The organism is Streptomyces sp. NPDC127177 (genome assembly GCF_042672475.1).
Lineage (GTDB): Bacteria > Actinomycetota > Actinomycetes > Streptomycetales > Streptomycetaceae > Streptomyces.
Genome location: NZ_JBHXUW010000021.1, coordinates 1 through 55,945, shown reverse-complemented (window position 1 = coordinate 55,945; position 55,945 = coordinate 1). Strand labels below are relative to the sequence as shown.

Here is a 55,945-nt window from a genome sequence, read left to right as displayed (position 1 = left end):
ATCGCCGGGGTCGCGCGGCCGGCCCACGTCGACGGTCTCGTCGGTGACGAGCCGTCCGTCGCGCAGAACGGCGACCCGGTCGGCCAGCCGTACGGCCTCGTCCACGTCATGGGTGACCAGCAGGACGGCCGGCCGGTGTCTGCGGCAGAGCTCGCCGACCAGGTCCTGCATCTTCAGCCGGGTCAGGGCGTCGAGTGCGGCGAACGGCTCGTCCAGCAGCAGCAGTTCGGGCTCCCGTACGAGCGCGCGGGCAAGGGCCACGCGCTGGGCCTCGCCGCCGGAGAGCGTGGCCGGCCAGGCCTCCGCGTGCCGCTCCAGGCCGACTTCGGCCAGCGCCCGGAGTCCGTCGGCGGAGCGGCTGCGCGGCAGGGCGACCGTCACATTGGCGAGGACCTTCTTCGACGGTACGAGGCGGGGCTCCTGGAAGACGACGGTACGGGCCTCCGGAACGAACACCTCTCCCCCGTCGGCTCCGTCGAGGGCGCCCAGAATGCGCAGCAGCGTCGTCTTGCCGCTGCCGCTGGCACCCAGCAGGGCGACGAACTCCCCGCGGGCGATGTCGAGTCGCAGCCCGTCCAGGACGGCCCGGTCGCCGAAGACCCGGCGCAGGCCGTGTACCCGTACGGCGGGGGCGGAGGTGGGGTCGGCGGTCATCGGGCGGCTCCCTGCGGGGTGCGCCACGGCATCAGCACGCGCTCCAGCAGCCGTACGAGGATGTCCGCGGTGAGTCCGAGGAGCCCGTAGACGAGGATGCAGACGGCGAGGATGTCGGTGCGGGCGTAACTCTGGGCCTGGGACATCAGATAGCCGATGCCGGCGGTGGCGTTGATCTCCTCCGCCGCGATCAGCGCGATGACGCTGAGCGTCATGGACAGCCGCAGCCCGGCGAGCAGGGACGGCAGCGCACCGGGCAGCACGACTTCGCGTACGAGGGCGAGCCGGCCCATCCCGAAGCTCCGCATGGCCTCGATGAGTTTCGGGTCGGTGTTGCGCACCCCGCTCGACGTGGAGACGTACATCGGGAAGGTGGTGGCGACGGCGATGAGAAGGATCTTCGCCGTCTCGTTGATCCCGAACCAGACCATGAACAGCGGCACCAGGGAGAGGAAGGGGATGGTGCGCAGGGTCTGGAGCGAGGAGTCCAGGAGTTCGTCGCCGAGCCGGGTGAAGCCGGTGGTGATGCCGAGGGTGAGGCCGGCCGCGAGGCCGATCAGCAGGCCGAGTCCGGAGCGGGTGAGGGAGGTGGTGAGGGCGTCCGGCAACTGCCCGTTGCCCCACAACTCCCCCACCGCACGCAGCACTTCTCTGGGGGATGCCAGAACGTCGGGGGTGAGGAGCCCGGTCGCGGAGGCCACCCACCACAGGACCAGGAGCGCCACGGGGCCGATGGTGCGGACGGTGATCGCGTAGCTCCGGCTGCGGGCCTTGCGGAGCTGTGGGCGCGGCACGACGAGGCTGTCGGGCGGGGCCGTACCGCCCGGCTCGACGCGCGGCGCGGCGGTGACGTCACTCATGTCAGTTTCCGGATGTCGAGGAGATGGGCGGCGACGTCGACCCGGTCCTTGGTGACCTTCTGCTCCGCGTAGAACTCCGCGACGTCCTGGAAGCGCTTCGTGTCCTCGGCGTCGATGGGTTCGACCGTGCCGCCCTCGGCGGTGAAGGACGTCTGCACCTCCTTGGCCTTTCCGGTGACAGCGGTGGGGCCGACGTCCGTGAAGACGTTGAGGTACGCGGCCGGGTCCCGCTTCTCCTTGGCGCTGGCCGCGTGGAGGTACTGGTAGAGGGCCTTCACGACCTTCGGGTGCTGCTCGGCGAAGTCCGTCCGCACGGCGTTGAGGCTGTAGTTGTCGGAGCCGATCGCCGCTCCGTCGGCGACGAAGTGCGCCTTCCCGCTGCCGATCTCGGCGACGGCGTAGGTGGCCCAGACGGCCCAGGCGTCGACCTTGCCCGCGTTGAAGACCGCGGCGGTCTGGTCGGGCCGCAGATAGACCCGGGTGACCTTGTCCGCCGGGATGCCGGCCTTGGCCAGGGCCTTCAGCAGCAGGTACTCGCCGGTGCCGCCCTGGTTGACGGCGACTTTCCGGCCGACCAGATCGGCCACCGAGCCGATGCCCGAGCCGTTCCTGACGAGGATGCCCTCCCCCGCCGTGTCCGGGTCGACGGCGGTGAAGAACTTGAAGCCCGGCTTCTGGGCGAGGGAGGTTATTCCGGAGGTGATGGAGCCGGTGGCGATGTCCAGCTGATCGGCGTTCATCGCCTGGGCGGCCGGGGCGAAGGGTCCGGCGCTGCCGGTCCACTTCACCTCGGCGCCCGCATCGGCCAGGGCCTTGTCCAGGCTGCCGTCCTTCTTGCCGAGGGCGAGCACCCCCGAGTTGCCGGGGTCGGGGATGCGGACGGTCACCGTGGACCCGCTGCCGGAGACCTGACCGGAGCCGTCGGATCCGGATGTGCCGCAGGCGGTGAGGGCGAGGAGCGCGGTGGCCGTGAGGAGGGCGGGCACGGCCGTCGTGCGCAGGGGGCGGGGAATGTTCATGATGAGGGGTCCTCTGGGCTCAGGGAGTCGGGAGTGCGACGGGCCAGCGCGGCTGCGCGGCGCAGCGGCCCGGGGTCGGCCCAGGCCGCGACGTCGACGGGCTCGGGCAGGAATCCGTGGGCCCGCAGCCCGGCTTCCTGCGCGGCGAGCAGGGCGAGGCGTTCGGGCGACAGATCGGGGTGGAGGGTCAGATGGGTGCCGGGCCGGTAGGCCCCTGCGACACCGTCGGCCCCCGCGCCGGTCTCCGCGCCGAGGATGCGGTCGACCTCGGCGGGCTGTCCTGCGGCCCAGTCGGCGGCCCTCAGCAGCACGGCGAGGAATCGGTCGACGAGGTCGGGGTGGTCGTCCAGGAGCTGCTGGTGGACGGTGATGGGGCGCGGGGTCCCGTTGTTGACGCGGAACCGGCGGTCGGGAAGTTCGTCGAGTTCGACGGCGACCTGGGCCCCGGCACGGCGGGCCGCCTCGACGGCCAGCGCGCCCTTGACGTACACGGCGTCGACGTCACCGCGCCGCAGCGCGGCCAGTTCGGCCGCCCACTGGCCTCTGTGTCCGGCGGCCGGCACGTCGACGAGCACGGTGTCGGCCGGCGTGAGACCGGCCGAGCCGAGCGCGCCCTCGAAGCCGCGCAGCGCCATGGCGCGCCAGAAGTCGATGGCGATGTCGTGCTTCGGGACCGCGAGCCGGAGCCCGCGCAGCGCGCCGGCGCCGCGGATCCCGGAACCGGGCGCGACCAGTACGGTCTGCCGCTCCTCGATCCAGGTGAGGCCGATCAGCCGGGTCCGTTCGCCGCGTGAACGGGCCCACAGGGCGGGGACGTTGCCGCCCTCCCGGAAGAGGCCCGGCAGCGCGTGGGTGTAGTGCGCGGCCGGGTCGGTGTCCGGTGCGGCCTCCTGGAGGGAGCGCACGGTGATGCCGTCGGCGGCGAACTCGTCGGTGAGCCAGTGCCGGTCGGCGGCGATGCCGGTGGCGGTGGGTACGGGACAGCGGGTGAACCAGAGCGTCCGGGGCAGGACGGCGTGCGTCATGGGGTCTTCCCGAGGATCGGCGAAGCAGGGGGCGGTGCAAGGAGCGTGTGGCCCGGGATCCGGGCAGCGCCTACCGCGAGGGGCCCGTGCCCGCGTCGAGCGACGCGGGAGAGCGGGAGAGGCGGGGGGCAGGTCAGCGACAGGCGGCGCTGGACACGCGGGCCAGGTCGATGTGACGGCGCAGCGTGAGGGTGAGCGGGACGGGAGCGGCGTGGGCGGGGGTCGCGGTTCGGCGGCCGGCCATGGCACTGCTCCCTTCGGCTCGTCGGTGGTGACGGGCTGCAGCCTGCCACGGACCGGATCCGCCCCACAACTCGCTTCCCATGATGTGGGACCGGGTGTGAACACAGTGTTTCCCCGGAGGGATTGATGCCTGCTCGCCTCCCGTAATGTGGCAATCTCAGGCCCCGTCAGCCCTCACGAGCGGAGAGTGAACCCACCATGACCGAGGCCGCCGCAGTACGCGCTCCCGGCGGAGCGCAGGCGGTACAGCGCGCCCTGGACGTCCTGCACTGTTTCCACGACAACGGCCCCGATCTGAGCGCTTCGGATCTCGCCCGCCGCCTCGAACTGTCGGTCTCCACGGCCCATCGGCTGGCCCGCACCCTGCTGGGCGCCGGTTTCCTGGAGCAGGACGCCCGCACCTCGCGCTACCGGCTGGGGCCGGCCGTGACGGAGCTCGGCCGGCTCTCGTACCACCAGCGCGGACTGCATCTGGCCGCACCCGAACTGGCGGATCTCGCCGAGCGCACGGGTGCGACGGCCGACCTCGCGCTGCGCAGCGGACCCCATGCGGTGATCGTCGCGGGCGGCTCGGTGACGCCCAAGGTGGGGCTGCGCCGGCCGCTGCACTCCACCGCGCTGGGCAAGGTGCTGCTGGCCTGGGCCAGGCCGGGCGAGGGCGGGCCGTCCTCGCTGCCTCCACTGCCCGCGTTCACCGAACGCACGATCGTCGAGCCGGCCGCCCTGGAGGCGGAGCTGGCACGGGTACGTGCCGAGAACCACGCCGTCAACGACGGGGAGTCGGCGCACGGGGTGCGCACCCTGGCGGTGCCGGTGCTGGACGGTGCCGGGCACGCCAGGTTCGCCCTGGCCGTGCGGGCCACGCCGTCCGTGATCACCGACGGGCGCACGGACTGGTTCCTGACGCAGGCCCGCTCCTGCGCCCGTGCCCTGGAGGTACTGCTGCTGTCACCGGCGGAGCGCCGGCCACCCGCTCCCTGAGCCGTCGCGTCCGCCGCGTTGTCAGTCGCGCATGGGACGATACGAACCGTTCCGGCCGGCTGCCGGGAGCGGTGGTGAGACTGCGGGGACAGAGGGACGTACATGACTGAGGCCGGGCCCACCGAGGGTGGGGCGCCGACCGGGCGGGCCGCCCGTGAGCTGCTCGCACGGGCCGAGCGGCTGCTGGAGGCGGCGCGCGGGGTGCTGGCCGATCACGCCCGCGCCGTCGATGCCGTTCGCGCCGCTCTCGACCCGCTGCTCGACGCCCTCGTCAGTGGTGAACTGGCGTCCATCCCGGTGTCCCGGCTGAAGGACGTCACCGAGGGCCGGCTGCGCATCGGCGCGTTCGAGCAGGCCGGTCTCACGAACATCGGCGAGGTGCACGGGGCGAGCCGCTACGAGCTCCGCCAGATCCCCGGAGTCGGCGCACAGACCGCCGACCAGGCGCTCGCGGCGGCGGGCCGGATCGCACACGCCGTGCGGGACACGGTCGCGGTGCGGATAGCGGTGGACACCCCGGACGACGCCACGACCGCCCTGGTCACCGCGTTGTACCGGCTGGTCGAGGCCGGACCGGACGTGCGGCGGGCCGTGGACGGGGCCCGCCGGCTGGTCGAGCGGCTGGACCCCCTGCTGGCCGAGGCCGCGCCGACCAGGGGGCGGCTGCGGATGCTGTTCACGAAGCGGCCGGCGCGGGCCCGGGCACTGGCCGCTCTCGCCGAGGTCCGCGCCGTGACGGCCGACGCGTCGGCACGCGAACTGCCGCTGCTGTTCGGGCAGGTGTCGGTGGACCTGCTGCGCGACGCGGAGTCACCGGTCGCCGCCTGGGTCGACTTCGAGGTGCGCTCCGCCGAGTACTACAGCCTGCTCGCCGGGATGTCCGGCACCGGGCCCGACCGGGACGCGGCCGAGGGGTTCCTGCCGTCCGGGATCGCCGACCGGGTGCGCGGGCTGCGGCTGGACGACGCCCGGCTGCGGGTATCGCTGCGCGGCTACCAGTCGTTCGGAGCCCGCTTCGCGCTCGCGCAGAAGCGGGTGATCCTCGGGGACGAGATGGGACTCGGCAAGACCGTTCAGGCCATCGCCGCGCTGGCCCATCTCGCGGCCGCGGGCGAGACCCACTTCCTGGTGGTCTGCCCGGCGAGTGTGCTGATCAACTGGACGCGGGAGATCCGGGCCCGGTCCACGCTGCGCGCACTCCCCGTCCACGGCCCGGAGCGACAGGGCGCGTTCGCCCAGTGGCGCGAGGACGGCGGGGTCGCGCTCACCACGTTCGACGCCCTGCACACCCTGCCCGTCGCGGACGACTGCGGCACGAGGCCCGGCATGCTCGTGGTCGACGAGGCCCATTACGTCAAGAATCCGGCCACCCGCCGCTCCCGGGCGGTCTCCGGCTGGTCGCAGCGGACCGAGCGGGTGCTGTTCCTGACCGGCACACCGATGGAGAACCGGGTGGAGGAGTTCCGCAGCCTCGTCCGCCAACTCCAGCCCGAACTGGCTCCGTTGATCAACACCAGCCATGGCGCCGCCGGTTCGCAGGCCTTCCGCAGGGCCGTCTCCCCCGTCTACCTGCGCCGCAACCAACAGGACGTCCTCACCGAACTCCCGGCGCTGGTACAGGTCGACGAGTGGGAGGAGTTCAGCGCGGCTGATCTGCTGGCCTACCGCGAGGCCGTGAGCGCCGGCCAGTTCATGCGGATGCGCCGGGCCGCCTACGCCAGTCCGGACACCTCCGCGAAGCTGAACCGGCTGCGCGAGCTGGTCGCGGAAGCCGCGGGCAACGGCCTGAAGGTCGTGGTGTTCTCGTACTTCCGCGAGGTGCTGGAGACGGTCCGGCAGGCACTGGGGGACAGCGTGTTCGGCCCGCTCTCGGGAAGCCTGCCGGCCGCCCGGCGCCAGGAGCTGATCGACGCCTTCACGGCGGCGGACGGCCATGCGGTGCTGCTCAGCCAGATCCAGGCCGGCGGGATCGGACTGAACATGCAGGCCGCCTCCGTCGTCATCCTCTGCGAGCCGCAGATCAAGCCGACGATGGAGCACCAGGCCGTGGCCCGCACCCACCGGATGGGCCAGATACGCACGGTCCAGGTGCACCGGCTGCTCGCCGCGGACAGCGTCGACCAGCGCATGCTGGACATCCTGGCCCGCAAGGAGCGGCTGTTCGACGCGTACGCACGACGCAGCGACATCGCCGAGACGACGCCCGACGCCGTGGACGTGTCGGACGGTTCGCTGGCCCGCCGCATCGTCGAGGAGGAACAGCAGCGCCTCGCGGCGGTGGCGGACCCGGCACCGTAGGGCGCGTGCCGAAAGTCCCGCCTTCCCCGCGGACGGAGGGCGCTCCGGGTCAATCCTGGTGGCCCTCGTGCGCCGCACTCCTGCCGGCCTTCCCGGCGTCGGACTTCTCCGCCTCCGGGGTCTTCGCGCCGTGCGACGACATGGCGTGCCCGTCGTGTCCGGGCACCGTCCCGTCGGCCTTGGCGACGAGCAGCATGCCGGCCATGCCCATGTCGGAATGGCTCTGCACGTGGCAGTGGTACATCCACGCGCCCGCGCCGACGTGTTCGCCCGCGATGACCTGGAAGCCGAACGAGTCCGCCGGTCCGACGATCTTCGTGTCGATGACCCTGCTGGGGTCGTCGGGGCCGGTGAGCAGGCCCGTTCGGTTGTCCGCCCAGCGGTGACCGTGGACGTGGAAGGTGTGGTAGTACTCGCCGTGCGTGATCATGACGACTTCGAGCCGGTCCCCCACCGTGGCCTCGAAGTCGGGGCTCTTGTCGGCGGGTTTGTTGTTGATCAGCATGTCGTTGAAGACGATCGTGATCGTCTTGTCGGGCAGGATGTCGCCCTTGCGCCGGACGATCACCGGCCCGTAGAGCCCCTTGCGGATGCCGACCGTGCCGTGGTCCGTACCGACGACGTGGTCGTGGTAGTGCCAGTAACCCGCGCTGCCCGGCTGCCAGGTGCCGTCCTTGCGCCGGCCCGGGGCGTGGGTACGCCAGGTGTACGTGCGGGTGGCGCCCGGTTCGACGATGCTCTTGTTCATCCGGGTGCCGTCGCTCGCGATGTCGTAGTCGACGCCGTGCGCGTGGAGGCTGGCCGCCACATCCATCGTGTTCTCGAACTCGATGTGCAGGGTGTCGCCCTCGTTGATCTCGATGAGCGGGCCCGGGATCGAGGCCTTGCCCTTCTCGAAGCCGTATCCCATCGAGCCGTCCGCCAACTTCTCCGCGTACATCTTGAGATGGCGGACCACACCTCCCGCCGGCGCCGTCCGGGGCGGGTTCTCGGCCGAGGTCGCCTCGATCGCGCCGAGGGACAACGATGTCACGCCGGTCGCTGCCGCCACCCCGCCGCCCATCAGAATCCGCCGGTTGAAGCTCCTGCGATCCATGTCGAACTCCCCACTTTCAGACGGGTGTTGCGGAGTAAACCAAGACAACTACGGCACGCGGCGCGGAGGTACGCAGGTCACGGTGGTCGACGCCGACGGGCACGGAGGCCTCAGGGACGGGCCATACCGTAGCCCGGGGATCTTCGTTTATCCACACTAAGGACAAAGTTCGTTTCATTGCTGCCATAGCTATTGGCGAGTCGCGAAAAGAGGTCTAGCTTCATGCGCTGTTGCAGTGACCAAAGAGGGGTGGGTGACCACATGCAGCGCACACCACATCACAGGTCCAGATCGCGACGCGGACTTGCGGCGGCCGTGGCGGCCGGCGCACTGACCGCATCCCTGCTCGGCGGCAATGCCGCCAGTGCCAGGCCGTATCCCGGACCCGAGGAGTCCATGGCGACAACGTTGTCCCTGCCGTCGCCGCCCGGCGGTGCCGACGTGAAGGTACTGGTCTTCCATGCCTCCGCGTCCGAGGAGTCGCCGACGGTCGACGCCGGAATCGCGGCGATCGAGAAGATCGGGCTCACCGGCCCGGACGCGGGCCGCTTCAAGACAGTGGCCAGCGACGACCCTGCCGTCTTCACCAACGGAAAGAAGCTCGGCACGTACAACGCCGTCGTCTTCCTGACGGGCGGCGGCGATGTCCTGGATCCGGAGCAGGAAGCCGGTCTGGAGGCGTACATGGAGGCCGGTGGCGGCTTCCTCGGCATTCACGACGCGGCGCGCACCGAGCCGTACTCGGACTGGTTCACCGGCCTGGTCGGTGCCCGTCCGGCGGCCGACAGCCCCACCTCCGTACAGCGTGCGACGGTGGAGATCGGTGACCGGCAGCACCCGGCCACCAAGAACCTCCCGCTGGAGTGGAAGCGCCCCGACAAGTGGCTGAACTGGACGGAGAATCCGTCCGGCGACGTGCACACGGTGGCGCGCGTGCGGGAGATCACCTACAAGCCGGGGGCGAGCGCCAACGGCTGGGACCACCCGGTCTCCTGGTGCCGTGACTACGACGGCGGACGGTCCTTCTACACCGCGATGGGCGGTACGGTCGACAGCTTCGCCGAGGCCGACTTCCGTGACCACCTGCGGGGTGCGCTCGACTGGACGACCCGGATCTCGCAGGCCGACTGCAAGGCGACGATCACCTCCAACTACAAGGCGGAGCGCGTCACCCAGCCCAACCAGCCCGGCAAGAACGACCAGATCGGTGAACCGCACGGACTGGTGACCGCCCCCGACGGACGTGTGCTGTACATCGGCCGCGGCGGCGCCGACAGCAGTGTGCCGGTCGTGACCGACTGGGCCGACCCGAACGTCGGCAAGGGCCTGGGCCAGATCCACGTCTACGACCCGAAGACCAAGAAGGTCACCCTCGCCGGAGAGCTGACGGTGTTCGGCAACAAGGGCGGCGGCGACGAGCTGGTCAAGGTCGAGGAGGGTCTGCTCGGCATCGAGCTCGACCCGGACTTCGAGAAGAACGGCTGGGTGTACCTGCACTACACACCCCACGACAAGATCGACCGCGACAAGCAGATGGCGGTCCGTCAGGTCTCCCGGTTCACCATGGACCTGGCCACCAACAAGCTGGACCTCTCCTCCGAGAAGGTGCTGCTGCACTGGCCGGTCCAGATCCACAGCTGCTGCCACGCGGGCGGCGGCATGGCCTGGGACTCCAAGGGCAACCTGTACGTCGCGGCCGGGGACAACAACTCCTCGCAGTTCAGCGACGGTTACTCGGGCAACAACCCGGAGCCGAACTACAAGGGCGTCTCGTTCGCCGATGCCAGGCGGACCGCGGGCAACACGAACAACCTCAACGGCAAGATCCTTCGGATCCACCCGGAGGACGACGGCACGTACACCCTGCCCGAGGGCAATCTCTTCACCGGCAAGGAGACGGACGAGGGCGGCGGCAAGACCCGCGGCGAGATCTATGTGATGGGGGTGCGCAACCCGGCGAGGATCTCGATCGACAAGTCGACCGACACGCTGTACGCGGGCTGGGTCGGCCCCGACGCGGGCGAGCCGAGCACCACCTGGGGTCCGGCCAAGTACGACACGTTCGCCGCGATCACCCAGGCGGGCAACCGCGGCTGGCCGTACTGCATGGGCAACAAGCAGCCCTACCGGGACCGCAATCTGCCCGATCCGAGCAAGCCGCTCGGCTGGTACGACTGCGACCACCCCAAGAACGAGTCGCCCAACAACGACGGCCTGGTGAACCTGCCGCCGGTCACCGCCAACAACATCTGGTACTCGCCGCAGGGCGGTGGCGTGGACTACCCGCGCGACGAGAACGGCATCCCGAGCTACAAGGTGGAGGACCAGAAGGAGCTCCTGCCCTGGCTCAAGGGCGGCGGCCAGGCCACGATGAACGGCCCGGTCTACCGGTACGACGCGAAGGCCGGAGCCGACAAGTGGCCCTCGTACTGGGACGGCAAGTGGTTCGTCGGTGACTTCTACGACGACACCCAGCCCAGGCACGCCGTGCTCACCGACCCGAAGACGGTCGGCAAGGGCGGACTGCCCACGCACGCCGAGTCCCTCAAGGAGATCATCCCGGTCGGCGCGGACGGCATCCGCAACCTGATGGACTGGAAGTTCGCCCCGGACGGTTCGCTGTACGTCCTGGACTACGGGCGCGGCTTCTTCACCTCGGACTCCAAGTCCGCCCTGTGGCGCGTGACGTACAAGGGCGGCGCAGCGACCCCGGCCGTCAAGGACCTGGCCAGGAAGGCGGCAGTGCAGTGAGACACCGTTCGATCTTCTTCCGAAGGCGGTCGCGGCCGGCCCGGCTGTGGCTCGCGCTGCTGGGATCGTTCCTGATGGTGCTGGGGCTGACGTCGACCGCGGCCTACGGCCGTACGGCGGCCCCGGCCGACGCGGCGGCCGACCAGGTGCTCACCTGGACGGCGGGCAACCCGATCGACCACTACCTCTCCGCACCCGAGACGGCGGTGGCCGGCAAGGCGACCATCGTCTTCGAGAACAGTGAGGGCACCGGGAACAACACCGGGATGCCGCACACGCTGACCTTCAGCGTCTCGGACCCGGAGTTCAACAACGACGTACCGCTGAATCTGCTGGCCAACCCGGGCGACGACAAGGGCGGGAAGCAGACGGCGGAGGTCACCCTCACCCCCGGCCGGTACTTCTACCACTGCACCATGCCGGGGCACGAGGCCATGCAGGGCATCCTGACCGTGACCGACGGGGGCGGCGGTGAGGACACCACCGCACCCGAGACCTCGGCGAAGGTCGACGGCGACAAGAACGCGGACGGCGCCTACATCGGCCAGGCCACCGTGACCGTCGCCGCCACCGACGAGGGTTCGGGCGTCGACACCGTCGAGTACGCGGTCGGGGCCGACGGCGCCTGGCAGCCGTACAGCGCGCCGGTCGTCGTGGACGAGGTCGGGGCGCACACCATCCGCTACCGCGCCACCGACAAGGCGGGCAACGCCGCCGCCGAGAAGACGGCGGAGTTCACCGTCGCAGCACCGCCGACGGACGACACGACGGCGCCGGAGACCTCGGCGACCGTCTCCGGTGAGAAGGACGACCAGGGCCAGTACCTGGGCATGGCTACGGTCACCGTGACCGCATCCGACTCCGGGTCCGGCGTCAACACCATCGAGTACGCGGTCGGGGCCGACGGCGCCTGGCAGGCGTACACCGGTCCGGTGATGGTGCACGAGGTGGGGGCGCAGAAGATCCGCTACCGCGCCACCGACAAGGCGGGCAACGCCGCCGCCGAGAAGGCGGTGGAGTTCACCGTCGTCGAGCCGCCGGCCGAGGACACGACGCCGCCCGAGACCTCCGCGAAGGTCGCGGGCGACAAGAACTCCGACGGCGCCTACCTGACCAGCGCCAAGGTGACGGTCACCGCGACCGACGCCGAGTCCGGGGTGGACAAGATCGAGTACTCCCTCGACGGCGGCCCCTACCTGGCCTACGACGCCACGGTCATCATCGACCGGGTCGGCTACCACACCGTCGCCCACCGGGCCACGGACAAGGCGGGCAACACCTCCGAGGCCGGGCAGGTGTCGTTCACCGTCGCGCAGAGCGGCGGCGTACCGGCGCCGAACTGCCCGGAGTTCGACGAGCGGCTCACCGTCATCGTGGGCACCGTCGACACCGGGGTCCCCAACCGGATCACCGGTAACCGCTGCACGATCAACGAGCTGATCGAGGACGAGAAGGACTGGTCCTCGCACGCGCTGTTCCTCAAGCACGTGGACAAGGTTCTCGATCAGCTGTTCACCGCCGGTGTGGTCGACGCCCGCGAGCAGAAGAAGATCTACAAGGCCGCCAAGCAGTCGGGTATCGGCGAGCCGGGCCAGAACGAGGGCTACCGCAAGCTCTTCGACGGCACGGCCGCCTCGCTCGCCAAGTGGCAGCAGGTGGGCGGCGGACAGTTCGCACTGAACGAGGAGGAGGGCTCGATCACCAGCTCCACCACGGTGGACGGCATGGGGATGCTCTGGTTCCCGGGCCGGCAGTACGGCGACTTCTCGCTGAAGCTCCAGTGGCGGGACGACGCCCCCGCCGCGGGCAACGCCAACGGCGGTGTGTTCGTGCGCTTCCCGAACGTCCACGACAACCCGGAGGAGTCGAATCCGGAGTGGGTCGCCATCAAGTACGGCCATGAGATCCAGATCAACGACCGGCCGGACGGCGACATCTACAAGACGGGTTCCGTCTACGGATTCGACCGGGTCGGCCTCGCCGGCGCGGGAGTCACCCCCAAGGGCACCTGGAACGACTACGAGATCCGGGTGGTGGACCAGCACTACTCGATCTACCGCAACGGTGTCCTGCTGAACGAGTTCGACAACAACGGCGGTCAGCTCTTCGAGCCGCCGCGGGACGACGACCCGGGCACCGACGGCCGGCGGTACGCCTCCGGCTACATCGGGCTCCAGGTCCACAGCACCTCGGACGTGGTCTCCTACCGGGACGTCCGGATCAAGGAGCTGTAACCCCGGGCGTCCGGGACCTGTTCAGCCGGCCGCGGCCGCATGCTCCGGCATGTGGTCGCGGCCTCCCGGGTGCCGGTGGCGCCACACCCAGAAGACGGTGATGGAGACCAGCGACCAGGCAGCGAGCACCAGGAACGGGAAGATCCGCTGGTGCCCCTGGTAGTAGACGGCGGTGTGCTGGGCGTTGACGGAGGCACCGGGCGGCAGCCAGCGTCCGATGTGCCCGAGCAGCGACGGCAGCAGCGGCCAGGACACGGCCCCGCCCGAGGACGGGTTCCCCAGGAGCACCATCACGCCCCAGGTCGGCAGCATGGCCCAACGCCCGATCAGGGTGTTGAACATGGTGAAGACCATGCCGGACGTGAACATCGTGAACGCCAGGATCAGCCACGACTCGACGAACGGGAGATCGACGGCGCCCAGCCACCAGTCCACCACCGCGGCGATGGAGAACGCGCCGAGCAGCGAGTAGGCGATCGTGAACGCGATCCGTTCCAGCGGGATCAGGGACCGGGCGTGCACGCTGAGCTGGATGGATCCCACGAAGCCGACGATGACCGCGGCGAGCGAGATGTAGAAGAGCGCGAGTCCGCGCGGATCGCCCTTCTGGAGCGGTTTGACGTCCCTGAGGGAGACCGGGATGTCGAGCTTCTCCCCGACCTTCACCGCCGATTCGCCCAGCAGCTGGGCGACGGCGGCCCCGGAGGCACTGGCCACGTCGAGCGAGACCCCGGCGCTGCCGGACCGCACGATCGCGAAGACCTCCTGGTTCTCCAGTGCCTCACGGGCCTTGCCGGGGGTGGTGAAGACGTGGATGACCAAGGAGGCGTCCAGGGCCTTGTCCATCGCGGCGACGAACTCCTTGCCGCGGGCCGTGTCCGGCTCGCTGACCACGGCGGCCGGGATGCGGTGCGGGGTCGGATTGGCCATCGCGTACGTGTAGGAGCCGGCGAAGAGGCCGGCGGCGGCCGCGAGGATGAACAGCAGTACCGTCGCCGGGAAGTAGGGCGACTCCTTGTACGCCACCCACTTCTGTCTCCGGCTCAGCGGCCGGCCGTGTGCTCCGTGCGGCGGGGCGGGGTCCGGGCCGGTGCCGGGCTCGCTCATCCCTCACCGCCCTCGTCGTGCCGGGCGCGGCTGGGCTGGACCCGCTTGGGTTCGCCCGGCATCTTCGGGTACTCCGGCGGATAGGGCATGTCGCCGGGGCCGCCGTCGTCCTCGTGCCGGTCGGCGAGTTCGAGCAGGGCGTCGAGCCGGAAGGCCTCCTGGTCCATGTCGGCGTGCACATCGCCCTGTTCCGCGTACCGCTTCGGCATGGTCCGGATGTCGAAGTCGCGGGGTTCGGCGTCCTCGATCTCCTCCCAGCGCAGCGGGGCCGACACCGGGGCGTGCGGGAAGGGGCGTACCGAGTAGGCGGAGGCGATCGTCCGGTCCCGGGCGGTCTGGTTGTAGTCGACGAAGATCCGCTCGCCGCGCTCCTCCTTCCACCAGGCGGTGGTCACCCGGTCGGGCATCCGGCTCTCCAGCTCGCGTCCCACCGCGATGGCCGCCCGCCGGACCTCGGTGAACGTCCAGCGCGGCTCGATGGGGACGAAGACGTGGATGCCGCGGCCGCCGGAGGTCTTGGGCCAGCCGCGCAGCCCGTGCTCGTCCAGGACGGAGCGCAGCTCGACGGCGGCCCGGACCGCGTCGGCGTAGTCGGTGCCGGGCTGCGGGTCGAGGTCGATGCGCAGCTCGTCGGGGTGTTCGGTGTCCCCGCCGCGCACCGGCCACGGATGGAAGGTGAGTGTGCCGAGGTTGGCCGCCCAGATGACGGCTGCCACCTCGGTCGGGCACATCTCGCGGGCGGAGCGACCGCTCGGGAAGGAGATCTCGGCTGTGGGGATCCACTCGGGAAGGTTCTTCGGGGCGCGCTTCTGGTAGAAGAACTCGCCCTCGACACCGTCCACGAACCGCTGGAGCGTGGTGGGCCTGTTGCGCAGGGCGCGGATGATTCCCGGGCCCACGGCCAGGAAGTACTCGGCCACGTCCCGCTTGGTGTACCCCTTCTCCGGGAAGTATGTCTTGTCCGGGTTGGACAGCCGTACACCCCGTCCTGCCGCGTCCAGCTCCACCGCTTTGCCCGCTGCTGCCATGTCGCACACGGTAGGCCGGGCACACATATGCCGCATATCGGAGGACTCCGCTCGCCGTACGGTTCACAATCGGGGCATGGACCTGCCGGTGATGCCGCCCGTGAAGCCGATGCTCGCGAAGTCCGTGAAACGGATCCCGCCGGGCATGCAGTACGAGGCCAAATGGGACGGCTTCCGGGCGATCGTGCACCGGGACGGAGACGAGGTGGTGATCGGCAGCCGCACCGGGAAGCCGCTCACCCGCTACTTCCCCGAGCTGGTCGCGGCGCTCCGGGAGAATCTCCCGCCGCGCTGTGTCGTCGACGGCGAGCTCGTGGTCGCGTACGACGGCCGGCTCGACTTCGACCGGCTCAGCGAGCGCATCCATCCGGCCGACTCCCGGGTCAGGCTGCTGGCCGAGCGGACCCCGGCCGCCCTGGTCGCCTTCGACCTCCTGGCGCTGGGCGACGACTCGCTCATGGACACCCCGCAGGCGGACCGGCGCAGGGTGCTGGAGGCGGCGCTCGCCGATGCCTCGGCCCCCGTACATCTGGCACCGGCGACGACGGATCCGGACGTGGCCCGGGAGTGGTTCGAACAGTACGAGGGGGCGGGCCTAGACGGCCTCGTCGCCAAACCCCTCGATCTGCCGTACCGGCCGGACGCCCGGGTGATGTACAAGATCAAGCACGAGCGGACCGCCGACTGCGTCGTGGCCGGATACCGCTTCCACAAGAGCGGCCCGGTCGTCGGCTCGCTGCTGCTCGGCCTGTACGACACCGAGGGCGCCCTCCAGCATGTGGGGGTGTGCGCGGCCTTCACCATGCGGCGTCGCGCGGAGCTCGTCACCGAGCTCGAACCCCTGCTCACCGATGTCTCGGATCATCCGTGGGGCGCCTGGGCGGATGCCGAGGCGCACGAGCGGGCCCGGCTGCCCGGTGCACCGAGCAGGTGGTCCGGGAAGAAGGACATGTCATGGGTGCCGGTGCGCCCGGAGCGGGTCTGCGAGGTGGCGTACGACCACATGGAGGGTGACAGGTTCCGGCACACGGCCCAGTTCCGCCGCTGGCGGCCGGACCGCACCCCGGCCGGCTGCACCTACGCGCAGCTGGAGGAAGTGGTGCGGTACGACCTGGCCGAGGTGCTGTCCGGGGGCGGCTGACCGGGCCCCGGGTCAGTCGGCGGCCGGCGGGAGCGAGGGCGTGGTGCAGGGTTCGCCGGTCGGGCTCGGATCGGGTGACGGCGACTCGGTGGCCCCGGTGGTGTCGCTCGGGTCCGGCGAGGGGGAGTCCGTCGTGCAGCCCGGGTCGGGCTTCGAGGTGGTCGGGTCCGGGTCCGGGGTGGTGGTCGGGTCGGGGCTGTCGCCGGGATCGGGGGTGGCGGATCCGCTGTCGCTCGGCTCGGGTGAGGGGCCGGGGCCGGTGGGATCACCGGGGCCCGGCGTGCCCGGCCCGCCGGGCGAGGGCTCAGGTGTGCCCGGCGTCGTCGGCGTGCCGGTGTGGCCGGGCTGCGGGCCTACCTCGATGCCGCCGCCGCCCTTGTCGCTGCCGGGCCCGCCCACGGGGTGCTTCGGCTCGTTCGGGCTGCCCGCGCCGGGGCTCTCCGGCACGGGTCCCTCGCCGTCGCCGACCGGGTGGGTGCCCTTGCGGTAGAACTCCAGCCAGGACAGCACGGTGCGCAGATACGTGTCCGAGTGGTTGTAGCTGAGGATCGCCCGGTCGAGATCGGCCCGGACCGTCAGATCCCGCGACCCGGCGCACAGGTACGCCCCGGCCGCCAGTGCCGCGTCGTAGACGTTGCTCGGGTCGCTGCGGCCGTCCCCGTTGCCGTCCCTCCCCCAGTGCGCCCAGGTCGACGGGATGAACTGCATCGGGCCGACGGCCCGGTCATATGTCTTGTCCCCGTCGTACGCCCCGCCGTCGGTGTCCGGGATGTCGGCGAACCCCGCGCCGTTGAGCACCGGTCCCAGGATGGGCGAGAGCGTCGTGCCGTGCGCGTCTACCCGGCCGCCGCCCGCGTGTCCGGACTCGACCTTGCCGATGGCTGCCAGCAGCTGCCACGGCAGACCGCAGCCCGGGTCGCTGCGGCCCAGCGTGCTCTGCGCCTTGCGGTAGGCGGCGAGCACGGTGGCCGGAATGCCCGCCTCGGCCCACGAAGCGGCGACGGCCGGGCTCCGTTCGACGCCCGGCTTCGGAGGCTCCGGGCTTTTCAGCGGCGGCAGTTCGGTGTGGTAGGAGTCGTCGTTCGGTACCTCCGACCACGTGACCTCGTCGGTCTCCTGGCGCTGCTGGGGCGGTTCCTGCTTCGCGACGAGTCCCGGTGCCTGGGACGCGGTGAGCGCTGCCATCGCGGCGACGGCGGCCGCGGTGCCGCCGAGCCCGCGGCGCATGGTGCCGTTGAACCTCATGCGTGCTCTCCTCTTCCCCGGGTCACCGGGTGAACGTGTCGATGGCTGAGATCCGCCAGGTGCCGCCCCTGCGGACCGCGTCCACGGCGAACATGGCCGCCGCGTACGTCGTCTCCTGCGACTTGCCGGTACGCGTGTTGCTCTGGTCGGCGAAGATCAGCAGGTGGGCGCGGTCACCGTCCAGCAGTTCCACCCCGCTCCCGGTGACGGTGGTGGTGAGGACGAGCTTCTCCTTGGGCGCCTGCGCCCGTACGTCGGCGAGCATGTCCTTGTGCTGCTGGACGGCCTTGCCCACCAGGTAGTTCTTCACCGCGGCGTCGGCCTTGGCCGGCGAGGCGTAGTTGTACGAGAACACCGCCCCCACCGCCTCGGTGATCTGCCCCTTGACCTCGCTGGTACGGCTGATGTCGGTGAGTGCGGTGTTCTGCCGGCCGGGCTCGTCACGCAGGCTGCCGGCGGAGGTGAACGCCCAGGCGGCGAAGGCGCCGAGAAGTACGGTCAGGGCGCAGAGGACGGCGGGCAGCCTGATCCGGAGGACGGGCGGCCGCCGCGCGGCCCGTGGTTCCTCCGCCTCCTCCCCCGCCCCGGGCTCGTCCTCGGCATCGGCATCGGCGCCTGTGCCTGTGCCGCTGTCCGTGTCGGGCTCGTCGGCTGCGGCGACGGTGCTGCTGCGGCGCGGGGTGGCCGTCGTGGCGGTACGCTCCGCCGCGGCGACGGTGGCCAGACGGCGCTGACGGTTGACGAGGTGTCGGGTGGTCGACATGTCCGGGGGTCCTCTCGGTGCGGGGGTGGGAGTCGGTGGCCTCGGAGCCTCAGCCGGCCGTGTTGCCGACGGGTGCCTGGCCGAGGGCGCTGAGCTTCCACCCTTCGGAGGTACGGGTGAGCTGCCCGAGCATCCGGCTCTCCTTCACCGCGGGTTTGCCCTTCGGCGCCGTCACGGTCACCCGCAGCGCCACCATGACCCCGGCCTTGCCGGCCCGGTCGTCCAGCTCCGTGACCGCGCCGGACAGCACCTGGGCCGTGCTGACGGTCTTCGCCTCCTTGATCTGCTTCACGAACGCGCCCCGCCCGTCGATGAGTTGCTGGTGCAGGTCGCCGGTGGTGGAGTCCTCCCAGCTGTCCAGCCCCTTGTCCAGCTTCTGGTGGTCCAGCGTGTTCATGTTCTGCACGGCCTGCTCACCGGCGGCCAGTGCGTCGTCGCGGGTCCGTGCGTACGCCGCGGAGCCGTCGTGGGATGCCTGGTAGCGGGACACTCCGCCCCAGCCCGCCGCGCCGGCCGCCGCGACCGTCAGCACGATCGCCGCCGCCACCAGCGGATTCCTCGTCGTCCGTACCCGTGCCATTGCTGTCTCTCCCCTGCCGCCGGCTCTGTGCTGTGTCTCGGTACTGCTGGCTGTCTGGCTACCTGGAGGTGATCTCGACGATCGTCCAGCGCCCGTCGCGCAGTCGGGCGGTGACGGAGAGCTGGGCCGCCGCCGTGCTGGCGGCCTTGCCCTTGCGTTCGTAGACCTGGTCGAGGAAGACGAGCAGGTGGGCGCTGTCCTTGGTCAGCCGGGTGACTCCGGCCCGCACCACATGGGTGGTGAGGGTCAGCTTCTGGTCGGCCGCCTGCTTCTCCACCTGGCCGAACAGTGCCGCGTACTGCTGGAGCGCCTTGCCCGCCAGCAGTTGCTTCGCGGACTCCTTGGTGACAGCGGTGGCTGAGGGGCTGTAGGAGAAGACCTTGCCGAGCGCGTTGGTGACGTCCCCCGCGACCCTGGTGGTCGCCGCGCTGTCGGTGAGCGCCGCATTGGATGTCGCGGGGGTGTCGCGCAGCTGACGGCCCATGACGAACAGTCCGCCACCGGCCACGAGCAGCGCGAAGGCCAGTGCGCCCGCCGCCCAGCGCAGCGTGCGGCGGCCCGCTCCGGATGCGGGAGCCTCCCCTGCCGGTTCGTCCGTACCGGGCTCTTCCTCGGGCGCCCCGACGTACTCCTCCACATCCGTCCCGGTGGTCACGACCGCCGCCCCTCCCTGCCGCCTCATGTGCCGCTCCCGACCGGTATCGCCGTCAGCGCCTTGATCTTCCAGCTGTCCGGGGTCCGGGCGAGGGTGGCCTCGAAACGCTTGCGCTCGGTGCCGCCCTTGCCGGTGCGCGGAGTGACCCGGACGTCGACGGTCGCGATGAGCTGCGCGGTGCCGGACCGCTCGTCGAGCGCTGTGAGCGCCGCGTCGGTGACCGTTCCCTTCGCCGTGGAACCTGACTTGGTCAGCTCGCTCGCGTCCTTGGTCCGGGTGCGCCCGAGCTGTTCGTGCAGTGGGCCGGTCGAGGAGCCGAGCCATGCGCCGAGGCCCGCGTCCACGCTCTCGGCGTTCCTGCCGTCCAGGCTGTTGAGCCGGGCGAGGTGCCGCTTGCCGTCGGCCAGCGCGGTGTCCCGGCTCTTGGCGTAGGCGAGGTCGTCGTCACCGCGTGCCTGGGCGTACGACCAGCCCCCGAGTGCGCAGATCAGTGCGGCGACGAGCAGTGCGGCCCAGCCGCCCAGCGTTCTCGTACGGGATGTCATGAGCCGCCTTTCCGGCCGAGTCCCAGCAGTCCGGCCATTCCGTCGGCGGCCGGGGCGGTGTCGCCCGTGACGCCGAGGGCTCCGGGAAGCCGGTCCGTCTTCGTGCCGTCGCCCAGGAGCATCGAGCCGGGCTTGGCCGGCGGGGGCAGCGCCCCGCCCTTCGGTGCGTTCGCGCTGCCCCGGACGTTGATGCCGGTTCCGGGCGACGAGGTGCAGCGGGCCTTGGTGTTGAGTGCGGGTCCGGCCGTGACGTCGAGCCCGTTTCGGTAGGTCGTGCCGCTGTAGCCCGAGGTGCAGGGCAGTGGCTCGAAGAAGGTGACGGACATACCGAACCGGGCGCCGTTCTCGTCCACGGCACTGGCACCGGCAGCGGCCACCGCCGGGAGCTTGACCAGCAGTTCCTCAAGGCCGCGCTGCCGGGTGACGGCGACGTCGGAGGTGGTGAGGAGGTTGGCGACGACGACACCGAAGCTCGGGTCGAGGTCCCGCAGGAGTCCGCTGATCTGCCCGGTCGCGTCGGGGGCGGCCGCGATCAGCTTCCGCAGGTCGGTGTCGGATCCCTTGAGTTCGGCGGCCAGTTCCTTCGCCCCGGACGCGAAGCCCTTGAGCGCGTCGCCCTGTTCGGCCTGGGTACGCAGCACGGTCTCGCCGTCGGCCATCAGCCGGGTGGTGACGGGGAGTGCGTCGTCGGCCGCCCGGACGAAGTCGCTGCCGGAGTCCAGCAGCACCTGGAGGTCGTCCCCGCGTCCCTCGAAGGCGGTGCCGAATTCGTCGACGACGGTACGCAGGGACTCCAGGTCGACGGAGCCGGCGAGGTCGTCGACGCTGGTGAGTACGTCGGTGACGGGGGCCGGAACGGTGGTGTCGACCTGGTCGATGACGGAGCCGTTCGCCAGGTACGGGCCGTCGGTGCGGCTCGGCCGCAGATCGACGTACTGCTCGCCGACCGAGGAGAGGTTGGCGACGACGGCCTTCAGCGCGTCCGGGATGGGCGGGGCGTCCTTCTCGATGCGCAGTTCGGCCTCCACCCCGTCGTCGGTGAGCTCGATGGGACCGACCCGGCCCACGGACACGCCCCGGTAGGTGACGTTGGAGTGGGTGAACAGGCCACCGGTCTGCGGGAGCTGGATCTTGACGGTGTAGTAGCTGCGCATGCCGACGTAGTGGCCGAGGTCGGCGTAGCGCACCCCCAGGTAGCCGAGGACGAGCACCGCGATGATCAGGAAGGCGATGTTCTTGAGCCGGACGGCCAGGGTGATCATCGGTTGCTCCCTTCCGTTCCGGAGGTGGTGACCGAGGGAAGGGGCAGCGGCAGTGCGGCGGCGGAGTTCCGGGCGTTGCCGCCCGGGACGGCCGCGGGCGTACCGCCCGACGACAGGATCGGCGGGATGATCTGGGTGCCGGGCAACGCCGTCACATCCAGGTAGACGTTGAGGTAGTCGCCCTTGACCCCGTTGAGGACCTCGTCCGTGAACGGGTAGGTCATCAGCACCTGGAGGGAGTCCGGCAGGTCCTGGCCCGAGTCGGCGAGGGCCTGGAGGGTGGGGCCGAGTGCCTTGAGGTCGGCGACCATGTCGTCCTTGCTCCTGTTCACCGTGTCGACGGCGACGGTGGAGAGCGTGTCGAGCGAGCGCAGCATGGTGAGCAGCGATCCGCGCTGCTTCTCCAGGACCTTCATTCCGGGGCTGAGCCCGGTGAGGACCGTGCCGACGTCCTGTTTACGGGTGGCGAGGGTGGCGGAGAGCCGGTTGACCCCGTCGAGGGCGTCGGTGATGTCCTCCTTGTGGCCGTCCAGGTTCGTGACGAGGGTGTTGACCCGGCCGAGCATGGAGCGGACCTGGGGTTCCTGTCCGGCGAGCGCCTTGTTGAGCTCGGTGGTGATGGTCTTGAGCTGGTTGATGCCGCCGCCGTTGAGGAGCATCGACAGCGCACCGAACACCTCCTCGACCTCCGGGTTCCGGTTGGTCCGGGCCAGCGGGATGCGGTCCCCGTCGGCGAGGGCGCCCTTGGCGGTCCCGGAGGCGGGGGGCGAGAGCTGGATGTACTTCTCGCCGAGCAGGCTGGACTGTTCCAGGTGTGCGTAGGCGTTCGCGGGGAGTCTGATCCTCCCGTTGACCCGCATGGTCACTCTGGCGTTCCAACTGCCCGGGGCCAGCGAGATCTTGGTGACGCGGCCGACGGCCACGTCGTTGACCTTCACCGAGGACTGCGGGGCGAGGCTGAGTACGTCCCCGAACTCGGCGGTGATCTCGTAGGGGTGGTCGCCGAGGTCCGCCCCGCCGGGCAGCGGCACCTGGTCGATGCCGCTGAACGAGGGCAGGTCGACGGTGGTGGCCACCAGGGCCAGGCCGACGGCCACCGCGAGTACGGCGGCGACTCCGGTCGTCCGGGCGCCGGGTCTGCGCAGGACGCGGCTCATCGCTTCGCCCCCTTCTTCTGCGTGGCGGTCTTCTCGGGGGTGCCGTAGACCGTGCCCACGGCGGGCAGCGGCAGTGCGGGCAGGGCCTTCTGGCGGGCGGTGTCCACGGGTGAGAGGCCGGCGGGCGTGGAATCGGTGAGCGGTCCGCCCATGGAGAGTTCGTTGAGGTTGGTGCGGCCGTTGAGCGTGCGGTTCAACGGGTCGTAGGCCTTGATCACGTTGTCCGCGGCGAGCGGCAGGGTGTCCATCGCCTCGGCGAGCGAGGCACGCTGGTCGACCAGGGCCTGGGTGATCGGCACCAGGGCGTCCACGTTCGCCTTCAGGGCGCCGCGGTTCTTCTTGATGAAGGTCTTGACCTGGCCGAGGGCCGTGCCGAGTTCCTTCAGGGCCGCGCCGAGGTTCTTCTTGTCGTCGGCGAGGAATCCGGTGACCGAGTCGAGCTGTTGTTCGGCCTCGCGGACGTTGCCGTCGTTCTCCTTCAGCATGGTCGTGAAGGTCTGCAGGTAGGACAGGGTGTCGAAGAGGTTCCCGCTGCTCTTGTCGAGGGTCTTCGTCGCCTTGCCGAACTGTTCGATGGAGTTCCCGATGGCCTTTCCGTTGCCGTCCAGGTTCTTGGCGCCGGTGTCCAGGAGCCGGGCCAGCGCACCGTCGGAGTTGGCACCGTCGGGGCCGAGCGCGGTGGAGAGTTCGGTGATCGAGGCGTACAGCTGGTCGACCTCGACCGGGGTCGCGTTGTGCGAGGCGGGCAGTTCGGCCTCGTCCGCGAGTACCGGCCCCCCGTCGTACGCGGGGGCGAGCTGGACGTACCGGTCGGCGACCAGGCTCGGGGCGACGACCACGGCGTGCGCGTCCTTGGGCACCTTGACGCCCTTGTCGACGCGGAGCCTGACCTTGACCTCCTTCCCCGTGGGCCGGACCGATTCGACCGTGCCGACCTTCACTCCGAGGATCCGCAGGTCGGATCCGGCGTACACGCCGGTGGCCTGGTCGAAGTAGGCGGTGACGGTCGTCCTGCCCTCGTCGTCCAGGGCCATCACCCCGGAGGTGGCCGCGACGGCCACGACGGCGAGTCCGGCACCGATGCCGACGATGCGCGTGAGTCTCATGTCAGCGGCCGCCTTGCTGCTTGGGTGGCATGCAGCCGGTCGCCGGGGGCGTGCCGGCCGGGAGGTAGTCCTTGGGGACGACTCCGCAGACGTAGTTGTCGAGCCAGCGGCCGTTGCCGAGTGTGTTGCCGACGAGCCGGTTGTAGGAGCCGGAGAGCGCCAGCACCTTGTCGAGGCTCTTGCGGTTCTTCACCAGGACGGCTGTGACCCTGCCGAGCGAGTCCAGGGTCGGCTTCAGCTGCTTGTTGTTGTCCGCGACCAGGCCGGTGAGCTGGGTACCGAGGTCGCGGGTGCCGGTGAGCAGCAGATGGATGGAGTCGCGGCGGGCCTGGATCTCGCCGAGGAGCAGGTTTCCGTCCTCCAGCAGGGTTTCGAAACTGCTCTTCTTGTTGGCGAGGGTCCGGGTCAGCTGCTTGCTGCCCTTGAGGAGCGTGGCCAGCTGGGCGTCCCGCTGGGAGACGGTCCTGGAGAGTGCGGAGAGACCGTCGGCGGCGCTCTTCACGTCCGGCGGCGAGTCCTTGAAGGTGGCGGAGATCGTCTCGAAGCTCTTGGCGAGCTGTTCGGTGTCGATGTCGCCGATGGTCTCGCCGAGTCCGTTGAACGCCTGGGTGACGTCGTAGGGGGAGGTGGTGCGGCTCGCGGTGATGCGCCGGTCCGGGTCCTGGGGGCCGGTGCCGAGCGGGTCGACGGCGAGGTACTTGTCGCCGAGCAGTGTCTTGATGGCGATGCCCACGGTGGAGGAGTTGCCGATCCAGGCGTCCTTGACCCGGAAACTGACCTTCACCTGGGCTCCGTCGAGCGAGACACCGGTGACCTCGCCGACCTTGACGCCGGCGATCCGTACCTCGTCGCCGTCCTCGAGCCCGGCGGATTCGGTGAAGTCGGCGGTGTAGGTGGTTCCGCCCCCGATGAAGGGCAGCGAGTCGGCGCGGTAGGCGCCGAAGCCGATGAGGGCCAGGACGAGGAGTCCGGCGATGCCGATGGCGACGGGACTGCGTTCCCGCAGGGGTCTGATTCTCATGCCAGGCACCTCGGCTGGGTGATCGCGATGCCGGTGGGCGGCGTGCTGCCGTCCTCGGTCGTCACACCGCTGACCTTGGCTTCGCAGAGGTAGAGGTTGAGCCAGGATCCGTACGAGGCGAGCCGGCTGATCGCCTCCATCTTGGCGGGGGTCTTCTTGAGGAAGTTCTCGATCTGCGGGGTCCCCTTGCCCAACTGGTCCGACAGGCGCCCGAGTTGCTTGATGTCGTTCTTGAGTGGCTTACGTCCGTCCTGGAGCAGGTCGGCCGTGACGGTGGTGAGCGCGCCCATCGCGGTGACCGCCTGCCCGAGCGGTTTGCGGTCTCCGGAGAAACCGGTGACGAGCTTCTGGAGCGTGTCGACGAGGTCGTTGAAGCCGGCCTCCCGGTCGTTCACGGTCTTCAGCACCGTGTTGAGGTTCTTGATCACCTCACCGATCACCTTGTCCTTGGCCGCGACCGTGGTGGTCAGTGAGCCGACGTGGCGGAGGATGCTGTCGACGGTGCCGCCCTCGCCCTGGAGCACCTGGACGATGGAGCCGGCCAGCTGGTTCACATCGGGCGGGGACAGCCCTTCGAACAGCGGCTGGAAGCCGTTGAAGAGCTGGGTGAGATCGAGCGCGGGCGTGGTGCGCGAGAGCGGGATGGTCGCTCCGGCGGCGAAGCTCCTGCCGACCGGTCCCGCGCCCTGGTCGAGGTCGACGTAGCGCTGGCCGACCATGTTGAGGTACTTGATCGAGGCGGTCACCGAGGCGGGCAGGCTGCGCCCCTTGCGGACGGCGAAGCCGACCTCGGCAAGGCGCCTGTCCACGACCTCGATGGACTCGACCTGCCCGACCTTGACGCCGGCGATCCGTACGCTGTCGCCGACGATCAGTCCGGTGGCGTCCGTGAACCTCGCCCTGTACGTGGTGGTTTCGCCGACGCCGGTGTTGGCGATGGAGAGCCCGAGGACGGTGGTGGCCAGGACGGTCACCACGATGAAGACGATCGATTTCGCGAGCGGTCCCGCGAGGGAGCGGCGCTTCACTTGAGCTTCACCTCCGCACCGCGGAAGGCCGGACCGATGAGCACGCTGCTCCAGTCGGGCAGGGTCTGCGGCTGGACTTTCAGTGAGGGAGCGACCAGTTCGTTGACGAGCCGGCTCTCCTGCGGGGAGTTGGGCATGCCCAGGGAGGCGTCCGTGGCCTTGGCTCCGGTGTCGCTCCGCCGGTCCGCGGACGCCTTGTCGGCGGGGGCGGGTGATCCGGCCGCACGTCCGTCGGCCGTCGGCGCGGTCGTGCCGACGTACGGCACGGAGTAGCAGTGCGGCCCCCCGGTCGCGTCATAGACCGGGGTGTCCTTGCCGGCCACGTACTTCCCCCTGGATTCGACGGACTTGAGGGTCACGTGCAGGCCGGGCTGTCCGGTGCCCTTTCCGAGTGCCTTGTCCATGGCCGGGACGAATCCGGCGACCGTCCGCAGGGTGCAGGGGAACTCGGCGGAGTACTTCGCGAGGAGTTCCAGCGTCGGTCTGCCGGTGGCGGAGAGCCGGATCAGGTTGTCCTTGTTCTCCTGGAGGAAGGAGGTGAGGTCCTGCGCGGAGGCGGTCGTGGAGCCGTAGAGGTCGGCGAGCTCCGCCTGCTGGTCGGCGATGGTGCCGCTGGTGGTGGTGAAGTCGGTGAGGGCGTCCAGGACGTCGGGGGCCGCGTCCCCGTACACCCTGCTCACCTTGACGAGCTGCTTGATATCGGCGTTGAGCGTGGGGAGTTGGGGGTTGAACTTCGCCAGGTGCGCGTCGAGGGTGACGAGCGTGTCGCCGAGCTTCTCGCCGCGCCCGCGCAGTGCCTGGGAGACCGCGTTGAGGGTGGCGGAGAGCTTCTCCGGCTTCACCGCCGTCAGCAGCGGCAGGACGTTGTCGAGGACCTCTTCCAGTTCGATGGCGTTGCTGGAGCGGTCCTGCGGGATGACGGCTCCGGCACGCAGCGTCTGCGCGGAGGGGACGGACGGCGGTACGAGCGCCACGAACCGTTCGCCGAAGAGTGTGGTCGGCAGCATCTGGGCGGTGACGTCGGCCGGGATCCGGTCGAGCTCGTCGGGCTTGATCGCCAGGGTGAGCCGGGCGCCCCGGCCGTCGGCCTCGATGTGCCGGACCTGTCCGACGACGACTCCGCGCAGCTTGACATCGGCGTTGTCGTGCATTTCGTTGCCGACACTGCCGGTCCGTACGGTCACGGTGGCGTCGTCGGTGAAGTCCTTGTTGTACACGGCGACCGACACCCAGATGAGCAGGACGGGCACGAGCAGGAAGGCCACTCCGGAGAGTCTGCGGCGGGTGGACTGCGTGGTCCGGGTCTGCATCAGCCGGCCACCTTCACCGTCGTCGTGGCGCCCCAGATCGCGAGCGAGAGGAAGAAGTCGGTGACGCTGATCAGCACGATCGCGTTGCGCACGGACCGGCCGACCGCCACTCCCACCCCGGCGGGCCCACCCGTGGCGTGGAAGCCGTAGTAGCAGTGGGCGAGGATCACCATCACGCTGAAGATCAGCACTTTGAGCACCGACAGCAGCACGTCCTGCGGGGACAGGAAGAGGTTGAAGTAGTGGTCGTAGGTGCCGGCCGACTGCCCGTTGAACAGGACGGTGACGTAGCGGGAGGAGACGTACGAGGAGAGCAGCCCGATCGCGTACAGCGGGATGATGGCGACGACCCCGGCGATGATGCGGGTGGTGACGAGGTAGGGCATGGACCGCACGCCCATCGCCTCCAGGCCGTCGATCTCCTCGTTGATGCGCATGGCGCCGAGCTGGGCGGTGAAGCCCGCTCCGACGGTCGCGGAGAGCGCGAGCCCGGCGACGAGCGGGGCGATCTCACGGGTGTTGAAGTAGGCGGAGATGAAGCCGGTGAAGGCCGCGGTGCCGATCTGGTTGAGGGCCGCGTACCCCTGGAGGCCGACGACCGTGCCGGTGGCCAGGGTCATCGCGATCATCACGCCGATGGTGCCGCCGACGACCCCGAGGCCGCCGCTGCCGAAGGCGACTTCGGCCAGGAGGCGCTGGACCTCCTTGAGGTAGCGGCGCAGGGTCCTGGGGATCCAGACCAGTGCCCTTATGTAGAAGGTGAGTTGGTCGCCGGATCGGTCGAGCCAGCTGAGCATCGACATCGGTCAGCTCCCCTTCGCGGGGACGATCTGGAGATAGATCGCCGTGAGGATCATGTTCACGAAGAACAGCAGCATGAAGGTGATGACGACGGACTGGTTGACCGCGTCCCCGACCCCCTTCGGCCCGCCTCGCGGGTTCAGACCGCGGTAGGCGGCGACGATGCCCGCGATGAAGCCGAAGATCAGTGCCTTGATCTCGCTGATGTAGAGGTCGGGCAGCTGGGCGAGGGCGGAGAAGCTGGACAGGTAGGCGCCGGGGGTGCCGTGCTGGAGGATCACGTTGAAGAAGTAGCCGCCGAGCGTGCCGACGACGGAGACCAGCCCGTTGAGCAGGACGGCCACCAGCATGGTGGCCAGCACCCGCGGGACGACGAGCCGCTGGACGGGTGAGACGCCCATGACCTCCATCGCGTCGAGCTCCTCGCGGATCTTGCGCGATCCGAGGTCGGCGCAGATGGCCGATCCGGCGGCCCCGGAGACCAGCAGCGCCACGATGATCGGGCTGGCCTGCTGGATGACGGCGAGGACGCTGGCGCCGCCGGTGAACGACTGGGCGCCGAGCTGCTGGGTGAGGGAGCCGACCTGGAGGGCGATGACCGCGCCGAAGGGGATGGAGACGAGGGCGGCGGGGAGGATGGTGACGCTGGCGACGAACCAGAACTGCTCGATGAACTCCCGCACCTGGAAGGGCCGGCGGAAGGTCTCGCGGCATACCGTCCCGGCGAGGGTGAAGAGTCGGCCCGTCTCGCGCAGCGGGGCGAGCAGCCGGGTCGGACGTCTCTCCTCGGGCGTCTTCTCCGGCACCCGGTCCGCCGGCGGCTCGGGCGGCCGCACCGGCATGGGGGCGGTCACGGGCGTCCACCGCCCGCGGCCGGGCTGTAGCTGTTGAGGATGGCCGTGCGGGCGGCCTCCGGGAGCTGCCCCATCATCGACATGACCCGCTCCCGGCGGCGCAGCGCGCCCTGTCGCACGGGCAGGCCGGGCGACGGCTCGAGCTGCGGTACGACGGTGCGCGGCGCGTTCGCCGAACTGATGCCCTGTCCGTAGCCGTTGACCTCCTCGGCGGCGAGGGTGGCGGCGTCCTTCTCCTCGGACATCCCGATGGGCCCCTCGCGGCGGCCGGAGAGGAACTGGGAGACGACGGGCAGGTCGCTGGTCAGCAGCACCTCGCGCGGCCCGAAGGTGACGAGGTTGCGGCAGAAGAGCATGCCCATGTTGTCCGGGACGGTGGCCGCGATGTCGAGGTTGTGGGTGACGATCAGCATCGTCGCGTCGATCTGCGCGTTGAGGTCGATGAGCAGCTGGGAGATGTAGGCGGTGCGGACCGGGTCGAGCCCCGAGTCCGGCTCGTCGCAGAGGATGATCTGCGGGTCCAGGACGAGGGCACGGGCCAGGCCGGCACGCTTGCGCATACCGCCGGATATCTCACCCGGCAGTTTGTCCTCGGCGCCGAGGAGGCCGACGATGTCGATCCGCTCCATGACGATCCGGCGGATTTCCGATTCCTTCTTGCGGGTGTGCTCACGCAGGGGAAAGGCGATGTTGTCGAACAGGGACATCGACCCGAAGAGCGCGCCGTCCTGGAACATGAGACCGAAGAGCTTCCGGGTCTCCATGATCTTCCGCTCGGGGCTGTTCACCATGTCGACGCCGTTGATGAGCACCCGGCCCTGCTCGGGCTTGAGCAGACCGATGATGGATTTCAGGAAGACGGTCTTTCCGGTCCCGGAGGGACCGAGCATGACACTCACTTCGCCGGCGGGCAGGGTGAGGCTGACGTCCTGCCAGATGTTCTGCTTACCGAAGGATTTCGTAAGGCCTTCAACGACTACTTCGATTCCCATCGGCCCCCCTCGACTTGTCGGTGAACGAAGTCATCTGTCAGCGCTCCGGCTCTGAGAAATCCAATGGCGGCTCGTCACACATGCACCAGGAGGCGCACGTTATGTCCGCCGAATCCGCCAGGACAAGCTGTTGAACAGCGGAAATCGACGAACAGGATGCTCGATGTGGATCACTTGTCACCGAGTGACAAAGCCGTACGGCGGCCTTGTCGGAATCTGCGCAAGATCTCCGGCGTGCATGTCGGGTCCCCACCCCATGAGGCCGGGGCCATGAGACCCCGACAGCGGCAGAACCGCCCCTGGTCCTGGGACGCTACGGCTCGGTAACCTGCCTTCGCAATAGCGGTTCCTGAACTTTCTGCACGGTTGTTTTCGGCAGCGTTGTTTTTGTACGGAGGTGAGCAACGGCCCACGCGGGCTTGTCGCCGAGTGAGCCTTTTGGGAGCGACCGTCGCCCTCGCCGTACTCACTTCCGTATGGAACGGCGCATGAAGATGCCCGCTCCGCCCGGCAGATTTCCCGGACGGAGCGGGCGTCTTCATGCAACGGGGATTCGGCGCTGCCGGCTATTCCTGCCCGCTACTTCACCGCGGAGTGCCAGTACTGGGAAAGCACCTTGCCGGCGTCGGGAAGGACGGTCCCCGGGGCGGTGAGCGCCCCGCTGTACGTCGCGGCGTTGTTCAGTGTGAGGTGGTTGTTCCCGGAGGCGGACGGCAGACCCGTCTTCAGGTTCACCGCCCAGCTCAGGACTCCGCCCAGACCGCAGCCGGTGGCCTTCGGCACGGAGAACGTGGTGTCGCCCTGGTCGTTCCCGGTGAGCGCGAACCTCAGCATCGCGCCCTCGGTGGCGTTGGGCGTACCGTCACCGTCGAACCGCTGGATGGCGACGGCGGGAGCCGTGGTGTTCTGCGGACGCAGAATCACGGGGTCCGAAGCCGAACCGATGTAGCAGTTCGAGCCGAGGAGCGGGTTCTCCAGGTGAATCCGCACGGGCAGCTTCACGATCGGCTGCCCGGTCGTCAGCCCGGCCGGCAGATTGAACTCGGTGGGCGTACCGGCGGATTCCACCGTCGCCTTCACCTTGTTCAGGCTGACGTCGGTGATCTGCCGGCACACGGCGGTGACGACCGGGATGTCGCTGGGACACATGAGTCCGAGCAGCCCGCCGGGGATGGTCGTCGGCGCACCCACGAGCGATCCGCCGGCCGGCGGGATGACCTTGAACGTACCGGCGGCCGTGTCCTGGATGACACCGAACTGCATGTCGTTGGCGCCGGTGGTGGCCTCCGTACTGCCCAGCTTGATGGCGCCGCCTGGCGAGTACGAGGACACGCAGGACGCGACCAGGTCCTGGCCGTCCGCCGCGAGCATCGCGGGGTCGTCGACGGGGCAGCGGGAGAAGGGCGCCCAGTCCCCGTTGAGGTCCGCGGCGGCGACGGCAGCGGAGGCGGAAAGAGGGGTCAGCGGGATCGCGACCACCGCGGCGGCGCCGGCGGCGAGCAGGCCGGTGCGCCATCTCTTCGGGACAGCTCTCATTACTCCCTCAATTCATGATGGTGGGCCGAGCGGAACGGAATGACTCTTTTTCGGCGGAGAACGCGGCGGGACCGGAAGTGGTTCAGCGCTGCGGCCTGGGAACCTTCACCGGCTGGCTGTCCTCCGTGCACACGACCGGGTCGTGCTGCGCCGCGGCGCAGGGCGGCGCCTGGACCTGTTTCACGGCCCCGGGAACCCCCGATATGGAGGCGGTGAAGATGTCGTCCAGGTCCTCACCCACCCCGCACCCCGAGAACGGCGGCAGGGTGACCTGGCCGGTGAGGACGCCGCCGGTGACCAGTGTGTATCCGGTCTGGACACCGTCCTTGAGAACCATTTCCCCCCGCAGTGGCAGGGTGAACGGGCGCTCGGTACGGCAGTTGGCGCCGACATCCAGGGCGACGCCGTTGACCTTGACGTCATGCAGCCGCAGTTGGAGCTGGAGCTCGATGGTGGTCGTGCCCTCGCTGTTGCCGGGGCCGAGGATCTTCAGGTCGGAATGGATGTTGGGCGCCGGATTGCCGTCCGGACCGGCGGCCGGCGGGATCTGGGTCATCTCCAGGGTCGCGGTCGTCGGCATGAATCCGAAGGTCAGGAACGTACTTGTGGCGGGCGGCAGTTGTGGCTTGCCCCGATAGTCCAGGATCACCGTCGAATCCTGGATCAGGTGGACGAGACCGTCCTGGATGTTGATCACCGTCGCGCCCTGCTCGATCTGCGCGCACGCGACCGGGAACAGTGTGGCGCCCTTGAGCTTGGCGACGTTCGCATAGCCCGTGACATAGGCGTTCAGACTGAACTGGTCCTCCGGATCGCCCACGCAGGGCGGTGCCTCACCGTCCTGCAGGGTCGGCTTCGCAGGGGCGTCCCCCTTCGGCGTCGCCTCGTCACGACCGTTTCCGGTGCTCCCGGAGGTCTTGTCCTCACCGGTCCCGGAGGGTTCCGGGGAGGGCCATTCGGGGTCCCCGGCGATCCGGACCGCTCCGAGCGCCAGGTCCTGGTCCGGCTCCGGAGTACATGTCAGCTGTACGGCCGCCGGCTCGGCGGCCGGGTCGTCGGTCTTGGGAGAGGTCAGCAGGGCCGTCAGCCTCTGCGCCGTGAAGGTGAGATCGCCGGACGAACCCGCGGTCACCGACGGGACGTCACCGGAGGAGGCGAGCGCGAACTCCCCCGCCTCGGGAACGGCCACCGGGTCGTCGGAGGTTCCGATCCACACGCTCTCGGCCGTGTGGTCGCCCTGTGCCACACCCATGGTGAGCTGGGTCTCGACCTCGACGCCCGTCGCCCCGAAATCGGCCAGATCCGGGAGTCCGGTCTCGGGCAGCGTCAGCTCGGTGCTCACGTTCCTGAGCTGAACGGGCTTGTCGACCGCTCCCTCCTCCGGAACGGTCGCGGAGACGCGGACCGAGATCTTTTCGGTCCCGGAGGGAAAGTCGCAGCCGTAATACACGTCCATGCGAACGTCACGGTCACCGGCGGATGCCTGCGCACCGGGAATCATTCCGGCCATGAGGACCGCGGCCAGAACGGCTCCGCTCCGCGCCGTCACACGCCCACGGCTCCGCCCCGCGTTCCCGCGCATCATCATCCCTCGTCATTCCCTTCCATCGACGGTGCAGACCGCACGGCAGGGGCCCCGCGGTGCGGTCTGCTGAGCGTTCGGCTGTCCGGCGGCCCGGCAGTCCGTCAGCTGCCGATGATGCTCGTGATGCCGGTGACGGTGTAGTCGCCCGTGAAGGTCGGGTGGGCTCCGTTGGCGACGATGCCGGCGCAGGCGGCGGTGGCCCCCGAGACGGTCAGCTGGTGGGCGGAGGAGTTGGAGACCGCCAGCTTCTTGGTGCTGTTCGTGTACTTGGCGTCGACCTCACCGGTGACGTTGAAGGTGCAGGTGAGGACGGTGAGCTTGGCCTGGATGTTCTTGATGTAGCCGGTCGTCACACCGGAGGTGTAGTCCTGCGCCACGAGCTGCCAGGCCGGCGAGGTCGTGGCGACCGGCGTCACCGGGCCGAGCGCACTGGTGCACGGGCTGGCCGACGTCCCGAAGTTGGCCGCGGTGATGTTGCCGACCGTGGCCGGGTTGCCCGTGGCACTGAACGCGGAACCGCTCGCGCCCGCCGTCGGACACGTGAGCGGAATCCCGCTCACGGACAGGACGGTGTTGGTCGAGACGGCGGTGAAGGGAGCCGGGTTCGGGGCGACCGTCCACGTGGTGGCGGGAATTGCCATGGCCTGGGTCGACCCGAGCACGACGGCGACCGCGGCCACGCCGGTGGCGACGGCGATCTTCTTGAGGGTATTACGCACAGTTAGTTCCTCCGATTCGACAATGCGGGCGGCACTGCTTGCGGGGACGCGCTCCACAGCTGCCCAAGGGGCAGGAAGCACGGCTGCGAACCAATTCTCCGAGGGGAGACGTACACTCTCGGCCACATATAATCTGTGACAGGCCGTGACGTTACTTGCGAGAAACTTCCAGCACAATCCTGCTGGCCAAGATTCTCGTCGGCAGCTTTTTTTGTCATCCGTAGGTCACTAAATGGCGCAGATCAATTGTCACTTGGTGCTTAAATTCCCGCCCGTCGCGGGACCTCCGGACCCGGCGCCGCCGACGAGCCGGCGGACCGCCGCTCTCCGGACGACGCCCGGAGTTCACCGGTACCGGTACCTGGCGATACCAGCCACACTCCCGACTGTTGTCCGAAATTGACCACTCCCACCCCACCTGCACCGGAGCACCGCAACCGGGCCGAAGTGTGTGCACCCTGCACTTCGATCTTGCACAAGTGGTGGGCACGGTCACTGACTTGGTCTATCTTCATCGCGGACTTGGTACGCACCTGTCGGTTCGTGGGAGCGCTTTCCCCCACTGCCTCACCCCCCACCGGGCGCCGGAGAGCAAGGGGACTCGTCATGCCGAAAGTCATTTCTCCGCTGGACACCGGAGATCCGCTGGGACCGCTTCCCCAGGAGTTCGCCGCGATCATGCGGCCCGAACTGCCAAGTCTCATCAAGGAGATCGGCGTCGAGGTGACCCGCGCCTATCCGGAATACGCGCGTCTGCTCAGCGGCCCCAACGGCCAGGCCATTCGTGTCGGCGTGGAACAGAGCCTCTCCTCCTTCGTCGATCTGGTCGCCGAACCGTCCACATCGACCTCGTTGCGTGACGACATGTGCCGTCGATTCGGACGGTTCGAGGCGTACGAGGGCCGCACCATGGAAACGCTCCAGGGCGCCTATCGGCTCGGGGCCCGGGTAGCGCTGCGACGGGCGAAGAAGGTGGGCCGCAGTTACAACTTCTCGCCGACCCTCATGCTCAGTTTCGCCGACGCCCTCTTCGCCTACATAGACGAGCTCGAATCGCTCTCCCGCGAGGGCTTCCTGGAAGTGCAGTCCCAGACCGGCGAACAGAGCGAGGCCATGCGCCGGCGTCTGCTCCACCTGATCCTGGCCGGCCGACCCGTCCCCCGTACCGCCATCGCCGAACTCTGCGAGCAGACCGGCTGGACGCTGCCCGAGGAGGTCACCCTCGTCGCGGCCCGCGCACCCGCCGGGCTCGACCGGGTCAGCGCCGATCGCGACGTCCTGGCCGATCTGAGCGACCCGCAGCCGCATCTGCTGATCCCGGGCCCGCTCGACGACGCGCGAAGAACCATGCTCGACCAGTCGCTCCTCGGCACCCGCGCCGCGATCGGGCTCACCGTCCCCACGGCTCTGGCGTCGGACTCGATCCGCTGGGCCAGGCGGGTACTCGAACTCGTCGACACCGGCGTCATCGACGACGAGCCGTTCATCCTGTGCGAGGACCACCTCATCACCCTGTGGCTGCTGTCCGACCCGGTCCTCCTGGACCAGCTCGCCCAGCGCGAACTGGCACCCATCGCCAAGATCAGCGCCACCCGCCGGGAGCGGCTGGTCGAGACCCTGCGCATCTGGCTCGACACCCGCGGCACCGCGGCCCACATGGGCGAGCTCCTCGATGTGCACCCGCAGACCGTCCGCTACCGCATGCGCAACCTGGAGTCCATCTTCGGTGAACAACTGATCGACCCCGAGAGCAGGTTCTCCACCGAGGCAGTTCTGCGGGCGCTCCAACTGCGCGCCCGCAGCGAGGAATCCGCCCTGTAGTGCACCGCGCGGCCAGGACGGTCCCAGCCGGATCACGCCTCGCACCGCGAGTCAACTTACTTACAGGTAAGGCGAAATACCCGGTCACTCCCAAACGGTTGCCACACGGAGACGTTCTCAACGAGAAACCCGGAACTGCGTCCCGTACATATGGAGGAGTCGGCCGCCCACCCGGCGGCCGCGCCGCATCACCTCCTGGCCAACCATCGGAGAGGGAACACCCCCATGACCGCCTCGCACCTGCTCGTCCCCGTGCCGATCCCGGACCGGGTCGCCGCTCTGATCGGGTCCTGCATCCCGCCGGACATCCTGGAGGCGGAGTTCGACGCCGAGTGCGCCGCGCGCGAGGTCCGCAGGTTCCGCGGTCCGCGGCTCGGCGTCGAGGACCAGGCCGACCGTGAGCAGGCCCTGTCGGAGCTGGCCCGCGCCAACAAGTTCCTGGCCGCCCATCACCCCCGGCTGGCGGTGCGCCCCGGCAGCTCCTGGTGAATCGGCCGCACCGCACCGGTTCCGTACCCGCCCCGCTCGCACCCGTCTTGCGGAGGGGCGGCTCGACGCTTACCTTACTCAAAAGTAAGTTTACTTCAGAGTAAGGAACTGGCGTGGCCGACAACAGCAGCGGCAACCTCACCGATGAACTGGCCGCACTCGACTTCGCGACCGTCTCCCCGCCGGAGTTCGCCAGGATCGTCAAGGGCCTGTCCGCCAAGCAGCTCGGCGAGGTCATGCACGGCGAACTGCGCACCCGGGTGCTGGGTGAGGTCTTCGGGCGGATGCGGCAGCAGTTCCGCCCGGACGCCGCGGGTCAGCTCACGGCGCTGATCCGCTGGAAGATCACCGGGGACACCGACGTGGTGTTCGAGACCTCCATCGCGGGCGGCACCTGCGACATCAGGGAGGGCCGCTCCGACGCCGACCCGCGCACCACCCTGGTGATGGCGGACGCGGAGTTCCTGAAGCTGGTCTCCGGCAACGGCAACCCGGTGACGATGTTCATGATGCGCAAGCTGAAGGTGGCCGGTGACGTCGGTCTCGCCTCGGGCCTCACCCGCTACTTCGACATTCCGAAGGCCTGAGCCCATGAGCTACTTCTCCCTCGCCCTCACCGAGGAACAGCAGGATCTGCGCAACTGGGTGCACGGCTTCGCCGCCCAGGTGGTGCGCCCGGCGGCCGCCGAATGGGACGCCCGCGAGGAGACGCCCTGGCCGGTCATCCAGGAGGCCGCCCGGATCGGCCTGTACGGGTTCGAGTCACTGGCCGACATGTACGGCGACCCCACGGGGCTCTCCCTCCAGATAGCCAACGAGGAGCTGTTCTGGGGCGACGCCGGCATCGGCATGGCCCTCTTCGGCACCTCGCTCGCCGTCGCCGGGATCTTCGCCTCCGGGACGCCGGACCAGCTCGCCGAGTGGGTCCCCCAGTGCTACGGCGACGAGGACGACCCGAAGGTGGCGGCGTTCTGCGTCTCCGAACCGCAGGCCGGCTCCGACGTCTCGGCGATGGCCACGAAGGCCCGCTACGACGAGGCCAAGGACGAGTGGGTGCTGTCCGGCCAGAAGGCCTGGATCACCAACGGCGGGATCGCCGAGATCCATGTGGTCGTCGCCTCGGTCGACCCGTCCCTCGGCGCGCGCGGACAGGCCGCGTTCATCGTGCCGCCGGCCACCAAGGGCCTCGATGCCGGCCGCACCATCAAGAAGCTCGGCCTGCGCGCCTCGCACACGGCCGATGTGTTCCTGGACGACGTACGGGTCCCCGGGCACTGTCTGCTCGGCGGCAAGGAGAAGCTGGACGCCCGGCTCGCCCGCGCCCGTGAGGGCGGCAACGCCAAGGGGCAGGCGGCGATGGCGACCTTCGAGGTCAGCCGCCCCACCGTCGGCGCCCAGGCGCTGGGCATCGCACGCGCGGCGTACGAGTACGCCCTGGAGTACGCGGGACAGCGTGAGGCGTTCGGACGGCCCATCATCGAGAACCAGTCGATCGCCTTCGCGCTCGCCGACATCCGTACCGAGATCGAGTCCGTACGGCTGCTGATCTGGCAGGCCGCCTGGATGGCCCGCAACGACCGGACCTTCGACGCGGGGCAGGGCTCCATGTCCAAGCTCCGGGCCGGCGAACTCGCGGTGTCCGCCACCGAGAAGGCGGTCCAGATCCTCGGGGGCGCCGGGTACAGCCGCGAGCACCCCGTCGAGCGGATGTACCGGGACGCCAAGATCTACACCATTTTCGAGGGGACCAGCGAGATCCAGCGCCTGGTCATCGCGCGGGCCATCTCGGGCCGCCACATCCGCTGAGCCGGATGGCACCGCGGCCGGTGCACGGGGGCACACCGGCCGCGGTGCCCACCTCGGCGCCACCGGACACAGGACGCTGCATATGATCCACGGATCCACGGACGGCACCCGCGGCCGCAACGGCCGGCCGCGCCCCTCCCACCGCCCGTCCGACCGCAGTCGCACCTCCTGGGGAACACCATGGCCGCCGGCGCCCGCCCGTCCGTACTCTTCGTCACCGACCTCGCCTACGAGGCCCGCGGGCGTCGCTACTGCGACGAGGACATCCATCTGACCGCACGGCTGCGCGAGGACTTCGACACGGCGCTCTGTCATCCGCGTGACGCCGCCGCGCTGCTGGACGGGTTCGACGCGGTGGTCATACGCAACAGCGGTCCGGTGCTGCACTACCAGGGGGCGTACGACGCCTTCCGCGCACGCGCCGCGGAGCTGGGCACACGGGTCTACAACCCACTGACCGGGCGGGGTGACATGGCGGGCAAGCAGTACCTGGTCGATCTGAGCCGCGCCGGGTATCCGGTGATCCCCACGGTCGACCGGACGGCGGACCTCGGGCTGCTGCCCGGGGCCGAGGGTTATGTGGTCAAGCCGAAGCTGGGCGCGGACTCGGTCGGACTTCGCTTCGTACGGAACCCCGAGGAGGCGGCCGGGACGGACGGGACGCAGCTGATCCAGCCGCGCGTCGACTTCCGCTACGAGGTGTCCTTCTACTTCGTCGACCACGACTTCCAGTACGCGCTCAACGCGCCGCACCCGGAGCGGCGCTGGGTGCTGGAGCCGTACGGGGCGAGCGCGGCGGATCTCGCGTTCGCACGCTCGTTCATCGACTGGAACACCCTCGACCACGGCATCCAGCGGGTCGACGCGTGCCGGACCGTGACGGGCGAGCTGCTGCTCGTCGAGCTGGAGGACCTCAACCCGTACCTCTCGTTGGACCGGGTCGCCGAGCCGGTGCGGGAGGCGTTCGTGACCCGGATGAAGACCTCGCTGAGGGATCTGCTGGCCTGAGGACACGTCCGGCGGCCCCCGGCATGCGGGTGACGGGGCGCGGTGTGAGGGTGCAAGCGTGACCACTGCCAGCGAGACCGCACCCGCCGCGCAGAGTGCCGCCGCGCCGCCCCTGCTCGATCCGCGCCGCCGCAACATCGTCTTCGCCACGATCGTGCTGGGCATCCTGCTGGCCGCGCTGGACCAGACGATCGTGGGGACCGCGCTGCCCACGATCGTCTCGGACCTCGGTGGCGCCGCCCATATGTCATGGGTGGTCACCGCGTATCTGCTGGCGGAGACGGTGGCGACGGTCCTGGTCGGCAAGTTCGGTGACCTGTTCGGCCGGAAGATCGTCTTCCAGCTCTCGGCGGTCATCTTCATCACCGGCTCGTTCCTCTGCGGCCTCGCGACCAACATGACCCTCCTGATCGTGTGGCGCGGTCTGCAGGGCGTCGGCGCGGGCGGTCTGATGGTCACGGCGATGGCGCTGATCGCCGATGTGATCCCGCTGCGCGACCGCGGCAAGTACCAGGGGGCGATCGGCGCCGTCTTCGGCGTCGCGACCGTCATCGGGCCCCTGCTGGGCGGGCTCTTCACCGACCATCTGACCTGGCGCTGGGCGTTCTACGTCAACGTGCCGATCGCGATCGTGGTCGTCATCGCCGCGGCCCGCACCATTCCGTCCGTCAAGGCGGCGGGACGCCCGGTCATCGACTATCTGGGCATCGCGTTGGTCACGGTCGGGGCGAGCTCCCTGATCCTGGCGACGAGCTGGGGCGGAAACCAGTACGCCTGGGGCTCCTCCGTCATCATCGGCCTGTTCGTGCTCGGTCTGGCCGCGCTCGCCGTCTTCTGCTTCGTCGAGTTCCGGGCGAAGGAACCGATGCTGCCGATGCGGCTCTTCCGGAACCCGGTCTTCACCGTCTGCTCGATCCTCAGCTTCATCGTGGGGTTCGCGATGCTCGGCGCGATGATCTACCTGCCGACGTATCTGCAGTACGTGGACGGGGACTCGGCGACGCTCTCGGGGGTCCGGACGCTGCCGTTGGTCATCGGTCTGCTGGCCGCCTCGATCTTCAGCGGCAACGTGGTCAGCAAGACCGGCCGGTACCGGATCTTTCCCATCGTGGGCTCGCTGATCATGGCGGTCGGCCTGTTCCTGCTCTCCCGAATGGGTCCGCAGTCAGGGGTGTGGCTGGAGTCCCTGTACATGCTGGTGCTCGGCATCGGCATCGGGCTGTCCATGCAGGTGCTGACGATCGCGGTGCAGAACACCGTCGACTACGCGGATCTGGGCACGGCGACATCGGGCGTGACCTTCTTCCGCACGCTCGGCAGCTCCTTCGGCACGGCGGTGTTCGGCACGATCTACACGAACGCGATCGGCCCCAATCTCAAGGACGGGGTCGCGGCGGCGGCGCGGGCGGGCGGCGATCCCGCGGTACTGGCGAAGGCGTCCCAGAGCCCGGAGGGGTTGCACTCGCTGCCCGACGCCCAGTCGGTGCCGCTGGCGCAGGCGTACGCGGACACCCTGCACACGGTGTTCCTGTGGACGGTGCCGGTGGCGCTGCTCGGATTCGTGGTGGCCCTGTTCCTGAAGGAGGTGAAGCTGCGGGACACGGTGCGGGCCGGTTCCACCGACATGGGTGAGGGCTTCGCCTCGCCGAACACCCGGGACTCGGCCCAGCTGCTGGAGTTCTCGGTGGCCAGGGTCCTGCGGCGGGTGGACCCCGACACGGCGCGGCGGATCGTCGCCGAATCGGACACCCGGCTCGACATGGCGGGGGCCTGGGCGGTGATACAGGTGGAGCTGTTCACCAGGATGGTCGGCCACGCGGGCCTGAGGCTGATCGCGGCCCGCCACCGGATTCCGCCGGAGGTACTGGTGCCCGTCTTCGACCGGATGATCGAGGAGGGCTACCTCACCGGGGACGGCCATCTGTTCGCGCACACCGAGGCCGGGAGCCGGGAGGCCGCGACCATCACGAACGCCTGGGCACAGTGGCTCAACGACGAGCTGGGTCACGACGGCGAGCGTCCGGACGACACCCGGCTGCGCGCCGCTGTCGACGTCATCGCCAAGCGGCTGCTGGCGGAGGACCTCACGCAGGAACTGGCCCCGGTGGCTCCGGCCGGTGCGCCGGTCTGACCCGGGCGGCGCGGGGCGACCCCGGGTCCGCGCCCGATCCGGCGCGTCTCAGTCGGCGAACACCGCCGACTCGTAGACCCAGGCGCCCTCATGCCGTACGAATCGGCTCTGTTCGTGGAGCGAACCGGCGCGGCCGTTGTCCCTGAAGTGCGCCCGGAAGGTGACCGTCCCGGTGGTGTGGAAGGCGCTGCCCTCCGTCGTCCCCAGGATCTCCAGACGCTCCCAGCGCGTCCCCGGGTCGAGGTCGAGCGCCTCGGGCCGGGTGGTGGGGTGCCAGGTGCGCAGCAGATACGCGGCGTCCCGGACGGCGAAGGCGGCGTACCGCGAGCGCATCAGCGCCTCGCACGTCGGCGCGGCGCCCCCGGCGTGCAGCCGCCCGCAGCACGTGCCGTACTCGGCGGGCAGCCCGCACGGACACGGTGAGTCTGTGGTGATCCGGGCCTGGGGGGCTGTACGGGCGCCCGCGGCGGACGGCTGCCGGGTGCGTGAGGTGCGTCGGGACATGGGTCCATTGTGGACCGTGGCGGAGCCGGGCCGTTCGGCCGGGCCGCCCGGCCCCCGCCCTCAGGCCTTGCGGGCCACTCCCCCGTATCCCGGGATCGGCTCGTCGCCCGGGACGTCGATGACCTCGCCGAGTTCCGGGTGCCAGTCGGCTGTGAGACAGACGCCGGGGCCGACGAGGTCGAGGCCGTGGAAGAAGGCGGCGACTTCCGCGCGGGTGCGCAGGCGCAGCGTCATCCCGCGGGCCCTGTACAGGGCGGCCGCCTGTGCGGCGCCGTCCGGGTCGAAGTCACCGGTGGTGTGCGAGAGGATCAGGTAGCTGCCGGGCGCGAGCTGGTCCACCAGGCGGTCCACCAGCTCCGCCGCGCCGTCCTCGTCGTCCAGGAAGTGCAGCAGGGCCAGCAGCGAGAGGGCGATGGGCCGGTCGAAGTCGAGGACCCGGCCGGCCGCCTCCAGGATGGCCTCGGGCTTGCGGGCGTCGGCCTGGATGTACTCGGTGGCACCTTCCGGTGTGGAGCGCAGCAGGGCCGCCGCGTGGGCGAGGACGATCGGGTCGTTGTCGCAGTAGACGACGCGGGCGTCCCGCGCGGTCTACTGGGCGATCTGGTGGAGATTGGGCTCGGTCGGTATGCCGGAGCCGATGTCGAGGAACTGCCGGACGCCGTTCTCCACGAGCCAGCGGGTGGCCCGGTGCATGAACGCCCGGTTGACCCGCGCCATGTCGCGGCCCCGGGAGTCCAGGGACAGCAGCTGTCTGGCCATCTGCTCGTCGACCGGGTAGTTGTCCTTGCCACCGAGGAACCAGTCGTACATCCGCGCGGGGTGCGGCTTGCTGGTGTCGATCTCTACGGAGAGGGGCTCGTGCCCGGTCATGGCGCGCTCCTTGGTTCCGGTGGCCGGCGAACAGCGAGAACGGGGTGCGACGGCCGGGCGTCCGGCCCGCCACGGGTCAGGTGAGCAGGAAGTCCGCCTGTCCGGCCTTGGCTCCCTGGATGAATGCTGCGATCTCACGGTGGCTGTAGATCAGGGCGGGGCCGTCGGGGTCGGCGGACTGACGCATGGCGATTCGTCCGTCGGACAGCTTCATGGCCTCGACACAGTTGCCGCCGTTGCCACCGCTCCACGGCTTGTACCAGCCCTCGGAGCCGAGTTCGGCGGCCGGCATGCCGTTGTATATGGGTGTCATCACAGCTCCTTGCGGAAGTCCCGGAGGATTTCCTTCGTGCGTTGTGCAGTCGCGGCCTGGGCCGCCATGCGGTCCATGACCTCGAGGTAGGAGGCCACCTCGGGGCGCGCGTCGAAGTAGACGGCCCCGGTCAGGTACTCGCTGTAGACCATGTCGGGGAGCTCGGGGACGGCGAACCGGAACAGCACGAAGGGGCCGTAGGTGCCCGGGTGATGGCCGGTCGAGAACTCGGCGATCTGCAGGGTCACATTGGGCATCGCGGTCGCTTCCAGCAGCCGGTCGGCCTGGGCGCGCATGGTGTCGGGACTGCCCACCGGGCGGCGGAGCACCGTCTCGTCCATGACCACCCACAGTCTTGGGGCGTCCGGCCGGGTGAGCAGGGACTGGCGCTGCATCCGCAGCGCCACGTGGCGTTCGATGTCCTCGGGCCTGGTCTGGCCGACCGCTCCGGTGCGCATGACCGAGCGCGCGTAGTCCTCGGTCTGCAGGAGGCCGGGGACGAAGTGCGGCTCGTACATGCGCAGGAGGCCGGCGGCGCCCTCCAGGCTGACGTACATGCTGAACCAGTCGGGCAGCACGTCGTGGTAGCGCTGCCACCAGCCCGGCTTGTTGGCCTCCTCGGCGAGGACGACGAAGGCGTCGGCCTCCTCCTCGGTGATCCCGTAGGCCTTCAGGAGCAGTTGTACATAGGGGATCTTGAGAGCGACCTCTGCCGTCTCCAGCCTGCGTATCGTCGCGGGCGCGACACGCAGCACCTTGGCAGCCTGGTCCCGGCTCAGGCCGACGCGTTCCCGCAGATCCTGCAGGCGCTTGCCGAGAACGACCTGACCCACGGTCGGGGCGGACCGCGGTTCACTCACTTCAGACCTCCCCATGCACTGTTTGCCAGCAGTCTGCCATGCGCGTGCCATCAAAGACACAGCCACTCTGGAAATTTCAGAGTGCCCCTTGCCAAGTGTTCACGACAGGGGGAGAGTTGGTGAGTGAACCAGTTCACTAGTCGTGCCCGCCCCCTTTCACAGGGATCGCGAAGCGTGACGCAGCCCCCACTGTGAGGATTCGGTCGTGGCACCTGGCAGTGCGCTCATCCCCCGGCTCATGGACCTCAGCCCCGGGACGGAAGCGCTCCGTTACTGCTTCGCGCTGCCCGCGCACCCGGAGTCGGTGGCCGGTGCCCGGCGGCTGACGCGAGCCCGGCTGGACGAGTGGCGGCTGGACGGGGACGCACACGACGCGGCGATCCTCATCGTGTCCGAACTGGTCACCAACGCGGTGGTGCACACCGCAAGCTCTCGCGTCGTGTGCGAGCTGCGGTGCCTCGACCGGAGGCTGCGCATAGCCGTACAGGACCAAGGACACCAGCCCGGCGGGCCGCAGCTGTGCCGCAGCGCCGACGACGAGCACGGACGCGGCCTGCTGCTCGTGGACGCGATGTGCAGCGCCTGGGGGTCCCGCGACGCCGGGGACCGCTCGGGCCGCATCGTCTGGGCAGAACTGCCGCACGGCTCGGAGCACACATGCTGAAGAACGCCATGTCCCACATCCTCGGAGCCCGACGCTCCCGCACCCCGGGCCGCACCGGCGGTCTGGGGCGGGTGCAACTGCCGCTCCCCTCGGCCCTCTCGGCGAGCCTGGGCTGCGACGCGGTGGGCATACCGGCCAGGTACGGCTTCCGGCTGATGTCGCACCTGCCGCGGACCGGCTGCGTCTTCGCTGACGGCGAGCGCTGGTGGTGGATCGTCCCCTCGGGCTCCGACCTCGACCTGGACTGGCCGGCGCAGGCCGCGTACGCGCGAGGGGCCTGTGTCCCCGCGGTGCGGCCCCGTCTGATCCACCAGCCCGACAGCCGTACGCCGTACACACCGCCCATCCCGCTGTACCTCATGGTCTGCCAGGTGACCGGCGTGACTCCCTCGTGGACGTCCGCGGGCGGCCCGCGGGTGGCCTCCGCGCCCTGACGGGACGAGGCACGAGGCTCAGGCGAGGAAGGCCCGCGCGAAGCCGGCCAGGTTCCGCGGGCAGGCCCATACCTCCCGGGTGAGCCCGCCCCCGTACCAGGAGCGGCGCCATCCGTCGTCGGCAGACGAGGCGTCCTCGTCGGCGATCTCCTCGGCCAGGGCCGCCTCGTGCTCCGCATCCCGCTCCGGATGGGCCAGCAGCTTCAGGGCTGCCGGGAAGCCCTCCAGATCGCCGTTCCCGGGAACGTCGTCGCAGGGATGTGCGGCGTGGCCGCAAGCGGCGCCGCCCATGGAACGTTCGATCCCCGCCATCACCGCTGCGACCCGGTCCTCGGAGGGCCGGTGGGGCGAGGCATGGACGACGTATCCGCCGATGTAGTACATCCCGAGTACCCACAGCGGGGTCTCCGCGGAGCCGGCGGCGGCGCTCGCCTCCAGGTGCCGGGCGCATTCGAGCACCGCGTGCCGGGCACTGCCCAGGTAGTAGCCCTGGTGAAGGCTCTCCCAGTCCCCCACCAGTGCGTCCCACTCACCGGGGCCGGCCGGCGCCCCGATCGGGTCCGACCGCTCCTCCTCGTACTCCAGGTCCTCGGGACTCCGCACCTGCGCCTCGCCGCTCATGGCCCCGAGGATGGCACAGGCTGCCGACAGCGCTCGGCCGCGCCGGTGCACCGGCCGGACGCACGAGATCAGGCCAGGTACGCGAGACCGGGGTGGGCCTTCGTGTACCCGTCGACCAGCCTTCGGGCGACCGAGACCGAGTCGACGAGCGGGTGCAGGGCGAACGCCCGGACGGCGTCGGCGCGCGAACCGCTCGCCGCCGCGTCCAGCACCGCACGCTCGACCGCCTTCACCGAGGTGACCAGGCCGACGGCGTGGTAGGGCAGGGGGTCGACGGCGACGGGGTGGGCGCCGTTCGCGTCCACCAGGCACGGCACCTCGATGACGGCGTCCGCGTCGAGCACCGAAAGGGTGGTGCGGTTGCGGACGTTGAGGATGAGCGAGGTGCGTTCGTTGCGGGCCACGGCCCGCATGAGGGCAAGCGCGACCTGCTCGTAGCCGCCGGAGTCGAGATCGCTCTCGTCGCGCTCACCGGCCCCGGCGACGTCCCGGTTCTCCGACATGTAGGTCGCCTCGCGCTCGGCCCGGGTGCGGTCCCAGGTGGCCAGCGCGGGCGTGGCCGGGTCCTTCATCCGGCCGTAGAACCCCTCCTGCTGTTCGCGGAGGAAGGCGCCCCGGGTCTGCTCCGCCTCCTGATAGGCCCTGACCGCTTCCCGGTTGAAGTAGTAGTAGTGCAGGTACTCGTTGGGGACCGAGCCCAGGGACCGCAGCCAGTCGGCGCCGAAGAGCCGGCCCTCCTCGAAGGAGCCGAGCAGTTCCGGGTCGGCGAGGAGGCGCGGGAGTTCGTCCCGGCCCTCGACGTACAGCCCGCGTACCCAGCCGAGGTGGTTGAGGCCGACGTAGTCGACCCGGGCCCGGTCGGGGTCGGCGCCGAGCACCCTGGCGATTCGGCGGCCGAGGCCGACCGGTGAGTCGCAGATGCCGATGACGCGGTCACCGAGGTGCCGGGACATGGCCTCGGTGACCAGGCCCGCGGGGTTGGTGAAGTTGATGACCCAGGCGTGCGGGGCGAGCCCGGCGATGCGCCGGGCCAGGTCGACCGCGACCGGCACCGTGCGCAGACCGTAGGCGATTCCGCCCGCGCCGACGGTCTCCTGGCCGAGCACGCCCTCGTCGAGGGCCACCCGCTCGTCGGCGGCCCGGCCGGCGAGGCCGCCGACCCGGATCGCCGAGAAGACGAAGTCGGCGCCGCGCAGCGCCTCGTCGAGCTCGGTGGTGGCGACGACGGCCGGGGCGTCAGGAATGCCCTCGGCCTGTTCGGTGAGCACCCGGGCGACGGCGGCGAGCCGGTCGGCGTCGGTGTCGTAGAGGGTCACGGCGGAGACCCGCCCCTCGGCGTGGTCGGCGAGCAGCGCGCCGTACACCAGTGGAACCCGGAACCCGCCGCCACCCAGAATTGTCAGCTTCACGCTTCCGCATGGTACGTGGGGTTCCGCGAGGGGCCGGTTCCGCCGGGCGGGGGCGGCCCGGCGGGGCGGTCCTGCTGTCCGCCGCCACCGGGCCGTCCGCGTGGTCCGCCGCCGGTCAGTAGCCGTTCCACCAGCGGGTGACGACGCGCCACAGCCGGGCCGGGGCCGCGGGCCTGCGCTGCTGCGGGATCAGCCCCGTCGCGCCCCCGCCCGGCGCTACCGCCGAACCGTCGGTGGCGGTGGTCGCACCGGCCGGGGTCCGGTCCGCCGACGCGGCGCTCGCGCGGACCGGGATGGGTGCGCTGTGACGGACCGCCGACTGCACCTCCCAGTCCTGGCGCGTCGGGTTCGGCTTGCCCATGGAGGGCGGTTCCCTGTCGTCCTGCGGGGGGCGGGACGCGAACTCGGCCGGCAGTTCCACCAGGTGACGGCCCATGATGTTGCCGACCCACTGGAGCTCGCTCTCCTCGACGGCGAGTTCGAGGTCGGGCAGCCGCATCAGCAGCGCGTCGACGCCTACGTCCGCGATGGCGCGCCCGATGTCCTGCCCCGGGCACTCGTGGGGCCCGCCGCTGAACGCGAGATGGGCGCGGTTGCCCTCCATGTTGGCCTTGAGGTCGGGCCGTACCACCGGGTCGGTGTTGGCAGGGGCGATGCCGACGATCATCGCGTCGCCCGCCTTGATGTGCTGCCCGCCCAGCTCCGTGTCGCCGACCGCCCAGCGGCCGAAGACCGCGGTGAACGGCGGCTCGTCCCACAGGGTCTGCTCGACCGCCTCGGGGACGGTCATGTGCCCGCCGCTGAGCCTGGCCCGGAACCGCGGGTCGGTCAGCACCATGCGGAGCACGTTGGCGATCAGGTTGGCGGTCGACTCGTAGGAGGCGATCAGGATCAGACGCAGGTGCTCGGCGACCTCCTGGTCGTTCATGTCCGCGGGGTGCTCGACGAGCCAGGTGGCCAGGTCGTCCGCGGGTTCGCGGCGGCGCCGCTCGACGAGACGGTTGAGCGCGGCGAGCACGTAGGCGTTGCTCTGGACCGCGGTCGCGGTCCCGCGGGTCATGTCCCGGGCGGCCTGCACCATGCGGTCGTTGTACTCCTCGGGCATACCGAGGATCGCGCACACCACCATCATGGGCAGCCGCTCGGCGAAGGCGCTGACCAGGTCGACGCGCCCGTCCCGGCAGAAGTCGTTGACGAGCCGGTTGCTGTAGCGGTTGACGTGGCGGCGTACGCCGCGGGTGTCGATGCGCGCCATGGAGTCGGTGACGGCGCCGCGCTGCCGCTCATGGGTGGCGCCGTCGGCGAAGGCGCAGATCGGCTGCCAGGTGAAGATCGGGGCCAGTGGGTGGTCCGGCGCGACGCTGCCGTCCTGCAGCGCATTCCAGCGGCGGGAGTCGCGGGAGAACTGCGAGGGCGTACGGGTCATGTGCAGGTTCTCGCTGTGCCCGAGGACCAGCCAGGCGGGCACGTCGCCGTGCAGCAGTACGGGCGCCACCGTGCCGTGTTCGGCACGCAGTTTCTCGTACAGGCCGTGCGGGTCCTGTTCGGCCTCGGGGCCGTAGAACCTTCGCACGCCGCCGGGGCCGATACCGAGGCCGTGGGCCGGGCACTCGGGGGGCGGAACCGGCCCCGTGGCCGCTCCGGGCTCGTAGTGGAATGGGGTTGTCACGATCGCTCCAGGGATCAGGCTGCCAGGGCCGGACGAATGGGGTACGCGGTGGGGCGCGTGGAACGTGTGCGCACGACGCGTGCGGGGACGTCAGCCGCGCGGGACCGCCACACTGTGCAGATACCGCATCAGGGTCATCAGCACATCGCGGCTGGAGGCGCGCAGCCGGGCGTCGCAGTCGATCATCGGGACCTCGTCCGGCAGGTCCAGGGCGCTGCGCAGCGCCTCGACGGGGTGCTTGGGCGCGTCGGGGAAGGTGTTGACGGCGACGACGAACGGCACACCGCGTTCCTCGAGCCGTCCGATGACGTCGAAGCTGACCTCGAGCCGTCGGGTGTCGATGAGGACGACGGCGCCGAGCGCCCCCTCGAACAGGCCGTTCCACAGGAACCAGAAGCGTTCCTGGCCGGGGGTGCCGAAGAGGTAGAGGATCAGCTCCTCACTGATGCTGATCCGGCCGAAGTCCATGGCGACGGTGGTGGCGGTCTTGCTCTCCACCCCGAAGTTGTCGTCCACGCCGACACCGGCCTGGGTCATGGTCTCTTCGGTGGTCAGTGGCCGGATCTCGCTGACCGATCCGACCATCGTCGTCTTGCCGACCCCGAACCCGCCGACGATCACGACCTTCACCGCGGCGGTGGCCGTGGTGGGAAGGACGTCCTCGCTCCGGGGGCCCGTGATCGTGTCAGAGTTTCTGAAGTCCATGCATCACCGCTTCGAGGAGGGACCTGTCCGGGAGGGTCGCGCGGATGATCGGCGCTCGCGACTCGATCAGTTCGGTCGCGAGGAGCTCGGTGAGGAGCGAGGTCACCACGCTGAACGGCAGGCTGAGGTAGGCGGAGATCTCGGCGACGGATAACGGGGCCTGACAGAGCCGCAGGATCACGGCCTGCTCGGGCTGGACCGTCGGGGTCGGCTGCGACTTCGAGACCACCATCGTGACCAGGTCGAGTGCTGCCCGCTCGCTGCCGTCGGGATCGCCGGTGATCACGTAGAGCCGTTCCGGATCGTTCAGCTCCGGATCGACCTTGCGGCGTTCTCGTCGGGTAGAACTCATCCGGCCTGCCCGTCGTGTCGGGGCGGACTCGTCAGATGGGCGCCGATCCGTACGACCATGTCGCGCATCCGCGATCCGACGAGCCCCGCGTCCACCGTCTCACCGGCCAGCACCGCGAGATAGGCGCCGGCCCCGGCGGCCATCAAGTAGAAGAAGCCGCCGGTGACTTCGATGACGACCAGTCGCATCCGGCCGTCGCTGTAGGGGATCTCCGAGGCGACGGCCGCGGCCAGACTCTGCAGGCCGGCGCAGGCGGCGGCGAGCCGGTCGGCGACATCGGGGTCGCCGCCGTGCCGGGCGATGCGCAGGCCGTCCGCGGAGAGCACCACGATCTGGTGAATGTCGGGGACGTCGTCGGCCAGCTCTTTGAGCATCCAGTCCATGTTGCCCCGTTGCTGGATCACTTCAGGTCTCCCTTGTCCCACGCGTCATCGGAGTCTTCGTCGGTCCCGGGCTCCCGGGGGACGCCGTTGGCAGCCTTGGTGAACGCCTCCAGCCAGATCCCGGGGGGCGGTTCCTTGGCGTTTCCGTGCCCGTTGCCGTTCCGGCCCGCGGTGGAGTCCGCGGGCTGCGCGGGGAGGTTGTGCGAACCCAGCGGTGCGCGGCCGCGGCTGCGGCGCTGCGGCAGTCCGCCCGAGGTCCACTCGGTCACCACGGGGAGTTCGTCCTCCATGGCGACGGCCGGGGTGGCGGGGACGGCCGGACGGGCGGCGGGTGCCACCGGACCGGTCGCCGGGCGTGCGGCCAGCGGGCTGGGCTTGCGGTGGGTGCTGCGGGCCGGGACGACGTGCTTCATGTCGGCGAGGTCGATATCGCTGGTGGGGCGCGAGGTGGCGCCGATGCCGTGGGCGATACCGGGAGCCGGGCCGGTGGTGATCATGGAGCGGGGCACGATGAGCACCGCACGGACACCGCCGTACGCGGACTGCCGCAGCGAGACCTGCAGGTCGTACATCCGCGACAGCCGGCCGACGACCGCCATGCCGAGCCGCGGGGACTCGCCGAGGTCGTTCATGCTGGAGCCGGCCTGGGCCCTGGCGAGCATGTTCTCGGCCCGTGCGCGGGCCTCCTCGCTGAGGCTGACGCCGCCGTCCTCGATCTCGATGGCGATGCCGGTCTGCACCTCGACCGCGGTGACGTGCACGCGGGTCTGCGGCGGCGAGTACCGGGTGGCGTTGTCGAGGAGTTCGGCGCAGGCGTGGATGAGCGGTTCGACCGCGGTGCCGATGATGGCGACCTTGGCGATCGAGTGCAGATCGACGCGCGGGTACTCCAGGATCCGCGACATGGCACCGCGCAACACACTGAACAGCGGTACGGGTTTGGGCCACTGGCGACTGGGCCGGGCACCGCCGAGCACGGCGATGGAGTCGGCGAGCCGGCCGATCAGCGCGGTGCCGTGGTCGATGCGGAGCAGGTCGTCGAAGACGTCGGGGTTACGCCCGTGGTGCTCCTCCATCTCGCGCAGTTCACTGGCCTGGCGGTGGACGATCGCCTGGACGCGGCGGGCGACGTTGACGAAGGCGCGCTGCGCGGAGTCACGCGTCGCCTCCTCGTTGTCGATGATGTCCAGCACCGTGTAGACGAGCGAGCGCTGGGCGTCGGGGAGATGGCGGTAGACCTCGTCGCCGTCCACGACGTCGCGCAGCACCTCGTCGGGCGAGTTGCCGACCCGCAGCCGGTGGATCGCTGCGGGCAGGAGCTCCTTGCTGATCCGGACGGTCTCCTCGTCGTGGTTGGCGAGGCGGCGTTCCAGGACGGCGCAGCGCTGCTCGTACGCGGCGCGCTGCCGGCGGATCGTACGTCCGCGGCGGGCGAGTTCGGCGGTGAGCGCGGCGACCACGACGGTGGCGAAGGCGCCGCACGCGACGACCGGAATCCGCGCGGACTCGGCCACCAGCGCCACGGCGGCGGCGGTCGCGCCCGCCATCACGACAACGGGCAGCAACACGGCGCGGACGACGGGTGTTTCTCGGTCGATCGGCGGTGATTCAACACGAACCATCTAAAACCTCTGGCGGTTGATTCGGGGGAGTATTCAGGAGGTACGGCGCTTACAGGGCAGTCGTGAACAAGCGCTCGAATTCACATCAACTCGACTTCACTGCGCGTGAGCTTAGTCAGATCGAAACAGTGCTTCGGCCCATTCACCCAACCCCCTGCGCGAGCACGCCGGCGGTAATACACTCACGAGTTTTTACACGCACCGCCTCCGAGCGTGCGCGGGGAGTGACGACGGGGAGGATTCGTGATGAATCGCTTCCCCAAGTCCCCTTCTGCGGGACGGATCACCGGAGCAGTAGAGTCAACAGGCGCCTGTGCACCGTGAATCGCCCCCTCCACAGCCGGATCCGTTCCGCACCGCGGGACAAGGGCACATGTGATCGAAGGGGATCGAAAGGAACGGATTCATGTCCGACGGGCGAGTAGGACACGGGGTCGCCGCACGAACGAACAGGGGAACGGACATCTCATGGAGCCGACGCGTGGGTACACCATCGAGTCACTGGACACCGGTCTCCGGCTGATGAGGCTGTTCCTCACACATGACTCGCTCACCGTCTCCGAGGCGGCCGAACGGCTCTCCGTCGGCCGCTCCACCGCCCATCGCGTGCTCAGCACACTGGAGGGACGCGGCTTCGCGATCCGTGACTCCTCGGGCCGCGGCTGGTCGGCCGGACCCGAACTGGTCCGGCTGGGCCGCCCGGCCGGTTTCGGCACCGCCGTCCGCGAACGGATCGGTGCGGTGCTCGATGACGCGGTGCGGCGTACCGGCGAGACCGTGCGGAGCGTCGCCCTCATCGGGGACCGGATCATCGTGACCGACGGCCGCGAGTCCCCGCACCCGGTGCGGGTGGTGCTGGAGACGGACCGCACCCATCCCGCGCACGCCACGGCGGGCGGCAGGATGCTGCTGTCCCGGATGACCACGGAACAGGTCCGCGCCCTCTATCCGCAGGAACGGCCGGACCAGATCACCGCGCACGCACCCGGTTCACGATCGGCGCTGCTCGCGGAGCTGGCGGACATCCGCGCGTGCGGATACGCGATCAGCCGCGGCGAGTCGGTGCCGGGCATGTACACGGTCGCGGTATCGCTGACCGGTTCCGGCTGGCGTGACCGGCTCGCGCTGACGGCCTGCGCGCCCGCCGACCGCGGTGACGATGCGGCGCTGGAGCGCCGCGCCGGGGAGCTGCGGCGGTCCGCCGCACTGCTGGGTCCGGCCGCACATCCGGCCTGAGGCGGGCGCGGCACCCGGGACGGTCAGCGGCGGGCGCCGCCGATGCGCCCCTCCAGCTGGACCAGCAGTTCGCTGAGCTGGGCGCTGAGCCGGTCGCGGGACTCCTCGTCCAGACCGGAGAGCACCGCGCGTTCGTACGCCAGCTGCTGCGGCAGCAGCCCGTCGACGAGCTCCCGGCCCGTGTCGGTGAGCCGGACGTGCGCGACCCGGCGGTCGCGGGCGTCACTGCGGCGGTCGATGAGGCCGCGCTCCTGGAGGACCCGCAGGCGTTTGGTCACGGCCGCGCCGGAGGAGAAGGTGTCCCTGGCCAGTTCACCGGGGGTGAGTTCATGGTCGGTGCGGCGCACGGCGCCGAGCAGATCGAATTCGGGACGGGTCAGCCCGGCCGCCCGCAGCGGTGCGTCCTCGGCCTGCTGGAGCAGCGCGGAGCAGCGGTTGATACGGCCGATGAGCTCCATGGGCCCGGTGTCGAGCTCCGGGTTCACTGCCCGCCACTGCCGTACCACCGAGGCGACGATGTCGTCCGTCACACCACTCCGTTCTCCGGGGCCGGGGCGATCAGCCCCTGCCGTGCCGCTGTCGCCGTGAGCGTACGGTGTCCGGCCTGCTCGGCGGCGAGCACCTCCTCCTGGAGCAGGGCGCGCTGCCACCACTCGCCGGCCGCCGTGTCGTCGGCGTCGCGCAGCTCCACCAGTGATCCGGTGAGCCCGCGACGGGCGGCTTCGAGCGCGGCCGGGGCGGGGTCCGGAGCCGCGAGGGTCTGTACCGCGTGGGCGCGGGCCAGCTCGGCGGCGGCGAGCGCCGTCTCCACCCGTCCGGTGGCGCGGCGGTTGGTGACGAGCACCGCGGCGAGGAATCCCACGGCCGCACCGATGACGGTGTCCAGGACCCGGTCGCCGATGAGTTCACCGGCCGGGTGGCTGCCGGCGTACTCCAGGACCAGCAGGGCCATCGGGGTGACGGCGACGGAGCCGAGCCAGTAGTTACGGGTGATCAGGGCCTCGGCGGCGAAGCTGAAGAGGAGGCAGAACCCGATCAGGGCCAGTGGGCCGGTCCGGGCCGCCGGGAGCACGGCGGCGAAGACCAGGACGCCGAGGAGGTTTCCGAGCGTGCGCTGGAGCGTCCGGTTCCAGGAGAGCGTGACGTTGGCCTGGTAGAGGGAGGCGGCCGTGACGATCGCCCAGTAGGGGCGGCCGACACCGACGGCCGACGACGCGTAGCCGGCCAGGGCGCAGCCGATGAGGGTGCGGGCGGCGACCGGCAGCAGCGGGGAGCCGGGGCCGAGACGGCGGAGCAGGGCCCGGCGGGCCGCACCGGGGGCGGGGGGCCGCAGCACGGCGCGTTCGGCGTCGATGCCGAAGAGTTCGGCGGCGGTTCCGGGGGCGGCCGGCGGCGTGGGCACGGGTCCGCGGGCTCGGGTCCGTCCGGCCCAGGTGCGCAGCAGGGCGGGATCGGCCGCGGGTGCCGCGGTGCCCCCGGCCGGCGCGCCCGCGGAGAGTACGGCTTCCGCGTGCACGACGAGGCGTTCCAGCGCACGGCGTGCGGGGGTGGGCCGACCGGCCGCGAGGAGGGTCTGCCACGCCGCGTGCACGGCGGCGACCGCCGCGCGCCGGGTGCGGTGGCCGGGGTCGTCGGCGTAGGCCGCGGCGGCGTTCAGGGCGCGGGCCGTGGCGTAGCGCTCTGGCCCTTCGCGGCGGACCAGCGCCGGACCGGCGACGGTGACCAGCCAGGAGACCGCTCCCGCGCCGAGGGTCAGGGCGAGGTGACCGGGCACCTGGCCGATGTGCTGCGGGGCGAACAGGGCGGCGGAGCTGACGAACGTGAAGATCACCGGTCCGGGCGGTCCGATCCGGGTGGCGTCGCAGAGCAGCTTCTGCCCGGCGGCCAGGAGTGCGCCGACGGCGATCAGGACGGCGGGTGAACCGGTCAGCGAGGCCGCGACCAGGGACACCGCCAGCCCGGCGAGCATGCCGAGGACGACCGCGACGACCGTCCCGGCGCGTCGGGCGTACGGGAGGTTGTGGCCGTACAGCGCACAGAGCGAGCCGGCCATCGTGTACATCACCAGATCGAGGCGGCCGATGGAGAACAGCACCAGGTTGGGTATCGCCGTGGCGACGACCACGCTGGACGCCGGCTTCCACCACATGTCCGAGGGCCGGGCCAGGCGCAGCGGGCCCGCCAGCGGCAATCCGCGGACGGTGGGCTGCCTGCGGGACCGTGTAGTTGTATCACTCACCCACATACGTTAACAGGTATTACACATATAAAACACTGCGATCGAAATCTCTGCCGGACGGCGGCTCGGTAGCCTTCCGGAATGACCGGCAGCGCGGAGACGACGACAGGCGCCCCCGGCGCGGAGGACGACGGCCCGGAATGGGCCAACACCCGTAGGTGGGTGGAGAAGGGACTGCCCGCCGGGACACGCGTCGTCGGCGCCGAGCGGCTGCGCGGCGGGTGGACCTCGCAGATGCGGCGTCTGAGCGTGGCGGGCGGTGACGCCCCGGGGACGCTGGTGCTGCGGTCCTTCGTCGAACCGTTCTTCGTCAAGCACGCGAAGGGCCTGCTCACACGCGAGGCCGACATCCTGACACTGCTAGCGGACACGGACGTACCGACGGCCGCCCTGCACGGCGTGGACGCGACGGCGGCGCACTGCGACCATCCCTCACTGCTGATGTCCCTGCTGCCGGGCGGTGTGCGGCTGTCCGACGAGGGCGCCGGACGCCGGGCCGAGCTGCTGGCCGCCCAACTGGTCCGCATCCACGGCATCGACGTCACACCGGGAGACCGGCCCCGCACGTACGAGGCCTGGACCGCCCCCGACCGGGTGCGCGTACCGGAGACCACCGCGCGGCCCGAGCTGTGGCGGCGGGCGGTGGACGTCATCCGGCGCGAGGCCCCGGAGTACCGGCCCCGTTTCCTCCACCGGGACTTCCACCCGGGCAACGTGCTGTTCGACGGTGCGGGCGACCACGTCCGCGTCACCGGTGTCGTCGACTGGGTGGAGACGTCTTGGGGGCCGGCGGACCTGGATGTGGCGCACTGCTCGACCGCGCTCGCCCTGCTGCACGGCGCCGGGGCCGGAATGGCGTTCGCCGACGCGTACACCGCCGCGGGCGGCCGGCCGGCCGACGACCCGGCGGACCACCTGTACTGGCGACTGCTGGACGCGCTCGCCTTCGCTCCCGACGCGGAGAAGGTGGCGGTCCCCTGGCGCGAACTGGGACGGGACGACCTGACGCCGGAACTCCTCACCGGGCGACTGGAGGAGTACCTCCGGCAACTGCTCCTGCGTTACGGCTGAGAGTGCCCGGCCCGACCGCCGCTCCCCCGTCGGGCCGAGCCCCGGCGCACGCGAACCGCCCGCGCCCCTCGCACGGTCGGCGGCGGAAGTGACGGCGACAAGGCGAGCTCGGACAAGGACTCCGGCTCCGCATCTGCACCGC

The 55,945-nt window shown here is 70.3% G+C and carries 52 protein-coding genes and 1 pseudogene (1 of these 53 cut by a window edge); 15 read left to right on the top strand and 38 right to left on the bottom strand.

The annotated features are described in order from the left end of the window. The 5 genes from ACFVJX_RS15520 to ACFVJX_RS15500 form a co-directional block, all read right to left on the bottom strand. On the bottom strand, positions 1–654 hold the 5' portion of the coding sequence (locus ACFVJX_RS15520; RefSeq protein WP_384127339.1) for an ABC transporter ATP-binding protein. It extends 105 nt beyond the left edge of the window; only the first 654 of its 759 coding nucleotides appear in the window; it begins with the start codon at positions 652–654; the stop codon falls past the left edge of the window. Continuing rightward, a complete protein-coding gene (locus ACFVJX_RS15515; protein WP_384127340.1) occupies positions 651–1,514 on the bottom strand; it encodes an ABC transporter permease in 864 nt (287 codons plus the stop codon). The genes ACFVJX_RS15520 and ACFVJX_RS15515 overlap by 4 nt, the downstream gene beginning before the upstream one ends. Further along, the gene (locus ACFVJX_RS15510) at positions 1,511–2,533 is read right to left on the bottom strand and encodes an NrtA/SsuA/CpmA family ABC transporter substrate-binding protein (protein ID WP_384127342.1); all 1,023 of its coding nucleotides are present in this window, start codon (positions 2,531–2,533) and stop codon (positions 1,511–1,513) included. The genes ACFVJX_RS15515 and ACFVJX_RS15510 overlap by 4 nt, the downstream gene beginning before the upstream one ends. Continuing rightward, the gene (locus tag ACFVJX_RS15505; protein ID WP_384127343.1) at positions 2,530–3,558 is read right to left on the bottom strand and encodes an ABC transporter substrate-binding protein; all 1,029 of its coding nucleotides are present in this window, start codon (positions 3,556–3,558) and stop codon (positions 2,530–2,532) included. Before ACFVJX_RS15505 ends, ACFVJX_RS15510 begins: the two co-directional genes overlap by 4 nt. A gap of 133 nt (positions 3,559–3,691) precedes the next feature. Continuing rightward, on the bottom strand, positions 3,692–3,802 hold the full coding sequence (locus ACFVJX_RS15500) for a putative leader peptide (protein ID WP_384127345.1): 111 nt from the start codon (positions 3,800–3,802) through the stop codon (positions 3,692–3,694). Positions 3,803–3,999: 197 nt separating this feature from the next. On the opposite strand from ACFVJX_RS15500, the gene ACFVJX_RS15495 reads away from it, so the two are divergent. Further along, the gene (locus tag ACFVJX_RS15495; RefSeq protein ID WP_384127346.1) at positions 4,000–4,782 is read left to right on the top strand and encodes an IclR family transcriptional regulator; all 783 of its coding nucleotides are present in this window, start codon (positions 4,000–4,002) and stop codon (positions 4,780–4,782) included. Positions 4,783–4,884: 102 nt separating this feature from the next. Beyond that, complete coding sequence (locus tag ACFVJX_RS15490; RefSeq protein WP_384127347.1) at positions 4,885–7,080, top strand: DEAD/DEAH box helicase; 2,196 nt, start codon at positions 4,885–4,887, stop codon at positions 7,078–7,080. 49 nt (positions 7,081–7,129) lie between these two features. Here ACFVJX_RS15490 and ACFVJX_RS15485 read toward each other — a convergent pair whose 3' ends face one another. Further along, a complete protein-coding gene (locus ACFVJX_RS15485) occupies positions 7,130–8,176 on the bottom strand; it encodes a multicopper oxidase domain-containing protein (RefSeq protein ID WP_384127349.1) in 1,047 nt (348 codons plus the stop codon). Positions 8,177–8,437: 261 nt separating this feature from the next. On the opposite strand from ACFVJX_RS15485, the gene ACFVJX_RS15480 reads away from it, so the two are divergent. Next, positions 8,438–10,927, top strand: coding sequence for a ThuA domain-containing protein (locus ACFVJX_RS15480; protein WP_384127350.1), 2,490 nt, complete (start codon positions 8,438–8,440; stop codon positions 10,925–10,927). Beyond that, positions 10,924–13,161: an OmpL47-type beta-barrel domain-containing protein gene (locus ACFVJX_RS15475; RefSeq protein WP_384127351.1), complete on the top strand. Its 2,238-nt coding sequence runs from the start codon at positions 10,924–10,926 to the stop codon at positions 13,159–13,161. The genes ACFVJX_RS15480 and ACFVJX_RS15475 overlap by 4 nt, the downstream gene beginning before the upstream one ends. A 21-nt stretch (positions 13,162–13,182) precedes the next feature. On the opposite strand, the gene ACFVJX_RS15470 is transcribed toward ACFVJX_RS15475, so the two are convergent. Both ACFVJX_RS15470 and ligD read right to left on the bottom strand, forming a co-directional pair. Further along, on the bottom strand, positions 13,183–14,268 hold the full coding sequence (locus ACFVJX_RS15470) for an ABC transporter permease (protein ID WP_384127353.1): 1,086 nt from the start codon (positions 14,266–14,268) through the stop codon (positions 13,183–13,185). Beyond that, entirely contained in the window at positions 14,265–15,275 is a 1,011-nt protein-coding gene (ligD, locus tag ACFVJX_RS15465) for a non-homologous end-joining DNA ligase (protein WP_384127412.1), read from the bottom strand. Before ligD ends, ACFVJX_RS15470 begins: the two co-directional genes overlap by 4 nt. A gap of 97 nt (positions 15,276–15,372) precedes the next feature. Here ligD and ACFVJX_RS15460 point away from each other — a divergent pair, with 97 nt between their 5' ends. Beyond that, on the top strand, positions 15,373–16,437 hold the full coding sequence (locus ACFVJX_RS15460) for an ATP-dependent DNA ligase (protein WP_384127354.1): 1,065 nt from the start codon (positions 15,373–15,375) through the stop codon (positions 16,435–16,437). Between the two features lie 12 nt (positions 16,438–16,449). Here the strand turns inward: ACFVJX_RS15460 and ACFVJX_RS15455 are convergent, their stop codons facing one another. The 17 genes from ACFVJX_RS15455 to ACFVJX_RS15375 all read right to left on the bottom strand — a co-directional run bounded on the left by ACFVJX_RS15455 (position 16,450) and on the right by ACFVJX_RS15375 (position 33,596). Then, positions 16,450–17,682, bottom strand: a complete 1,233-nt coding sequence (locus ACFVJX_RS15455) for a lytic transglycosylase domain-containing protein (protein ID WP_384127355.1) — start codon at positions 17,680–17,682, stop codon at positions 16,450–16,452. Positions 17,683–17,704: 22 nt separating this feature from the next. Beyond that, positions 17,705–18,445 (bottom strand): hypothetical protein, encoded by a 741-nt coding sequence (locus ACFVJX_RS15450; RefSeq protein ID WP_384127356.1) that lies wholly within the window; start codon positions 18,443–18,445, stop codon positions 17,705–17,707. A gap of 49 nt (positions 18,446–18,494) precedes the next feature. Next, complete coding sequence (locus tag ACFVJX_RS15445; protein ID WP_384127358.1) at positions 18,495–19,025, bottom strand: hypothetical protein; 531 nt, start codon at positions 19,023–19,025, stop codon at positions 18,495–18,497. A gap of 58 nt (positions 19,026–19,083) precedes the next feature. Next, a complete protein-coding gene (locus ACFVJX_RS15440) occupies positions 19,084–19,707 on the bottom strand; it encodes a hypothetical protein (RefSeq protein WP_384127359.1) in 624 nt (207 codons plus the stop codon). Then, positions 19,704–20,225, bottom strand: a complete 522-nt coding sequence (locus tag ACFVJX_RS15435) for a hypothetical protein (RefSeq protein WP_384127361.1) — start codon at positions 20,223–20,225, stop codon at positions 19,704–19,706. Before ACFVJX_RS15435 ends, ACFVJX_RS15440 begins: the two co-directional genes overlap by 4 nt. Continuing rightward, the gene (locus ACFVJX_RS15430) at positions 20,222–21,487 is read right to left on the bottom strand and encodes an MCE family protein (RefSeq protein ID WP_384127362.1); all 1,266 of its coding nucleotides are present in this window, start codon (positions 21,485–21,487) and stop codon (positions 20,222–20,224) included. The genes ACFVJX_RS15435 and ACFVJX_RS15430 overlap by 4 nt, the downstream gene beginning before the upstream one ends. After that, positions 21,484–22,644, bottom strand: coding sequence for an MCE family protein (locus tag ACFVJX_RS15425; protein ID WP_384127363.1), 1,161 nt, complete (start codon positions 22,642–22,644; stop codon positions 21,484–21,486). Before ACFVJX_RS15425 ends, ACFVJX_RS15430 begins: the two co-directional genes overlap by 4 nt. Next, positions 22,641–23,750, bottom strand: coding sequence for an MCE family protein (locus ACFVJX_RS15420; RefSeq protein WP_384127365.1), 1,110 nt, complete (start codon positions 23,748–23,750; stop codon positions 22,641–22,643). Before ACFVJX_RS15420 ends, ACFVJX_RS15425 begins: the two co-directional genes overlap by 4 nt. 1 nt (position 23,751) lies before the next feature. Next, positions 23,752–24,771, bottom strand: coding sequence for an MCE family protein (locus tag ACFVJX_RS15415; protein WP_384127366.1), 1,020 nt, complete (start codon positions 24,769–24,771; stop codon positions 23,752–23,754). Next, on the bottom strand, positions 24,768–25,799 hold the full coding sequence (locus ACFVJX_RS15410) for an MCE family protein (protein ID WP_384127367.1): 1,032 nt from the start codon (positions 25,797–25,799) through the stop codon (positions 24,768–24,770). The genes ACFVJX_RS15415 and ACFVJX_RS15410 overlap by 4 nt, the downstream gene beginning before the upstream one ends. Beyond that, the gene (locus ACFVJX_RS15405; RefSeq protein ID WP_384127369.1) at positions 25,796–27,109 is read right to left on the bottom strand and encodes an MCE family protein; all 1,314 of its coding nucleotides are present in this window, start codon (positions 27,107–27,109) and stop codon (positions 25,796–25,798) included. The genes ACFVJX_RS15410 and ACFVJX_RS15405 overlap by 4 nt, the downstream gene beginning before the upstream one ends. Continuing rightward, entirely contained in the window at positions 27,109–27,912 is an 804-nt protein-coding gene (locus ACFVJX_RS15400) for an MlaE family ABC transporter permease (RefSeq protein WP_384127371.1), read from the bottom strand. The genes ACFVJX_RS15405 and ACFVJX_RS15400 overlap by 1 nt, the downstream gene beginning before the upstream one ends. Before the next feature lie 3 nt (positions 27,913–27,915). After that, positions 27,916–28,764 (bottom strand): MlaE family ABC transporter permease, encoded by an 849-nt coding sequence (locus tag ACFVJX_RS15395; RefSeq protein WP_384127373.1) that lies wholly within the window; start codon positions 28,762–28,764, stop codon positions 27,916–27,918. Next, positions 28,761–29,756, bottom strand: a complete 996-nt coding sequence (locus ACFVJX_RS15390; protein WP_384127375.1) for an ABC transporter ATP-binding protein — start codon at positions 29,754–29,756, stop codon at positions 28,761–28,763. Before ACFVJX_RS15390 ends, ACFVJX_RS15395 begins: the two co-directional genes overlap by 4 nt. A 579-nt stretch (positions 29,757–30,335) precedes the next feature. Further along, positions 30,336–31,292 (bottom strand): hypothetical protein, encoded by a 957-nt coding sequence (locus tag ACFVJX_RS15385; RefSeq protein ID WP_384127376.1) that lies wholly within the window; start codon positions 31,290–31,292, stop codon positions 30,336–30,338. 82 nt (positions 31,293–31,374) lie between these two features. Next, a complete protein-coding gene (locus ACFVJX_RS15380; RefSeq protein ID WP_384127377.1) occupies positions 31,375–32,748 on the bottom strand; it encodes a DUF6801 domain-containing protein in 1,374 nt (457 codons plus the stop codon). 230 nt (positions 32,749–32,978) lie between these two features. Further along, a complete protein-coding gene (locus tag ACFVJX_RS15375; RefSeq protein WP_384127379.1) occupies positions 32,979–33,596 on the bottom strand; it encodes a hypothetical protein in 618 nt (205 codons plus the stop codon). Between the two features lie 606 nt (positions 33,597–34,202). On the opposite strand from ACFVJX_RS15375, the gene ACFVJX_RS15370 reads away from it, so the two are divergent. The 6 genes from ACFVJX_RS15370 to ACFVJX_RS15345 all read left to right on the top strand — a co-directional run bounded on the left by ACFVJX_RS15370 (position 34,203) and on the right by ACFVJX_RS15345 (position 40,851). Next, positions 34,203–35,417 (top strand): helix-turn-helix domain-containing protein, encoded by a 1,215-nt coding sequence (locus ACFVJX_RS15370; RefSeq protein WP_384127381.1) that lies wholly within the window; start codon positions 34,203–34,205, stop codon positions 35,415–35,417. A gap of 225 nt (positions 35,418–35,642) precedes the next feature. Then, positions 35,643–35,906 (top strand): hypothetical protein, encoded by a 264-nt coding sequence (locus ACFVJX_RS15365; RefSeq protein WP_384127382.1) that lies wholly within the window; start codon positions 35,643–35,645, stop codon positions 35,904–35,906. A 113-nt stretch (positions 35,907–36,019) separates the two neighbouring features. Then, a complete protein-coding gene (locus ACFVJX_RS15360; protein WP_384127384.1) occupies positions 36,020–36,493 on the top strand; it encodes an SCP2 sterol-binding domain-containing protein in 474 nt (157 codons plus the stop codon). A 4-nt stretch (positions 36,494–36,497) separates the two neighbouring features. Continuing rightward, complete coding sequence (locus ACFVJX_RS15355; protein WP_384127385.1) at positions 36,498–37,712, top strand: acyl-CoA dehydrogenase family protein; 1,215 nt, start codon at positions 36,498–36,500, stop codon at positions 37,710–37,712. A gap of 180 nt (positions 37,713–37,892) precedes the next feature. Next, positions 37,893–38,720: a hypothetical protein gene (locus tag ACFVJX_RS15350; protein WP_384127386.1), complete on the top strand. Its 828-nt coding sequence runs from the start codon at positions 37,893–37,895 to the stop codon at positions 38,718–38,720. A 58-nt stretch (positions 38,721–38,778) separates the two neighbouring features. Then, on the top strand, positions 38,779–40,851 hold the full coding sequence (locus tag ACFVJX_RS15345) for an MDR family MFS transporter (protein ID WP_384127387.1): 2,073 nt from the start codon (positions 38,779–38,781) through the stop codon (positions 40,849–40,851). 48 nt (positions 40,852–40,899) lie between these two features. Here ACFVJX_RS15345 and ACFVJX_RS15340 read toward each other — a convergent pair whose 3' ends face one another. The 4 genes and pseudogenes from ACFVJX_RS15340 to ACFVJX_RS15325 all read right to left on the bottom strand — a co-directional run bounded on the left by ACFVJX_RS15340 (position 40,900) and on the right by ACFVJX_RS15325 (position 43,398). After that, positions 40,900–41,355 (bottom strand): YchJ family protein, encoded by a 456-nt coding sequence (locus tag ACFVJX_RS15340; RefSeq protein WP_384127388.1) that lies wholly within the window; start codon positions 41,353–41,355, stop codon positions 40,900–40,902. A 60-nt stretch (positions 41,356–41,415) separates the two neighbouring features. Beyond that, positions 41,416–42,225 (bottom strand): annotated as a pseudogene (locus ACFVJX_RS15335) (SAM-dependent methyltransferase). Between the two features lie 76 nt (positions 42,226–42,301). Continuing rightward, positions 42,302–42,538 (bottom strand): DUF397 domain-containing protein, encoded by a 237-nt coding sequence (locus tag ACFVJX_RS15330; protein ID WP_123464329.1) that lies wholly within the window; start codon positions 42,536–42,538, stop codon positions 42,302–42,304. Continuing rightward, on the bottom strand, positions 42,538–43,398 hold the full coding sequence (locus tag ACFVJX_RS15325) for a helix-turn-helix domain-containing protein (RefSeq protein ID WP_384127390.1): 861 nt from the start codon (positions 43,396–43,398) through the stop codon (positions 42,538–42,540). The genes ACFVJX_RS15330 and ACFVJX_RS15325 overlap by 1 nt, the downstream gene beginning before the upstream one ends. A gap of 205 nt (positions 43,399–43,603) precedes the next feature. Between ACFVJX_RS15325 and ACFVJX_RS15320 the strand changes: the two genes are divergently transcribed. Then, positions 43,604–44,062 (top strand): ATP-binding protein, encoded by a 459-nt coding sequence (locus ACFVJX_RS15320; protein ID WP_384127391.1) that lies wholly within the window; start codon positions 43,604–43,606, stop codon positions 44,060–44,062. Beyond that, complete coding sequence (locus tag ACFVJX_RS15315) at positions 44,056–44,496, top strand: hypothetical protein (RefSeq protein WP_384127392.1); 441 nt, start codon at positions 44,056–44,058, stop codon at positions 44,494–44,496. The genes ACFVJX_RS15320 and ACFVJX_RS15315 overlap by 7 nt, the downstream gene beginning before the upstream one ends. 18 nt (positions 44,497–44,514) lie before the next feature. Here ACFVJX_RS15315 and ACFVJX_RS15310 read toward each other — a convergent pair whose 3' ends face one another. From ACFVJX_RS15310 to ACFVJX_RS15280, 7 genes are all read right to left on the bottom strand, one after another. Beyond that, positions 44,515–45,117: a hypothetical protein gene (locus tag ACFVJX_RS15310; protein WP_384127393.1), complete on the bottom strand. Its 603-nt coding sequence runs from the start codon at positions 45,115–45,117 to the stop codon at positions 44,515–44,517. A 68-nt stretch (positions 45,118–45,185) separates the two neighbouring features. Further along, on the bottom strand, positions 45,186–46,526 hold the full coding sequence (locus ACFVJX_RS15305; protein WP_384127395.1) for a 6-phospho-beta-glucosidase: 1,341 nt from the start codon (positions 46,524–46,526) through the stop codon (positions 45,186–45,188). A gap of 115 nt (positions 46,527–46,641) precedes the next feature. Beyond that, the gene (locus ACFVJX_RS15300; protein ID WP_384127396.1) at positions 46,642–48,195 is read right to left on the bottom strand and encodes a cytochrome P450; all 1,554 of its coding nucleotides are present in this window, start codon (positions 48,193–48,195) and stop codon (positions 46,642–46,644) included. Between the two features lie 90 nt (positions 48,196–48,285). After that, the gene (locus ACFVJX_RS15295) at positions 48,286–48,900 is read right to left on the bottom strand and encodes an ATP/GTP-binding protein (RefSeq protein ID WP_384127398.1); all 615 of its coding nucleotides are present in this window, start codon (positions 48,898–48,900) and stop codon (positions 48,286–48,288) included. Continuing rightward, entirely contained in the window at positions 48,881–49,252 is a 372-nt protein-coding gene (locus ACFVJX_RS15290) for a DUF742 domain-containing protein (protein ID WP_384127399.1), read from the bottom strand. Before ACFVJX_RS15290 ends, ACFVJX_RS15295 begins: the two co-directional genes overlap by 20 nt. After that, positions 49,249–49,656 (bottom strand): roadblock/LC7 domain-containing protein, encoded by a 408-nt coding sequence (locus ACFVJX_RS15285; protein WP_024494673.1) that lies wholly within the window; start codon positions 49,654–49,656, stop codon positions 49,249–49,251. The genes ACFVJX_RS15290 and ACFVJX_RS15285 overlap by 4 nt, the downstream gene beginning before the upstream one ends. Next, the gene (locus tag ACFVJX_RS15280; protein WP_384127401.1) at positions 49,653–51,257 is read right to left on the bottom strand and encodes a sensor histidine kinase; all 1,605 of its coding nucleotides are present in this window, start codon (positions 51,255–51,257) and stop codon (positions 49,653–49,655) included. The genes ACFVJX_RS15285 and ACFVJX_RS15280 overlap by 4 nt, the downstream gene beginning before the upstream one ends. 468 nt (positions 51,258–51,725) lie before the next feature. Here ACFVJX_RS15280 and ACFVJX_RS15275 point away from each other — a divergent pair, with 468 nt between their 5' ends. Further along, positions 51,726–52,493 (top strand): IclR family transcriptional regulator, encoded by a 768-nt coding sequence (locus tag ACFVJX_RS15275; protein ID WP_384127402.1) that lies wholly within the window; start codon positions 51,726–51,728, stop codon positions 52,491–52,493. 23 nt (positions 52,494–52,516) lie between these two features. Here the strand turns inward: ACFVJX_RS15275 and ACFVJX_RS15270 are convergent, their stop codons facing one another. Beyond that, complete coding sequence (locus tag ACFVJX_RS15270; protein ID WP_384127404.1) at positions 52,517–53,023, bottom strand: MarR family winged helix-turn-helix transcriptional regulator; 507 nt, start codon at positions 53,021–53,023, stop codon at positions 52,517–52,519. After that, positions 53,020–54,732: an FUSC family protein gene (locus ACFVJX_RS15265; RefSeq protein ID WP_384127405.1), complete on the bottom strand. Its 1,713-nt coding sequence runs from the start codon at positions 54,730–54,732 to the stop codon at positions 53,020–53,022. The genes ACFVJX_RS15270 and ACFVJX_RS15265 overlap by 4 nt, the downstream gene beginning before the upstream one ends. Positions 54,733–54,813: 81 nt before the next feature. On the opposite strand from ACFVJX_RS15265, the gene ACFVJX_RS15260 reads away from it, so the two are divergent. After that, positions 54,814–55,803, top strand: a complete 990-nt coding sequence (locus ACFVJX_RS15260; protein WP_384127406.1) for a phosphotransferase family protein — start codon at positions 54,814–54,816, stop codon at positions 55,801–55,803. Positions 55,804–55,945 lie beyond the last annotated feature (142 nt).

Excerpts from the sequence above, each read along its gene's own strand:
- ACFVJX_RS15515 (WP_384127340.1), bottom strand. The coding sequence starts at position 1,514 with ATGAGTGACGTCACCGCCGCGCCGCGCGTCGAGCCGGGCGGTACGGCC.
- ACFVJX_RS15510 (WP_384127342.1), bottom strand. The coding sequence starts at position 2,533 with ATGAACATTCCCCGCCCCCTGCGCACGACGGCCGTGCCCGCCCTCCTC.
- ACFVJX_RS15505 (WP_384127343.1), bottom strand. The coding sequence starts at position 3,558 with ATGACGCACGCCGTCCTGCCCCGGACGCTCTGGTTCACCCGCTGTCCC.
- ACFVJX_RS15500 (WP_384127345.1), bottom strand. The coding sequence starts at position 3,802 with ATGGCCGGCCGCCGAACCGCGACCCCCGCCCACGCCGCTCCCGTCCCG.
- ACFVJX_RS15495 (WP_384127346.1), top strand. The coding sequence starts at position 4,000 with ATGACCGAGGCCGCCGCAGTACGCGCTCCCGGCGGAGCGCAGGCGGTA.
- ACFVJX_RS15490 (WP_384127347.1), top strand. The coding sequence starts at position 4,885 with ATGACTGAGGCCGGGCCCACCGAGGGTGGGGCGCCGACCGGGCGGGCC.
- ACFVJX_RS15485 (WP_384127349.1), bottom strand. The coding sequence starts at position 8,176 with ATGGATCGCAGGAGCTTCAACCGGCGGATTCTGATGGGCGGCGGGGTG.
- ACFVJX_RS15480 (WP_384127350.1), top strand. The coding sequence starts at position 8,438 with ATGCAGCGCACACCACATCACAGGTCCAGATCGCGACGCGGACTTGCG.
- ACFVJX_RS15470 (WP_384127353.1), bottom strand. The coding sequence starts at position 14,268 with ATGAGCGAGCCCGGCACCGGCCCGGACCCCGCCCCGCCGCACGGAGCA.
- ACFVJX_RS15460 (WP_384127354.1), top strand. The coding sequence starts at position 15,373 with ATGGACCTGCCGGTGATGCCGCCCGTGAAGCCGATGCTCGCGAAGTCC.
- ACFVJX_RS15455 (WP_384127355.1), bottom strand. The coding sequence starts at position 17,682 with ATGAGGTTCAACGGCACCATGCGCCGCGGGCTCGGCGGCACCGCGGCC.
- ACFVJX_RS15450 (WP_384127356.1), bottom strand. The coding sequence starts at position 18,445 with ATGTCGACCACCCGACACCTCGTCAACCGTCAGCGCCGTCTGGCCACC.
- ACFVJX_RS15445 (WP_384127358.1), bottom strand. The coding sequence starts at position 19,025 with ATGGCACGGGTACGGACGACGAGGAATCCGCTGGTGGCGGCGGCGATC.
- ACFVJX_RS15440 (WP_384127359.1), bottom strand. The coding sequence starts at position 19,707 with ATGAGGCGGCAGGGAGGGGCGGCGGTCGTGACCACCGGGACGGATGTG.
- ACFVJX_RS15435 (WP_384127361.1), bottom strand. The coding sequence starts at position 20,225 with ATGACATCCCGTACGAGAACGCTGGGCGGCTGGGCCGCACTGCTCGTC.
- ACFVJX_RS15430 (WP_384127362.1), bottom strand. The coding sequence starts at position 21,487 with ATGATCACCCTGGCCGTCCGGCTCAAGAACATCGCCTTCCTGATCATC.
- ACFVJX_RS15425 (WP_384127363.1), bottom strand. The coding sequence starts at position 22,644 with ATGAGCCGCGTCCTGCGCAGACCCGGCGCCCGGACGACCGGAGTCGCC.
- ACFVJX_RS15420 (WP_384127365.1), bottom strand. The coding sequence starts at position 23,750 with ATGAGACTCACGCGCATCGTCGGCATCGGTGCCGGACTCGCCGTCGTG.
- ACFVJX_RS15415 (WP_384127366.1), bottom strand. The coding sequence starts at position 24,771 with ATGAGAATCAGACCCCTGCGGGAACGCAGTCCCGTCGCCATCGGCATC.
- ACFVJX_RS15405 (WP_384127369.1), bottom strand. The coding sequence starts at position 27,109 with ATGCAGACCCGGACCACGCAGTCCACCCGCCGCAGACTCTCCGGAGTG.
- ACFVJX_RS15400 (WP_384127371.1), bottom strand. The coding sequence starts at position 27,912 with ATGTCGATGCTCAGCTGGCTCGACCGATCCGGCGACCAACTCACCTTC.
- ACFVJX_RS15390 (WP_384127375.1), bottom strand. The coding sequence starts at position 29,756 with ATGGGAATCGAAGTAGTCGTTGAAGGCCTTACGAAATCCTTCGGTAAG.
- ACFVJX_RS15385 (WP_384127376.1), bottom strand. The coding sequence starts at position 31,292 with ATGAGAGCTGTCCCGAAGAGATGGCGCACCGGCCTGCTCGCCGCCGGC.
- ACFVJX_RS15380 (WP_384127377.1), bottom strand. The coding sequence starts at position 32,748 with ATGGACGTGTATTACGGCTGCGACTTTCCCTCCGGGACCGAAAAGATC.
- ACFVJX_RS15370 (WP_384127381.1), top strand. The coding sequence starts at position 34,203 with ATGCCGAAAGTCATTTCTCCGCTGGACACCGGAGATCCGCTGGGACCG.
- ACFVJX_RS15365 (WP_384127382.1), top strand. The coding sequence starts at position 35,643 with ATGACCGCCTCGCACCTGCTCGTCCCCGTGCCGATCCCGGACCGGGTC.
- ACFVJX_RS15355 (WP_384127385.1), top strand. The coding sequence starts at position 36,498 with ATGAGCTACTTCTCCCTCGCCCTCACCGAGGAACAGCAGGATCTGCGC.
- ACFVJX_RS15350 (WP_384127386.1), top strand. The coding sequence starts at position 37,893 with ATGGCCGCCGGCGCCCGCCCGTCCGTACTCTTCGTCACCGACCTCGCC.
- ACFVJX_RS15340 (WP_384127388.1), bottom strand. The coding sequence starts at position 41,355 with ATGTCCCGACGCACCTCACGCACCCGGCAGCCGTCCGCCGCGGGCGCC.
- ACFVJX_RS15330 (WP_123464329.1), bottom strand. The coding sequence starts at position 42,538 with ATGACACCCATATACAACGGCATGCCGGCCGCCGAACTCGGCTCCGAG.
- ACFVJX_RS15315 (WP_384127392.1), top strand. The coding sequence starts at position 44,056 with ATGCTGAAGAACGCCATGTCCCACATCCTCGGAGCCCGACGCTCCCGC.
- ACFVJX_RS15310 (WP_384127393.1), bottom strand. The coding sequence starts at position 45,117 with ATGAGCGGCGAGGCGCAGGTGCGGAGTCCCGAGGACCTGGAGTACGAG.
- ACFVJX_RS15295 (WP_384127398.1), bottom strand. The coding sequence starts at position 48,900 with ATGGACTTCAGAAACTCTGACACGATCACGGGCCCCCGGAGCGAGGAC.
- ACFVJX_RS15290 (WP_384127399.1), bottom strand. The coding sequence starts at position 49,252 with ATGAGTTCTACCCGACGAGAACGCCGCAAGGTCGATCCGGAGCTGAAC.
- ACFVJX_RS15280 (WP_384127401.1), bottom strand. The coding sequence starts at position 51,257 with ATGGTTCGTGTTGAATCACCGCCGATCGACCGAGAAACACCCGTCGTC.
- ACFVJX_RS15275 (WP_384127402.1), top strand. The coding sequence starts at position 51,726 with ATGGAGCCGACGCGTGGGTACACCATCGAGTCACTGGACACCGGTCTC.
- ACFVJX_RS15260 (WP_384127406.1), top strand. The coding sequence starts at position 54,814 with ATGACCGGCAGCGCGGAGACGACGACAGGCGCCCCCGGCGCGGAGGAC.